53 protein-coding genes, 1 tRNA gene and 1 pseudogene (1 of these 55 running past the window's edge) are annotated in these 56300 nt (G+C 71.6%); 27 read left to right on the forward strand and 28 right to left on the reverse strand.

The genetic code is table 11. From position 1 onward, the window contains the following. On the reverse strand, nt 1-808 hold the 5' portion of the coding sequence (locus tag ACWEQG_RS21255) for a GTP-binding protein (RefSeq protein WP_452286981.1). 296 nt of this gene lie to the left of the window's left edge; the window shows 808 of its 1104 coding nt (coding positions 1-808); it begins with the start codon at nt 806-808; its stop codon lies beyond the left edge, outside the window. A gap of 326 nt (nt 809-1134) precedes the next feature. Beyond that, on the reverse strand, nt 1135-1524 hold the full coding sequence (locus ACWEQG_RS21260) for an ArsR/SmtB family transcription factor (RefSeq protein ID WP_452286983.1): 390 nt from the start codon (nt 1522-1524) through the stop codon (nt 1135-1137). Nucleotides 1525-1676: 152 nt separating this feature from the next. On the opposite strand from ACWEQG_RS21260, the pseudogene pepN reads away from it, so the two are divergent. Next, nucleotides 1677-3947 (forward strand): annotated as a pseudogene (gene pepN / locus ACWEQG_RS21265) (aminopeptidase N); the annotation flags it as partial. An 18-nt stretch (nt 3948-3965) separates the two neighbouring features. Here the strand turns inward: pepN and ACWEQG_RS21270 are convergent. From ACWEQG_RS21270 to ACWEQG_RS21305, 8 genes are all read right to left on the reverse strand, one after another. Then, a complete protein-coding gene (locus ACWEQG_RS21270) occupies nt 3966-5471 on the reverse strand; it encodes a hypothetical protein (RefSeq protein ID WP_452286984.1) in 1506 nt (501 codons plus the stop codon). Continuing rightward, a complete protein-coding gene (locus tag ACWEQG_RS21275) occupies nt 5468-6691 on the reverse strand; it encodes an NAD(P)/FAD-dependent oxidoreductase (RefSeq protein ID WP_452286986.1) in 1224 nt (407 codons plus the stop codon). The genes ACWEQG_RS21270 and ACWEQG_RS21275 overlap by 4 nt, the downstream gene beginning before the upstream one ends. 15 nt (nt 6692-6706) lie before the next feature. Beyond that, nucleotides 6707-8047: a metallopeptidase TldD-related protein gene (locus ACWEQG_RS21280; protein WP_452286988.1), complete on the reverse strand. Its 1341-nt coding sequence runs from the start codon at nt 8045-8047 to the stop codon at nt 6707-6709. Beyond that, entirely contained in the window at nt 8031-9410 is a 1380-nt protein-coding gene (locus ACWEQG_RS21285) for a TldD/PmbA family protein (RefSeq protein ID WP_452286990.1), read from the reverse strand. Before ACWEQG_RS21285 ends, ACWEQG_RS21280 begins: the two co-directional genes overlap by 17 nt. Beyond that, nucleotides 9401-10318 carry a methyltransferase domain-containing protein gene (locus tag ACWEQG_RS21290; protein WP_452286992.1) on the reverse strand — a complete coding sequence of 306 codons (918 nt, stop codon included), beginning with the start codon at nt 10316-10318 and terminating at the stop codon, nt 9401-9403. The genes ACWEQG_RS21285 and ACWEQG_RS21290 overlap by 10 nt, the downstream gene beginning before the upstream one ends. Beyond that, nucleotides 10273-11790 (reverse strand): radical SAM protein, encoded by a 1518-nt coding sequence (locus ACWEQG_RS21295; protein WP_452286994.1) that lies wholly within the window; start codon nt 11788-11790, stop codon nt 10273-10275. Before ACWEQG_RS21295 ends, ACWEQG_RS21290 begins: the two co-directional genes overlap by 46 nt. A 114-nt stretch (nt 11791-11904) precedes the next feature. Next, nucleotides 11905-12039 (reverse strand): hypothetical protein, encoded by a 135-nt coding sequence (locus tag ACWEQG_RS21300; protein WP_452286996.1) that lies wholly within the window; start codon nt 12037-12039, stop codon nt 11905-11907. A 105-nt stretch (nt 12040-12144) separates the two neighbouring features. Beyond that, nucleotides 12145-13821, reverse strand: coding sequence for an OPT/YSL family transporter (locus tag ACWEQG_RS21305; protein WP_452286998.1), 1677 nt, complete (start codon nt 13819-13821; stop codon nt 12145-12147). Between the two features lie 137 nt (nt 13822-13958). Between ACWEQG_RS21305 and ACWEQG_RS21310 the strand changes: the two genes are divergently transcribed. From ACWEQG_RS21310 to ACWEQG_RS21325, 4 genes are all read left to right on the forward strand, one after another. Continuing rightward, on the forward strand, nt 13959-14369 hold the full coding sequence (locus tag ACWEQG_RS21310) for a hypothetical protein (RefSeq protein WP_452287000.1): 411 nt from the start codon (nt 13959-13961) through the stop codon (nt 14367-14369). Nucleotides 14370-14602: 233 nt separating this feature from the next. Beyond that, on the forward strand, nt 14603-14977 hold the full coding sequence (locus tag ACWEQG_RS21315) for a hypothetical protein (RefSeq protein WP_452287002.1): 375 nt from the start codon (nt 14603-14605) through the stop codon (nt 14975-14977). A gap of 68 nt (nt 14978-15045) precedes the next feature. Beyond that, the gene (locus tag ACWEQG_RS21320; protein WP_452287004.1) at nt 15046-16077 is read left to right on the forward strand and encodes an inorganic phosphate transporter; all 1032 of its coding nucleotides are present in this window, start codon (nt 15046-15048) and stop codon (nt 16075-16077) included. A 385-nt stretch (nt 16078-16462) separates the two neighbouring features. Beyond that, the gene (locus tag ACWEQG_RS21325) at nt 16463-16867 is read left to right on the forward strand and encodes an arsenate reductase ArsC (RefSeq protein ID WP_452287006.1); all 405 of its coding nucleotides are present in this window, start codon (nt 16463-16465) and stop codon (nt 16865-16867) included. 469 nt (nt 16868-17336) lie between these two features. On the opposite strand, the gene ACWEQG_RS21330 is transcribed toward ACWEQG_RS21325, so the two are convergent. Beyond that, nucleotides 17337-17410 (reverse strand) — tRNA-Pro (locus tag ACWEQG_RS21330). A 92-nt stretch (nt 17411-17502) separates the two neighbouring features. Here ACWEQG_RS21330 and ACWEQG_RS21335 point away from each other — a divergent pair. Next, nucleotides 17503-17937, forward strand: a complete 435-nt coding sequence (locus ACWEQG_RS21335; protein WP_452287008.1) for a hypothetical protein — start codon at nt 17503-17505, stop codon at nt 17935-17937. A 9-nt stretch (nt 17938-17946) separates the two neighbouring features. Here the strand turns inward: ACWEQG_RS21335 and ACWEQG_RS21340 are convergent, their stop codons facing one another. Then, nucleotides 17947-18285, reverse strand: coding sequence for a DUF6458 family protein (locus tag ACWEQG_RS21340; RefSeq protein ID WP_363460835.1), 339 nt, complete (start codon nt 18283-18285; stop codon nt 17947-17949). Nucleotides 18286-18403: 118 nt separating this feature from the next. Here ACWEQG_RS21340 and ACWEQG_RS21345 point away from each other — a divergent pair, with 118 nt between their 5' ends. From ACWEQG_RS21345 to ACWEQG_RS21370, 6 genes are all read left to right on the forward strand, one after another. Further along, entirely contained in the window at nt 18404-19045 is a 642-nt protein-coding gene (locus tag ACWEQG_RS21345; protein WP_452287010.1) for a hypothetical protein, read from the forward strand. Next, nucleotides 19042-19947: a hypothetical protein gene (locus tag ACWEQG_RS21350; protein WP_452287012.1), complete on the forward strand. Its 906-nt coding sequence runs from the start codon at nt 19042-19044 to the stop codon at nt 19945-19947. The genes ACWEQG_RS21345 and ACWEQG_RS21350 overlap by 4 nt, the downstream gene beginning before the upstream one ends. Nucleotides 19948-19954: 7 nt before the next feature. Beyond that, nucleotides 19955-20149, forward strand: a complete 195-nt coding sequence (locus ACWEQG_RS21355) for a hypothetical protein (RefSeq protein WP_111700666.1) — start codon at nt 19955-19957, stop codon at nt 20147-20149. 132 nt (nt 20150-20281) lie between these two features. Then, nucleotides 20282-20836, forward strand: coding sequence for a CBS domain-containing protein (locus ACWEQG_RS21360; protein WP_452287014.1), 555 nt, complete (start codon nt 20282-20284; stop codon nt 20834-20836). 149 nt (nt 20837-20985) lie between these two features. Then, nucleotides 20986-22719 (forward strand): ABC transporter ATP-binding protein, encoded by a 1734-nt coding sequence (locus tag ACWEQG_RS21365; RefSeq protein ID WP_452287016.1) that lies wholly within the window; start codon nt 20986-20988, stop codon nt 22717-22719. Beyond that, nucleotides 22716-24704: an ABC transporter ATP-binding protein gene (locus ACWEQG_RS21370; RefSeq protein WP_452287018.1), complete on the forward strand. Its 1989-nt coding sequence runs from the start codon at nt 22716-22718 to the stop codon at nt 24702-24704. The genes ACWEQG_RS21365 and ACWEQG_RS21370 overlap by 4 nt, the downstream gene beginning before the upstream one ends. Nucleotides 24705-24748: 44 nt before the next feature. Here ACWEQG_RS21370 and ACWEQG_RS21375 read toward each other — a convergent pair whose 3' ends face one another. From ACWEQG_RS21375 to ACWEQG_RS21385, 3 genes are all read right to left on the reverse strand, one after another. Then, nucleotides 24749-26047, reverse strand: a complete 1299-nt coding sequence (locus ACWEQG_RS21375) for an NAD(P)/FAD-dependent oxidoreductase (RefSeq protein ID WP_363460848.1) — start codon at nt 26045-26047, stop codon at nt 24749-24751. 15 nt (nt 26048-26062) lie between these two features. Continuing rightward, on the reverse strand, nt 26063-26479 hold the full coding sequence (locus ACWEQG_RS21380) for an ATP-binding protein (RefSeq protein ID WP_363460850.1): 417 nt from the start codon (nt 26477-26479) through the stop codon (nt 26063-26065). Between the two features lie 120 nt (nt 26480-26599). After that, nucleotides 26600-27379 carry a SigB/SigF/SigG family RNA polymerase sigma factor gene (locus ACWEQG_RS21385; RefSeq protein WP_363460852.1) on the reverse strand — a complete coding sequence of 260 codons (780 nt, stop codon included), beginning with the start codon at nt 27377-27379 and terminating at the stop codon, nt 26600-26602. Nucleotides 27380-27566: 187 nt separating this feature from the next. Between ACWEQG_RS21385 and ACWEQG_RS21390 the strand changes: the two genes are divergently transcribed. After that, complete coding sequence (locus ACWEQG_RS21390; RefSeq protein ID WP_363460854.1) at nt 27567-27923, forward strand: STAS domain-containing protein; 357 nt, start codon at nt 27567-27569, stop codon at nt 27921-27923. Nucleotides 27924-28032: 109 nt separating this feature from the next. On the opposite strand, the gene ACWEQG_RS21395 is transcribed toward ACWEQG_RS21390, so the two are convergent. Beyond that, on the reverse strand, nt 28033-28743 hold the full coding sequence (locus ACWEQG_RS21395; protein ID WP_169978127.1) for a GAF and ANTAR domain-containing protein: 711 nt from the start codon (nt 28741-28743) through the stop codon (nt 28033-28035). A 97-nt stretch (nt 28744-28840) separates the two neighbouring features. Between ACWEQG_RS21395 and ACWEQG_RS21400 the strand changes: the two genes are divergently transcribed. From ACWEQG_RS21400 to ACWEQG_RS21425, 6 genes are all read left to right on the forward strand, one after another. Then, nucleotides 28841-30646, forward strand: coding sequence for a SpoIIE family protein phosphatase (locus tag ACWEQG_RS21400; protein WP_452287020.1), 1806 nt, complete (start codon nt 28841-28843; stop codon nt 30644-30646). A gap of 65 nt (nt 30647-30711) precedes the next feature. Then, a complete protein-coding gene (locus ACWEQG_RS21405; RefSeq protein ID WP_452287022.1) occupies nt 30712-31668 on the forward strand; it encodes an anti-sigma factor RsbA family regulatory protein in 957 nt (318 codons plus the stop codon). 114 nt (nt 31669-31782) lie between these two features. Continuing rightward, on the forward strand, nt 31783-32835 hold the full coding sequence (locus ACWEQG_RS21410; protein WP_363474078.1) for a glycosyltransferase: 1053 nt from the start codon (nt 31783-31785) through the stop codon (nt 32833-32835). Between the two features lie 90 nt (nt 32836-32925). Further along, nucleotides 32926-34050: a glycoside hydrolase family 16 protein gene (locus ACWEQG_RS21415; RefSeq protein WP_452287024.1), complete on the forward strand. Its 1125-nt coding sequence runs from the start codon at nt 32926-32928 to the stop codon at nt 34048-34050. Between the two features lie 139 nt (nt 34051-34189). Continuing rightward, complete coding sequence (locus tag ACWEQG_RS21420) at nt 34190-35200, forward strand: RNA polymerase subunit sigma-70 (protein ID WP_452287026.1); 1011 nt, start codon at nt 34190-34192, stop codon at nt 35198-35200. A gap of 85 nt (nt 35201-35285) precedes the next feature. After that, nucleotides 35286-35726: a hypothetical protein gene (locus ACWEQG_RS21425; RefSeq protein ID WP_452287028.1), complete on the forward strand. Its 441-nt coding sequence runs from the start codon at nt 35286-35288 to the stop codon at nt 35724-35726. Nucleotide 35727: 1 nt separating this feature from the next. On the opposite strand, the gene ACWEQG_RS21430 is transcribed toward ACWEQG_RS21425, so the two are convergent. Next, nucleotides 35728-36783, reverse strand: coding sequence for a PucR family transcriptional regulator (locus tag ACWEQG_RS21430; protein ID WP_452287030.1), 1056 nt, complete (start codon nt 36781-36783; stop codon nt 35728-35730). An 83-nt stretch (nt 36784-36866) separates the two neighbouring features. Between ACWEQG_RS21430 and ACWEQG_RS21435 the strand changes: the two genes are divergently transcribed. Further along, nucleotides 36867-37778 carry a proline dehydrogenase family protein gene (locus ACWEQG_RS21435; RefSeq protein ID WP_363472383.1) on the forward strand — a complete coding sequence of 304 codons (912 nt, stop codon included), beginning with the start codon at nt 36867-36869 and terminating at the stop codon, nt 37776-37778. Continuing rightward, nucleotides 37778-39451, forward strand: a complete 1674-nt coding sequence (gene pruA, locus ACWEQG_RS21440) for an L-glutamate gamma-semialdehyde dehydrogenase (RefSeq protein WP_452287279.1) — start codon at nt 37778-37780, stop codon at nt 39449-39451. The genes ACWEQG_RS21435 and pruA overlap by 1 nt, the downstream gene beginning before the upstream one ends. Here pruA and ACWEQG_RS21445 read toward each other — a convergent pair. Next, entirely contained in the window at nt 39445-40722 is a 1278-nt protein-coding gene (locus ACWEQG_RS21445; RefSeq protein WP_452287032.1) for an MFS transporter, read from the reverse strand. The genes pruA and ACWEQG_RS21445 overlap by 7 nt on opposite strands. Nucleotides 40723-40815: 93 nt before the next feature. On the opposite strand from ACWEQG_RS21445, the gene ACWEQG_RS21450 reads away from it, so the two are divergent. After that, nucleotides 40816-41268, forward strand: a complete 453-nt coding sequence (locus tag ACWEQG_RS21450) for a winged helix-turn-helix transcriptional regulator (protein WP_452287034.1) — start codon at nt 40816-40818, stop codon at nt 41266-41268. An 86-nt stretch (nt 41269-41354) separates the two neighbouring features. Here ACWEQG_RS21450 and ACWEQG_RS21455 read toward each other — a convergent pair whose 3' ends face one another. After that, nucleotides 41355-41687 carry a putative quinol monooxygenase gene (locus ACWEQG_RS21455; RefSeq protein WP_452287036.1) on the reverse strand — a complete coding sequence of 111 codons (333 nt, stop codon included), beginning with the start codon at nt 41685-41687 and terminating at the stop codon, nt 41355-41357. 11 nt (nt 41688-41698) lie between these two features. After that, entirely contained in the window at nt 41699-42697 is a 999-nt protein-coding gene (locus ACWEQG_RS21460; RefSeq protein ID WP_452287038.1) for a serine hydrolase domain-containing protein, read from the reverse strand. A gap of 113 nt (nt 42698-42810) precedes the next feature. Here ACWEQG_RS21460 and ACWEQG_RS21465 point away from each other — a divergent pair, with 113 nt between their 5' ends. Continuing rightward, a complete protein-coding gene (locus ACWEQG_RS21465; protein ID WP_452287040.1) occupies nt 42811-43404 on the forward strand; it encodes a hypothetical protein in 594 nt (197 codons plus the stop codon). Here ACWEQG_RS21465 and ACWEQG_RS21470 read toward each other — a convergent pair. The 5 genes from ACWEQG_RS21470 to ACWEQG_RS21490 all read right to left on the reverse strand — a co-directional run bounded on the left by ACWEQG_RS21470 (nt 43387) and on the right by ACWEQG_RS21490 (nt 49482). Further along, complete coding sequence (locus ACWEQG_RS21470; protein ID WP_452287042.1) at nt 43387-44454, reverse strand: hypothetical protein; 1068 nt, start codon at nt 44452-44454, stop codon at nt 43387-43389. The genes ACWEQG_RS21465 and ACWEQG_RS21470 overlap by 18 nt on opposite strands. Nucleotides 44455-44504: 50 nt before the next feature. Then, entirely contained in the window at nt 44505-46571 is a 2067-nt protein-coding gene (locus tag ACWEQG_RS21475) for a sensor histidine kinase (RefSeq protein WP_452287044.1), read from the reverse strand. Between the two features lie 218 nt (nt 46572-46789). Further along, on the reverse strand, nt 46790-47455 hold the full coding sequence (locus tag ACWEQG_RS21480) for an esterase/lipase family protein (RefSeq protein ID WP_452287046.1): 666 nt from the start codon (nt 47453-47455) through the stop codon (nt 46790-46792). Between the two features lie 104 nt (nt 47456-47559). Beyond that, nucleotides 47560-48690: a PP2C family protein-serine/threonine phosphatase gene (locus ACWEQG_RS21485; protein ID WP_452287048.1), complete on the reverse strand. Its 1131-nt coding sequence runs from the start codon at nt 48688-48690 to the stop codon at nt 47560-47562. After that, nucleotides 48691-49482 (reverse strand): alpha/beta fold hydrolase, encoded by a 792-nt coding sequence (locus ACWEQG_RS21490; protein WP_452287050.1) that lies wholly within the window; start codon nt 49480-49482, stop codon nt 48691-48693. 274 nt (nt 49483-49756) lie between these two features. Here ACWEQG_RS21490 and ACWEQG_RS21495 point away from each other — a divergent pair, with 274 nt between their 5' ends. Then, nucleotides 49757-50173 (forward strand): CBS domain-containing protein, encoded by a 417-nt coding sequence (locus ACWEQG_RS21495; RefSeq protein ID WP_452287052.1) that lies wholly within the window; start codon nt 49757-49759, stop codon nt 50171-50173. 92 nt (nt 50174-50265) lie between these two features. Here ACWEQG_RS21495 and ACWEQG_RS21500 read toward each other — a convergent pair whose 3' ends face one another. Both ACWEQG_RS21500 and ACWEQG_RS21505 read right to left on the reverse strand, forming a co-directional pair. Further along, nucleotides 50266-50790 carry a hypothetical protein gene (locus tag ACWEQG_RS21500; RefSeq protein WP_452287053.1) on the reverse strand — a complete coding sequence of 175 codons (525 nt, stop codon included), beginning with the start codon at nt 50788-50790 and terminating at the stop codon, nt 50266-50268. 75 nt (nt 50791-50865) lie between these two features. After that, on the reverse strand, nt 50866-53262 hold the full coding sequence (locus ACWEQG_RS21505) for a ThuA domain-containing protein (RefSeq protein WP_452287055.1): 2397 nt from the start codon (nt 53260-53262) through the stop codon (nt 50866-50868). A gap of 430 nt (nt 53263-53692) precedes the next feature. On the opposite strand from ACWEQG_RS21505, the gene ACWEQG_RS21510 reads away from it, so the two are divergent. The 3 genes from ACWEQG_RS21510 to ACWEQG_RS21520 are packed head-to-tail and all read left to right on the forward strand — an operon-like array spanning nt 53693 to nt 55411. Next, the gene (locus tag ACWEQG_RS21510) at nt 53693-54103 is read left to right on the forward strand and encodes a hypothetical protein (RefSeq protein ID WP_363472042.1); all 411 of its coding nucleotides are present in this window, start codon (nt 53693-53695) and stop codon (nt 54101-54103) included. 22 nt (nt 54104-54125) lie between these two features. After that, a complete protein-coding gene (locus ACWEQG_RS21515; protein ID WP_452287056.1) occupies nt 54126-54599 on the forward strand; it encodes a DUF6789 family protein in 474 nt (157 codons plus the stop codon). Further along, nucleotides 54596-55411 carry an SDR family NAD(P)-dependent oxidoreductase gene (locus tag ACWEQG_RS21520; RefSeq protein WP_452287058.1) on the forward strand — a complete coding sequence of 272 codons (816 nt, stop codon included), beginning with the start codon at nt 54596-54598 and terminating at the stop codon, nt 55409-55411. The genes ACWEQG_RS21515 and ACWEQG_RS21520 overlap by 4 nt, the downstream gene beginning before the upstream one ends. Before the next feature lie 190 nt (nt 55412-55601). On the opposite strand, the gene ACWEQG_RS21525 is transcribed toward ACWEQG_RS21520, so the two are convergent. After that, nucleotides 55602-56027, reverse strand: a complete 426-nt coding sequence (locus ACWEQG_RS21525) for a PPOX class F420-dependent oxidoreductase (protein WP_452287060.1) — start codon at nt 56025-56027, stop codon at nt 55602-55604. Nucleotides 56028-56300: the final 273 nt, after the last annotated feature.

Raw genomic sequence — 56300 nt, forward strand, 5'->3', positions numbered from 1 at the left:
CGATCATCCAGCCGTAGCGGGCGGCGGTCGCGGACAGGTGCTCCAGCAACTTGCGGGCCCAGGTGTCCGGGTCGAAGCCCTTCGCCGCCGTCACGTCCAGGCTGAGGTTCAGCCATGCCAGCGCGGCCTCGGCGTTGGCGTAGCGGTCGTAATCGATATCGAGGCCGCGGCCCGCGGGCTCCGAGCCCAGCCACAGGGACACCAGTTGTTCCAGCCCCTCCCCGGTTTTCGCCGAGTAGCCGAGCACGGTGGCGGTGGGGTACCGCTCGCGCAGGTCCGCGATGACGGCGGCGGCCTTCGCCGCGCCGATCAGGTCGATCTTGTTGAGCGCGATCACGTCGGCTTCCTGTAACTGCTTGCCGAACAGGTAGGACATGTCCGACTCCGTGTCGTCCAGCGGCAACGACGTACGGAGCGCGTCAAGCCTTTCCGGTTCGACGACAACCAGGAGGGGGGCGGGCGTGAAACGTTCACCGTAGTGAGCGCTGAGCGGCCGGATGACGGTGGCCTGCAAATCGGTGCAACTGCCCACCGCTTCGGCAAGCAGTGTGTCCACCTGGTGGCCGTCGACCAGGCGCTGCGCGACGGTCAGCAGGTCTTCGAACCGGCAGCAGAAACATCCGCCCGTGACCTCGCCGGCCTCCGCGATCGCCGACTTGGCGAGTTGGGTGTCCACCAGTTCGGTGCCCTGGTCGTTGGTGATGACCGCGACCCTGTGCCCCTGCGACTGGAGATGTTTCGCGACCGCGACGAGAGTGGTGGTCTTCCCCGCCCCGAGAAAACCACTCAAGGTCATGAAGGTGATCAACCGGCGTTCGCCTCACTTCTGGTAACGGTGCTCCGTACAGATATCGCCGCATGGCACGGCACGAGTGAGTATTCGCGTCACAGGAAGTCGTGGGGGTGTCGGTGATCCGCCATCCGCAGCCAGCTAACAGCCTCTGTTCCACGAGGTCAAGATTCTTGATGCCAGGAAACAAATGATTAACAATGCTGCGAGGCCGCACCGAAAAAGGGGTATTGATGACGATCAATACAGACGCTATACTCTTAAAAAATCTATTGTGTGTGCGAAATTAATCGCGCATCATTTCCGCAATGACGACATCGGCACCTGACCGCCTGCCGGATCGCCTATCTCGCGGCGACGGAAGGCAGGGCGATGATGCCCGTCAGTGCGGTGAGCGCCTCGGGCACGACCCGGTAGTAGACCCAGGTGCCCCGACGAGTCGACGTGACGAGCCCGGCGTCCCGGAGAACCCTGAGGTGATGGCTGATGGTCGGCTGGGTGAGGTCGAACGCCCCGACGAGGTCGCACACGCACGCCTCGCCGTCGAGGTGAGAGGCGACGAGGGAGAGCAGCCTCAGCCGTACGGGGTCGCCGAGCGCCTTGAAGCCCGCGGCAAGCGCGATGCTCTGCTCCCGCGTCAGCGGCTCCGTCACCCGCGCCGGGCGCGACACACCGGGTTCGACCGCGGGAAGGTCTTCATGCGGCAGCAGCACGGGCTCGTCGTGCTCGGCCATGGCGATCAGGTCCTCTCCCTAAGCGCCCCGGGCGTGGATCACCCGGCCGCATCACCCACGAGTCTAGACAACCCTTCCGCGCAGGAGGTTTCGTCATACTGCGTCCCCCGCTGACCCACGCCGAGGCGACGGAGCGTGGCGCTCTGCTGCGTGTGCGGTCGTACAACATTCACGTCGATTTGAGCCGGACCGGGGAGCCGGTGTTCCGGTCCAGGAGCACGATTCGCTTCACCTGCGCCCGGCCAGGCGCTTCCAGCTGGGCGGACGCGCTGCCCCGGCGGGTCCGGTCCGCCGTGCTCAACGGGCGGCCGGTCGAGTACGACGGCGCGGGACGGATCCGCCTGCCCGATCTGGCGGCCGTCAACGAACTGGCCGTGGATGCGGACTACGACTTCTCCACCAGTGGCGAGGGCCTGCACCAGTACACGGACCCGGCCGATCAGCAGGTGTACGTGTACAGCCACCTGCAGCCCGGCCACGCCCCCCGGGTGTTCGCCTGCTTCGATCAGCCCGACCTCAAGGCACCCTTCGCAATCACCGTGACCGCTCCGGACGGGTGGACCGTGTTGTCCAACGCCCCGCTCGACGACCGGCCCGGGACGGGCGTCCACAGGTTCGCACCGACCCCGCCGATCAGCACGTACGTGGTGGCCGTGGCGGCCGGCCCGTGGGCGTCGTGGACGGCGGACCGACCGGGCGCCGTGCCCCTGGGGGTGCACTCCCGCCGTTCCCTGGCGGCGCACCTCGACCCGGCCGTGCTGCTGGAGCGGCTCAGGAAGGGGGTGGCGTTCTTCGCCGAGGCGTTCGCGACGCCCTATCCGTTCCGGAAGCTCGACCTGTGCTTCGTGCCCGAGTTCAACTTCGGGGCCATGGAGAACGCCGCCTGCGTGTTCGCCGCGGAGACGTTCGTCTTCGACCGCGCGGTCACCCGGTACGCGCACCGCCGCCGGGACGAGATGATCTTTCACGAGATCTCCCACCAGTGGTTCGGCGATCTCGTCACGCTGCGCTGGTGGGACGACCTGTGGCTGAGCGAGGCGTTCGCCACCTGGGCCGGCGTCCACGCGCTGACCCGGCTCACGGACGACGTCGACGCCTGGGCCGACTTCGCCGCCGGCAAGAAGGCGCACGCGTACCTCCTGGACCAGTCGGCCTCGACCCACCCGGTCGTGACCGGCGTCCCCGACGTGGACGCCGCCGGGTCGGCCTTCGACGCCCTGACGTACCACAAGGGCGCGAGCGTGCTGCGCCAGCTGGTGGCCCGCCTGGGGCTCGGCGGGTTCCTGGAGGGCATGCGGCGCTACTTCGCGGACCATTCCTACGGCACCGCCGGCCGGGCCGAGATGTTCGGCGCCCTGGAGAAGGCGGGCGGCCGGGACCTGACCGCCTGGGCGGACGCCTGGCTGCTGGCGGCCGGGCTCACCGAGGTGCGGGCCGACTTCGACGTCGACGAGGCCGGGTGCTTCACGCGTTTCGACCTGCTCCAGGACGGAGTGGCGAGGCCGCACCGTCTCGCGGTGGGCGTCTACGCGGAGGACCGCCACGGCGATCTGGTCCGTGTGCGCAGGCACGAACTCGACGCCGACGGCCCCCGCACGAGCGTCGAGGCGCTCGTCGGCGCCCGGTCCGGCGCGCTGGTGCTGCCCAACGACGGCGACCTGACGTACTGCCGGATCGTGCTGGACCCGCGCTCCACCGAGGAGGTCGTCCACCGGATCGGCCGGCTGGCCGATCCCATGACCCGCTCGCTTTGCTGGACGGCGGCGTGGGACATGGTCCGGCACGGGGAGCTGCCGCCGCGGCGGTTCCTGACGATGGTCCTCGGCGGCCTGACGGCGGAGACGCAGATCGGCGTGTTCCAGCGGCTCCTCGTCCGGGTCGCCACCGTGCTGACGGCCTACACCGAGCAGGGCTGGGCCCGTGCCCACGGCTGGCCGTCGTACGTGGACCGCCTGCTGGACGTCGTCAACACCCCGGACGGCGACGCGGACCAGAGGCTGGCGGCGGCGCGGGCCATCGCGGACGCGGCACTGACGGCTGTCCAGGCCGGCACGATGCGGAAGTGGTTCCACGGATCGGCCCCTATCGACGTAGACGACGCGTTACGCGGCGGGCTCGCCCGGTCCCTGGTCGCGCATGGGGAGGCCCTGGAGGACGTGACCGGCGCCTGCACCGCCGTGACAGAACGGCTCGCCGAGCGGCTCAGGGCGTCGGTGCCCACCGCTGAGGCCAAGGAGTGGGCGTGGACGACCATACTGCGCAGCGGGAGCGTCGCGCAGGTCCGCGCGCTGGCCGACGGCTTCGCCCACCCCGCGCACCATCACCTGCTCGCGCCGTTCGCGCGGCGCTACGCGCAGGATGTCCCACCTCTGCTGACCGCCGTGGGAGACCGGGAACCGGCGCGTACGATCGCCGTCCGGATGTTCCCCTCTTGGTCGGTCTCACGGCGCACGCTGAGAGTGATCGACCACCTGCCCTCCGATGACCGGGTCGTCAGGCTGACCGGTGCGGCCAGGGCCGAACTCGCCCTCGCAGTGGACCTGTCCGAGCGGGACGCCGCCGGGTGACAGCCATTCCTCCGCGCTGTCGCCCGCGGCGAACCTCCCGAAGACCTCCAGCATGGCCGGCCCGGCGTCCGGGCCCGCGTACCACCGCTCCCCCGCCCGGTCGGCCAGGTGGTCCCACAGCGTCTCGCGCAGCATGAACGCCTGGTGATACACCAACGGGTAGCAGGGCTTGCCCTCCAGGTACGTCTGCATCCGATCCCACGCGGCCCCTCGGTCCACCGCGACACCGAACTCCCGCTCGTACGAGCGCACGTACTCGGCGGCCGGGTCCGGGCAGCCGTCGTGCACGGCCATCTCGTAGCAGAGACTGGTGGCCACCAGGCGCCGGACGTGGTCACGCGCGAAGGTCAGGCGCTCCACGGCCTCGGCCTCAACCGTGACGCCAAGGTGGCGCCGCTGCCAGTCCGGCCGCCGGACGACCCGTTCCAGGGTGAAGCCGAACGCCTCGGTCAGCGCCGGGTGCGTGCGCCACAGATCGGCGGGGTGTCGGGTGCCCGCGGTGAAGTGCAGCGCGTGCCCGAACTCGTGCAGAAGCGTGGCGTGGTGCCCCAGCGCCGCGCCCGGCGTGACGGACACCCGCACGTCGACCGGCGGCGCGACCGGCGAGCAGAACGCCGTGCCCGACTTGCCGGGCCGTGCGACGTCATCGACGAGGATGCGTTCCAGGCATCCGCCGAAACCCCACTCGCGCACGGTGGAGCGGACGCTCTCGAGGGCGCCGCCGGCGCCCTCGGGCAGGACGGCGCGTGCGGCGACCAGGCGGGCGTCCCCCATGGACGGGGTGGAAATCGCGTCGCGTGCCCGCCAGTCGTCCCATCGCTTGAGGAACTCGGCCCGCGTGGCGTCCAGCCAGTTCCGGGCGTGGGCCACGAACCGGTCCACCTCCGGGTGCAGCGCCCGCACCAGCGCGGCGTGTGTCGGGAACCCCAGCTCGGCCCGCGCCTCGGAGTACGCGTCGAGCCAGCGCCGCCGGCCCTCGCGCAGCCGCTCCCCGACGTCCGCCAGGGCGGCCCGGACCTCGGCGCGCCGCCGGTCGTCGGTGACGGTCCGCGAGAGGGCGATCAGTTCACCGTGGGTGAGCGTCCTGCCGCCGGCCTCAGCGGTGACGGTGCGCTGGAGCAGCCGTAGCCGCGCGGTCGCCTCCGTCAACCGGACGCGGAAGTACCAGAGGACCAGTTCGCCGGCGTAGTGCAGGTCACCGTGCTCCAGTGCCATGAGGACGAGCCCGCCGTCGGTCAGCCAGGTGAGGCCGCCCTCCGGCAGCGCCGGGTGGTCCTCGCCCTGTCCCGTCGCGGCCAGCCAGCGGGCATGGGCGACCCGGGCCTGCAGCGCCGCGAGGTTCTCAACGTGACCGGCCAGGTAGCCGGGGACGGTGGTCACGATGGGTCCACAGAGGCCGCCGGGGGCAGGCCGAGCACCTCCGAGGCGCCGTCGGCGACCCGCTGCCAGAAGTCACGCCGGTCCTCGGGGAGCCCGGCGAACAGCTCCGAGCAGCGGCGCATCAGCTCCAGCGCCAGCCCGGGATGGGCCAGCACGCCGCGGATCCAGGCGAGCTGGCCGGGCTCCGGCGGGTCGATGCGCAGCCCGGCGAGACCCGCGCGGACCTTGCGCCCGACGCGCTCGTCCAGGCTGGTCGCGTAGCTCTCCCGGGCCTGCGGAGTGTCGCCGTCCACCGCGAGGGGCACGGTGGCGGCGAGTGCCTCCGCCGCCGCGCAGGCGTCGGTGATGCCCGCCCCGAACAGCGGGTCCTTGTGGCAGTAGGCGTCGCCCGCCAGCCGCCAGCCCGGCCCCGCCGGCTCGCGGTGGAAGTTCCGCAGGCTCTTCGACGCGTACACGGGTGAGACCCGCCGCGCCGCACGCAATCGGTCCGCCATGGCGGGGATCGAGCGGAGCAGGCGCTCGTACCCCTCGTCTCCCCGGATTGCCGCGTACTCTCCCACGGGCGCCGACAACATGATCACCCATCGGCCGCCGTCGCACGGGCCGACCTGGAGCACGTGGCCGTCGTCGTGCCACAGCTCCAGCGCGGGCGAGGGCAGGGGGACGACGTCCTCCCAGTAGGCGTGGAACGTGCAGCGCATGGCCCCGGCGTCGAAGGTCGTGGCCGCGCCGACGTGACGAGCGGTCGGCGATCCCCGCCCGTCCGCGCCCACGACGATCCTGGCCTTCTCCGACCACCCCGAGCCCTCGATCCCGATGACATGGTCACCGTCCCAGCAGAGGGACCGCACCGGGCTGCGTTGCCTGATCTCGGCCCCGTGCCGGCTCGCGGCGCGAAGCAGGACCCCGCTGAGGGTCTCCCGGCGTACGCACAGGTTGTAGTGGTACGGCGAGCGGGGCAGCATGGGCGCCCCGTAGTACCCGCCCTCAACCTCCAGGTGCCAGCGTCGCAGCGGTGGCGCGCCGGTGGCGAGCACCTCGTCCAGCACGCCGAGCCTGTCCAGGAAGGACAGCGTCGTCGGGCCGAAGAAGTGGGTGGAGACGGCCGGGGCGGGCAGCCTGGTGCGGTCGCACACCAAAACCCGCAGACCCTCCCGCGCGAGCAGGGCGGCGCTCGCGGCCCCGGTGACGCCGCCGCCGACCACGATCACGTCATACATCGGCCGCTCCTCGCGTCATGTCCCGCCGGCCAGTACGAACGGCATGCGGCCCGACCAGATCCTGCTGACGGCCCACCGGCGGTCGCTGACCGCGCGGAAGCGGCGGCCGAGCACCTCACGCAGGTCCAGGGCGATCGGACGCTGCCGGAGGATTCCGGCCACCCGTCCGTCCCTGATCAGGAACCCGAGCCGCAGCCTGCCCTCGACGACCGGTGAGAGGCCGGCGCGCTGGTGTCCACCCATCAGCGACTCGACGAGCACCCCCTCGCGGACGCCGGCCAGCAGGTCGTCGAAGGAACAGACGTCGGCCGGTCCGGCGGACAGCGTCGCGCCGTTGAGCACCGGCGTGGCGGGCTTGAGCACCGTACGGCGCAGGGCGTTGCCCCGGAACCCGTGCCCGGTGGGCGCCGTCCCGCACACGGCCGCCGTACGGACGCTGTGGTACGCCCGGATCGGGACGCCCCGCTCGACCAGCGTGAGGGGCGTGCACGGCACGCCGTCGTCGTCGCTGCCCGGCCAGGCCAGCCCGCCGGTGCCCTCGTCGTCCGGCGCGGCCGGCTCCGAGGGATGGTCGCACAGGCCGATCGAGGGGTGCAGGAACGGCTCGCCCAGATGCCCGGCGACGAACGAGCGGCCCGCGGTGACGGCGGTGCCGTTCAGCGCGGTTACCAGCGGGGTGAGCAGGGTGTGCACCGCAGATGGGGCGAGCAGCACGTCGTGGTCGCCGGAGGGCGCGTCGGCGGCGGGCAGCCCGTCCCATCCGGCCGCGGCCTCCAGCCACGCGGCGAGCGCGGCGGGCAGCTCCGGCGTCCGGGTCCAGCCGGTCCAGGGCAGCTGGACGGCCGACCCTTCCGCCAGCGCGGCGATGTGGAAGAACCGGTCCGAGGTCGTGGTCCGCCCGTCCGGGGCCGCACGGTGCACCGCCTGTTCGGTCCGGGTCACCGTGCCGTGCACGGTCAGCCCGGCCGAGCGTTGCAGCGCGCCCAGCTGCTCGGCCAGAAGCCGGACGGATCGGGTTCCCTCATCCACGGCGGCCGTCTCGGCGGCCTCAGGGGCGGCGTTCCTCCCGATGACCGGGTCGCGGGGCGCCGGGGGCCCGTGAGCCGCGTTCCGTACGGCCTCGCCGACCAGGCCGTGCACGTCGTCGAGGCGGGTCGTGGTGGCCGTGCCCACCCGGCCGTGGCGGTGCACCCGCAGGCACAGCGCCGTCTCGTGCGCGGACCTGACCAGGTCGGGTATGCCCGAGCCGACCTCCACCACGGTGTCGTCGCGCTCGACGGCCAGGATCTCCCAGTGGTCGGCACGGGCCGCGGCCTCCGCTCCGGCCTGTTCCAGCCGGTCAGCCAGAGGTGACACGTATGCCTCGCAATCGCAGCATGGGGGCCCAGGAGCTGACCGGCAGCGCGTTCTGGCCCTGCTTGCCACAGCTCGCCGAGGTGTCGCCGCGCCACTGCTCACGGCCGATCGCGTCGATGGCCGCGAAGGCGCCGAGCACGTCACCGGACAGCACCACGCCTCTGACCCGGCCGCGGACCTCGCCGTCGCGGATCTCCCGGCACTCCGCCGGCAGGAAGGTGAATCCGGCGCGGTCGGTCTGCCCGCCGAGCACGCCGCGGGCCAGCAGCCCGCGCGCCACACCGCCGATCATCTCCTCCTCGGACGCGGCGCCGGGGGCGATGGCGATCGTCCGCAGCCGGGGCAGCGGCGGGTGGCGGAAGTTCAGGGCTCTGGCGTTGCCGGTGGGGTCCTCACGGAAGGCCGCCGCGGTGGAGCGGTCGTGCAGCCGGGGCCGGGTGACGACGCCGTCGCGCAGCAACTCCACCGGATACCCCGCCGTGCCCTCGTCGTCCACCGGTACGAATCCCCGCGCACCGGGACGTCCGGGATGGTCGGTGATCGTCAGCATGGGCGGGCCGAGCCGGCGTCCAGGGGCCAGGGACCGTTGCAGAGGCGCGTCCCCGAGGTGGTGGTCGGCCTCGGCGAGATGCCCGATCGTCTCGTGGGCCCAGATGCCGGCCAGCGGGCCGTCGCAGACCACGTCGTACTCCCCCGGCGCCACGACGGGGGCGGCGCGCAGGTCCACCGCGGTCGCGACGGCGGCCTCCACGTCCGGGGCCAGCCCCCGCACCACGGAGAAGTCGCCGCCGCTGCCGGCCGACACCGAGCCTGCGGTCCTCGCGGCGCCGCCGTCGGCGTAGACGGTGATCTGCAGCGTCAGGTCCCTGCGCCGGTAGGAGACGCCGGTCCCCTCGCTGGTGAACAGCTCCACGTCCGCGACCGACTCGCGGTAGTAGACGAGCGCCCCGGTCACGCCGGGATGCGCGGCCAGCGCCGCCGCGTGGTAGGCGCCGAGCAGTTCCACCTTCTCCGCCAGGCCGACCGTCTCCGCGAGCTCTCCGGTCTCGCCGGGACGGTCGTCCCGGTAGGGCCGGTGCGCGGCGAGACGTCCCGCCGCACACCCCAGTTCGACGGCGTCCCGCGCGGCCCTGCGCAGCACCGGCCCGGCGTCCATGGCGGTGCCCGACGCGAACGCCGACCCCGACCGGCCGATCACACGGGCACAGCACCCCTCGTCACGGCTGGTCACGCTGCTTTCCAGGCCGTCGCCGCGCCACACCAGGTCGACGGTCCTGGCGCGTTCGAGACGTACCTCGGCGTAGTCGTCCGCCCGCAGGCCCACGTCCCGGAAGAGCGCGGGCGAGCCGCCGGTCAGCAGCACGGTCGGGCGGGGCTGTCGTCCCGGTAGGCGAAGATCATTGCACTGGTGACCTGCGCGCCGTCGCGGTAGGGGACGAGCCCGTCGCTGCGCATGTCCACGCTGCCGAAGCCCGCGCCGAGCACCAGGTTCCGGTACTGGCTCTCGGTCATGCCCACCACGCACCGGGCGAAGTCCTCCGCGCCGGCGGACTCGCCGGCCGCCACGTCCGCCGGCGGCGGGCCGTCGTCGGAGTACACGACGTCGGAGATCACCGCCACCCCTCCCGGGCGCAGGACGGCCGCGACCGCGTGCAGCACTTCCTTCTTGTCGGGGAACATGCCGAGGACGCAGTTGCTCATCACCACGTCCACGCTGGCCTCACGCACCGGCGGGCGCCGGATGTCGCCGACCCGCACGTCGATGTTCTTGAGCCCCATCTCCTTGGCCGCGCGCCGGGCCGTCCTGACCATCTGCATCGACGCGTCGACGCCGATGACCCGGCCCGTCTCACCCACCCGGCGCGCGGCGATCAGCAGATCCAGCCCGGCGCCGCAGCCGAAGTCCACGACCGTCTGCCCGGGTCGCAGGCCGATCGCGTTCATGGGCGAGCCGCAGCCGCTGGACAGCTCCAGGACCCAGTCGGGGATCTCGGCGAGCTCCTCCGGGGTGTACACCGACGTGGGAGAGCAGCACAGCGTGCTGGTGCCCTGCACCGCCAGCGCGTCGTAGCGCTTCTTGACGTGCGTCTCGACGGGAACGGGACCCTGGTCGGCCGGGGCCGCTTCCGGGGCCGCGCAGCAGCCCGCCGCCTGGTCCGCGGTCGCCGGGGCGCATCCGCAGGCGTCCGGCTCGGCGACCGTCTCAACCGACGTCCCCGGCCGGATCAGCTCATCCAGGGAAACGAACCCACGCGTGTCATCTGCTCCCACGTTCCCTCTTCTCCTTCCGGTCGGTTCGCGTGCTCCTGCTGCCGGCGCAGCGCCATGGGCAGCAGGTAGGCCAACTGGGTCTCGACACGCGTCGTGATGCTGGACACCTTGGGGCAGTAGCAGGTGTTGAAGTCGCCGCCGTTGGCCGCCCACGCCTTGATGGGGCAGCCGCCGCCCCCGCAGAACAACTTCACGTTGCAGTCGCGGCACATGGGCACGGTGTCCACGTGGCGGTGCCGCCACGGATCCCGATAGCCGGCCGCGTAGCTGAACTCGGGGTAGAACGTCCCGCAGGCGTGCTGGGGACGGCCCACGGTCTCCGGGCAGCCGTAGATCTTGCCGTTGGGGTCGAAGGCGACGACGCTCGTGCCGGCGCTGCACCCCTGGAGGTTGGGCCGCAGGCGGTCGCCCTCCAGGACGGCCGACCTGATGCGGGCCAGGTCGGGCTGCAGCATGCGGTCCACCAGGGGGTTCTGCTGGACCATGCGCCAGAAGGCCTCCTGGAGCCCGGCCTTGACATCCCCCCGGACCATGCGCTTGCGCTTCTCCTCGGGGTGGTCGGGGGTGACGTACAGGAACGTGGTGGCCTTGGTGAAGCCGTTGAACAGGCGGATCTTCGGGTGGTCGAGCCACCCCTTGGCCTGCGCGAACTCCGCGAAGCGCGGCATGTCGTCCACGCTGTCCTCGTCGACGAGCACCCGGATCAGCACGCGGATGCCGGCCTCCGCGGCCACGTCGATGCTGCGCTCGATGAGCTCGAACGTCGGCTTGCCGTTGCGGAAAACCCGCCGGGTGTCATGGGTCCTCGGCGTGCCGTCCAGGCTGACCTGGACCTCCTCGCAGCCGTACTCGAGCAGCATCGGCACGTACGCGTCCAGCGCCACGCCGTTGGTGATGGCGGTGACCGGGTAGCCGCGGTCGTACGAGCCGCGCAGGATCTGCTCGACGGCGCCGCGGTGGTACGGCGTGTCCAGCAGCGGTTCCCCGCCGAACAGGGTGATGTACGGCGGGCCGGAGTTCTGGTGCCGGTCCTGGATCTCCGGGATGGTGTCGAACGCGGCCTCGATCATCTCCTCGTCCATGCGCGGGCTCTTGGTGGTCAGCTCGCCCTCGAAGCAGTACGGGCACGCCAGGTTGCACACGAACGACGGGATGAACATGAACTGGAACGGCGCTTCCTGGATCGCCTGGAAGTAGCCGTCGACGATGGCGCGGTAGCGCGCCTCCTCCTCGACCGGGTCGGTGCAGACGTACCCGCGCTCCAGCAGGCCCGCCACGAGCTCACGATCGACGGCGTCTCCGGCGCGGACCCGTTCCAGCACGGCGACCTCGGCGGGGGTGACGATGTCCATCGATCCGGACACCGCGTTGGCGAGGACGCTCACCTTGCCGCTCTCGTCGAGATAGGCCGGGTCCAGGGTGCCCTCGGGGAGCTCCACCGAGAAGGTGACGGTGTTCGGGCTCACAAGCATGGTGTGTCTCCCAGAAACGGTGTCCGTGGTGCCGCCGGGGGGTGGGTGAGGGGTGGGCCGGGAATTGGAGGGCGCGGCAGGCGATACCTGTGTCGTACGGTCCGTCGGCCACGGTCACTCGCAGCCGTCGGGGTCGTTGGCCATGATGCTGGTCACGACGTCGAGGTTCTTCCGGCCGCGCATGGCGGTGCAGCAGTCGGTCTGCTTCTCGGACACTGCGGCGTTCTCGATCATGGAAATGGCGATCATAGGTATCACCTCCTCCACTGTGATCTCTGCCGCGCTCTCCGGCCCGCTCCCCGCCGCGACGCGGCGGAGAGAGTCGTTGGTGGGGCGCGTGCCCCAGGTGGCGGGTCACCGCAGGACCTCCCGCACGATGAGCACCGCGACGGTGATCAGGCCCTCGCCGATGATCAGCCCGGAGGCGACGATCTCGGTCCCGCTGCGCCGGCCGGGGTTGCGGCGGGTGAGCAGCCACTGGGTAAGGCCTCCGGCGGCGAGGGTCAGCGAGTAGGCGGGGGGAAGCAGCACCCCGAGGCCGATCATCGTGGGCATGGCCGAGGTGAAGGCCAGGCCCAGGCCCAGCGGGCCCGAAACGGCCAGCGCGAGGGCCACGGTGGCGGGGTATTCGGCCGATCCCCGGACCGTGGCGTCCACGAACTGGACCGCGGTGGCCACGGGGGCGGGGAAGGAACGTCCTCCGAGCACACCCGCGCGGCTGAGCACCGCGATCACCAGGACGCCGACCACGGCGCCGGCCAGGCCGCCCGCCAGTTGCGTCCAGCCCGTCAGCCGCCTGGGCGGCTCGGACAGGCCCTCGGGGCGGTCGTGGGCGACCTTCACCGAGTAGGTGAAGTACACCGCGGCCAGGGCCGCGCAACAGATGGTCGAGGCCATGAGCAACGCCACCGTCTGGTCCGCGCCGGATACGGCGAAGGCCACGACGCTGAAGTACAGCGCCGGCGACAGCGGAACCAGCCCGATCTCGCCGCCGGCCCGGGTGAGGAACACGGTCATCACGGCGAGCAGCACGACGCCGAGCAGGCCGTAACCGAGGTATCGCAGAAGAGACGGATACATCAGCGCCAGAAGCGCGGTTCCCACGAGGACGGCGACGGCGAACCACCGCGTACGGCCCGGGAGCAGCCGGCCCCCCTGGAGGGAACGCGCCAGCGGGCCGCGGACCCGGGCGATCGAGGCGAGGGAGTAGCCGAGGATGAGGCCGACGCCGGCGGCGAGCACCCAGGGATAGGACAGATGGTCGGTGTACGCCACGGACCGGCCCGCCGTGCCGTCCTGGACCGCCCACACGACGAGGGTGTACGCCGCACCGGCCGCCAGCCAGGCGCACGCGCGCGGGCCGATGAGGAATCCGACCCCGTACAGCAACGGCGAGAGGGCCAGCGCCAGATGGGTGCCCGTGACCTCCGGCGTGACGTCGTGGCCCCACAGGGCGACCCCCAGGGCCGACGCGGCGCCCACCCCGGCGGCGATGGGAAGCATCCGGCCGAGCCGGTCACTCTCCCCGTCCTTGGGCCTGCTGAGCGACGCCATCAGGGTGATGGCCGGCTTCAGAGTCGGGTAGGGCAGCCTCTCGGCGACCACCAGCGTCCGCGCGACGAGCCCGCCGAGGAGGATGCCCACGGCGTTCGCGGCCATCGCCAGCACCACCAGAAACCCCCAGGCCGGCAGCTCGCCGGCCCGCAGGACGACGGCCCCGATGCCGGTGTCCAGTGCGGCCGTCGCCATGTAGCCGCTGGACGCGATGGAGAAGACGACGAAGAGACCCTGCCAGCTGAGCGCCCCCGCGACCCGGAGCAGCGCCGCCCCCAGCGCGGCCACCAGCGCCGACCCTCCGAAGGACGTGCCGGTGCGGAACAGGACCAGCACGTTGAGGACGCAGAGCAGCACCCCGATGGCCAGGCCGATGAGCGTGGCCCAGACGTACGATCCCCGCCAGCCGGCAGGGGTGTCTACCGCCAGAGTCGAATGCGCTGAAGTGGAGGATGCGGTGCGCTCCTTTCCTCCCACGGAGCGCCCCCCATCTGCACCAGGTGAAATACATTGATAACTATCGATGTAGCCGACGAGTGCACACTAAAATGAGCCGACCGCAATGGTCAAGGGCCTTGACAAGATTGTCTATTCATGTAGGCAGCTCATGTTACGTGACCATTACGATAATTTTCGCGATTACGCCAGACAACATCGCGGTCATCTCCGCCGGACCACAGCGTGCGATCGACGAGCAGGGCGTCGATCTCTACACGTCCGGTCGTCGCCGCGCCCGGATTCCGGCCGATCGCCGAGTGTTTCCAGCCATTTTGGTCTGTCCGGAATATGCCATCACGGCCGGACTCCCGGCGCGACAGTCAGGCGAACTTCCCGGAAATCGACGCTACCAAATCGCATTGATCTCTGTAAATATCGGTACGGATGGTACTGGAAGTGGCTTCGGGTCATGTGGCGACTGGTCGGCTGGTGCGGTGCAGCAGGACGTCATGCGGTATGTCATGTCAGGGGGGCCTAACGTGCGTGACTCGTCAGTACGTCTCGACCGGATCGGCACCTTTTGGTGAGCCCGGCGTTGCACCTGTTTACAGGATCTTCATCCACAGGTCTTGACTATGGCTCCGACAGTCCTGACGCTATTTCCGTCGGACAGTGGATCTACGATCCAAAGGCCGGTGATGCGTGAACGTCGAACAGGCCGTACGACAGCGCTACAGCATTACAGCGTCGCGTCGCGGGCGCCCGAGGCGGTCCGGTGCTCCCTGATCAGCGATACCTTGCGGCAATTCCCACAGATGTCGTGGAGAAGGATTACTGCTGCGGAGATCCCGTCAGCGACCTACGACCGGGCGAGCGGGTGCTCGACCCCGGCAGCGGCGCCGGGAAGGTCTGTTTCATCGCCGCACAGACCGTCGGCTCGGCCGGATCCGTTTTGAGAGTCGACATCGACGACGGCATGTCGCCAGTCACGACGCCGGCTGCACTGTACCGCGGACCGTTCGCCGCGGTCGCTCACGGCACAGGGCTGCAACTGGTCGGCGGCCGGCTGGTTCCACTCCGGCGGCAGGACGTGCGACGGCCGCGAAGGCAACTGCGGCTGCTGACGCTGTGGAAGACGGCGCCTGATGCGCCGGTTTCGGCATTGCTTTTCGGTCTGATGCCCGCGGACGTGTAGTCAGGCCCGGCCTTACCTCTCGCTGCGCGCGCTCCCATACGAGCACCGCTACCCCCGGAGGCATACCCATGGAAGTGCTCGTACTTGTGCTCGTGCTCTTACTGGCCGCCGCCAACGGAGCGAACGACGTACCGAAGGGTGTCGCCACGCTCGCCGGCGCGGGCGTGACGAAAATCCGCACGGCCATCGCATGGGGCACCGTAGCCACCACCCTCGGCTGCCTCGTCTCGTTGACATTGGCCTCGAAGATGACCGATCTCTTCTCCAAAGGCATCGTCTCCGCCAAGCCCACCCCGGCTTTCACGGTCGCGGTGCTGATCGGAACCATCTTCTGGGTCGTCTTGGCTACCGTCCTGAAGTTGCCCGTCTCCACCACCCATGCCCTGGTCGGCTCGCTTCTCGGCGCAGGAAGCTTGTTCGCCAGCTCCGCGGTCGAGTGGAACGGACTGCTCGGGAAGGTCGTGCAGCCGCTGCTGCTGAGCATCCTGGTGGCCTACGCCATCTCAGCCGTATTAGGAATCATCACCCGGAAAGTCGTGACGATCCGTACGGCGAGAAAGGAAAGAATCCAGGTTCCGGTCCCGGACGGCGACGCGGCGCCGGTCGCGACCTTGACAGCACAGGTCGAGCCGACCAAAGCGCAGCGAGCCATCGGAATCGCTCACTGGGCGACAAGCGGCCTGGCGAGCTTCGCCCGGGGCCTCAACGACGCGCCCAAGATCGTTGCTATCGGCACCTTCGCGCTGGTGGGCGGAATGACCCCGACCGGCCTGCTGTTCGCCGTCACCGCGGCCATGGCCATCGGAGGTGTCGTGGCGGGCTCTCGCATCGCCGACCGGCTCGCGTACTCCGTTATCAAGATTCCTCATGTCGAGGGTTTCACCGCCAACCTCACGACCGCGAGCCTCGTCGGACTGGGTGCCATGTTGGGCTTGCCTATGTCGACCACGCAGGTGTCGGCAGGGGCCATCTCCGGCATCGCGGCCAATGACCTATCCAGGCTCAACAAGAAGACGGTCCGTGACCTTCTGATCGCTTGGTTGTGCACACCGCCTGTCGCCGCCGCCGTAGCCGCAGGAGCGTATCTACTGCTCAAGTAGCGGGCACAGCAGACGGATTGCCGCCGTTCCCGGCCGCAATCCCGGAACGGCAGGAGGCCTGGTGGACCGAGGCGGCGTACGTCAACCGAGGATGCCCCTTGTCGCCTCGCGTCATCTTGGCCATGGCGGACAGCGACGGAGGAGCCTCGGTTGCACTCAGCGGGAGCACCGCTTCGAGGAGTGGTGGCACCTCCTGGTCGCCTCAAGCAACCTGTGGCGTTCCGCCTCCTCCGGGCTGGTGGCGTTTCAGGGTGAGCGACGTCGTGATCGGCAACGCCTCCGCACCAAAGCGACGCACCACGGCGGAAGAGGAGGCAAGGCCTGCCGTGAACGCCATCGGCCAGAGCGAGTGTCAGGAACTCCCAACAGATCGAAGGGACCATCCATGCCCCCGATGCCCAGCGTCCTGTTCGTTTGTGTACACAACGCCGGCCGTTCCCAGATGGCGGCCGGCTGGCTCGCTCATCTGGCTGGCGACCGCGTCCACGTCCGTTCAGCCGGGTCGGCGCCCAGGGAGCAGGTCAACCCCGTTGCCGTCGACGCCATGCGCGAGGTCGGCATCGACATCAGTGCCGAAAGTCCGAAGCTGCTCACTGCCGAGGCCGTTCAGGCATCCGACGTGATCATCACCATGGGCTGCGGTGATGCATGCCCTATCCTCCCCGGCAAACGGTACGAGGACTGGAAACTCGACGACCCGGCCGGGCAAGACATCGATGCTGTGCGCATGATAAGGAACGAGATCTACGACCGGGTGAAGGTGCTGATGGTCGAACTTCTGAAGCCCTGATGCGCTTCCCAGGAGTACGGGGGTGGCTCTCGTGGCTGGCGTCCTTGGCACCAACCTCGCCCACAACCTTCGGGTCTCTCACGCCCCGTGAACACGATCGGGTTCGAGTGCGGCGAGCGGCTGGGTGACTAGGAAGGCCCAGAGTCCATCCTCGAGCGGCTACCCGCCACGACCCGCACGAGAGCGGTTCCTCTTGGAGCGCTTCTGAAGACACCCCCTCTTTACATAGTAGATCCGCCACCGCTGGATTCCGCCAAAACGGACAGTTCCCTGGATGACGAGGAAGCTCATTTGAACACGGCGGTCACGCGCACCTTCGTTGACCGTGGATCCTCTGGTCAGCTCCGGTATTGAGGGGCACCGGTCGGGAGCGGTCGGCACGTTCAGCTTCACGGTCAAACGACGGTCAGACAACAAAAGAGCCTGATCACTTGGAGAGTGATCAGGCCTCTGACCTGCTAGAACAGTGTCGGGACGGCGGGATTTGAACCCACGACCCCTTGACCCCCAGTCAAGTGCGCTGCCAAACTGCGCTACGTCCCGTTGCCCTGGTCTCCCCGGGCACATCCAAACCTTAGCGCAGTTTCCGTCCTCGTGCGTACACGAACCGCGCCGGTGGGCCTAGGCTGGCGATCATGGGCAGGAAGGCGCGGATCGACCAGGAAGAACTCGTCCGGCTGGCCGGCGAGGGATGGACCAACGCCCGCCTCGCCGAGCACTTCGGCGTCACGGAGTCGGGCGTCCTGCAGGCGAAGCGCGCGGCCGGCCTGTCCAAGCCGATGACCGACCACAGCCGTGCCCTGCCCTGGAAACTCCGGCGCGAGCACAGCCAGAGCGGCCCCGCCACCAACCTCCGGAACCTCTCCGCCGCGTCCCAGGGCCGTCGGGTCCCCAAGGACAAGCTCAACACCGCCCTACGGTGGGCGAGCCGGCTGGTCGACGACGGGCTCGACATCGCCTACGACCCCGAGCAGGGCTTTCATGAGGTGCCCGCCGGGGACGACTCTCACGTCGCCCGGGTCCTCACCGAGGCCCGTGACGCCACGGACGCGGCGGGCACCAGTCCCTGACCGTACGGCTCACACACCGTCGCGGGGCAGGGGCCTGGTCTCCTCGCGTACGTGCACGTGGCGTTCGCCCGGGTGGACGGCGGTGTGCGACTCGGTCTCCTGGACGCGGACGTGCGGCTCGGCCGCCGGGTCCACGGTGTACATCGTGTCCGGCTCGATGGTCTCCACCGTCTCCTCGGTCGTCCGCGGACGGCGCGTGTAGCGAGTAGTCAGCACCATGCCGACGACTCCCACAAGCATGAGAATCCAGCCGATCATTTGTAGGTCGATTCCAGGAACGTCCCATTTAACGGCGAACGCGAGGACCGCGCCGACCGCGATGAAGGCGAGACTGGCCCCGAAGCCCATGGCTACCTCCTCTGCTGGTCAACCGCCCTTTACCCGCAGAATCCACGATTACGCAAGGCGTGAAGGCCGCATTCCCGGGCAGTGCGGATGAACAACGCACTCACCCCTGGAGGCAGATATGAACGCCGTAGCATGGGTGGCCGTCGTGATCGTCGCCGTGCTGGTGATCCTGGCAGTCGGCTACCTGGTGTCGGCAAGCAACCGCCGGCGCCACCTGCGCGACCGGTTCGGGCCCGAGTACGAACGGACGGTGCGGGAGAGCGACAGCCGTAAAGAGGCCGAGCAGGAGCTGCTCGCCCGCGAGGAGCGCCACGCCAAGCTGGACATCCGCCCGCTCGACCCGCAGACCCGGGAGCAGTACGCGAGGAAGTGGACCGAGGTGCAGGAGCGGTTCGTCGACGCTCCCGGCTTCGCCGTGACCGAGGCGGACGCGCTGGTCACCGCCGTGATGGCGGAGCGCGGCTATCCCACGGACGAGTTCGAGCAGCGTCTGAGCGACCTGTCGGTCGCGCACGCCGCCACGATCGACCACTACCGCAAGGCCCACGACATCAGCAGCCGCGCCGCCCGGCAGGACGCCACGACGGAAGAGCTCCGTCAGGCGATGGTCCACTACCGCGCGCTGTTCCAGGAGCTTCTCGGCGACGGCGCCGAGGTTTCTCCCCAGGACCACGTGAACGGCGCCGCGTACACCGCCGACGGCTACGACGGCGCCTCGATGAACGGTCACCACGCGGACGTGCGGAAGGCGAGGCGATGACGATGCGGACGAACAGGCACGACGAGCGCGGCGAGGTCGCCGAGCAGCCGACTCCCGAGACCCCCGAGCCCCTCGAGGAGGAGGCGCGCAGAGAGAGGGCCCTCGCGGACGCCGAACGGGACGAGCACGAGGGCCCCGGCCCGGTCTACTCCCCCAGCGAGGCCAGCGACGCGTACACCGCCGGCTACAGCGACGCCACGGCGCGGGACACCCGCGACCGCGCGGCCGGGACAACCGAAGCGGACGCGGACGGCGACGGCCGCCGCTTCCGTGAGCCGTACGGCCAGGCGGGCGACGACGTCCTCACGTCGCCCCGGACCGGCGGCGGGCACACCGCCGACGGCGACCGCCTCGTCGCGGGCGGCCGCGTCGACGACGACATCGAGGGCGACCGGACCTACGACAACACCGCCAACGGCGCGTACGAGGTCCGGGACGCCGACGCCGGGACGGACGGCACCGGGTACGCCCGGGACGGCCTGACGGCCGGGGACACCACGGCCTACGGCGACACCGGAACCGGCACCACGGCGGACACCACCACGCACCGCACCGGGACCGGCACCACGGCGGACACCACCGCAGGCACCCCTGCCGTTCCCTCCGTGGACGGCCCCGTGGCCTACCCCGCCACCACCACGACCGCGGCCTCCGGCGCGGCGTCCGTCCTGGACGAGACGCTGGAAGGCCGGTGGCGCGAGATCAAGTCGGGGTTCGTCGACGATCCCCGTCACTCGATCGAACAGGCGGACGCGCTCGTGGAGGAGGCCCTGTCGGCCTTCACCACCCGCCGTCAGGCGCTGCTCGACCAGTGGAAGGACAACGAGCGGGGCGACACCGAGGCGCTGCGCCTGGCCCTGCACGAGTACCACGCGTTACTAGCCCAGTTGACCCGGAAGTGAGGTAACAATGCTCGCCATCGCCGCGGCGGTCGTCTTCGGGATCGCCTTCCTCCTCGATCTCCTCAACGCGAGCATCGGCATCGGCATGACCGCGCTGATCGCCCTCGGTCTCTGCCTGCTCGCCCTGCACCAGGCCGGTGTCGGCACCGCCGGGGTGAACTCCTGGCGGGGCGGCTGGCGCGGCGGACGCGTCCGTCGCTGACCCCGGCCCTCTCGTCATCAGTCTTTCTCGCCTACCGAGTCGCGGCCGCGACGGGTACGAAGGTCTCGCGGGAGCCCCTCCCGCGAGACCGCCGCGAACCCGGTCCGTCCCCCGGACCCCGAGGAGGCCGTGATGCCGCACAAGGTGGAAGAGGTCATGACGCGCGATCCGGTGACGCTGCCGGAGGAGGCCCCGGTGGTGAAGGCCGCCAAGCTGATGCGCGACCGCGGGATCGGCGACGTGCTGGTGGTCGGGGACGGCCGGCTCCGCGGTCTGGTGACCGACCGGGACATCGTCGTACGCGCGGTCGCGGAGGGCAGGGACCTCGCCACCACTCCGCTGGCGACGCTGTGCACCAGTGACGTGGCTACCGTCGGCCCGGGCCAGGACGTGGCCGAGGCCGCGCGGTTGATGCGCGAGAAGGACGTGCAGCGGCTTCCCGTGGTGGTGGACGGGCGCCCGGTCGGCGTCGTCGCCCTGGCCGATCTCGCCCCGCACCCCACGAGCGACCTCGCCCCGCACCCCACGAGCGACCTCGCCCCACACCCCACGAGCGACCTCGCCCCACGCCTCACGGCCGGCCACGCGCCCGGCCCGCTAAACGGCCGCGCCACCGTCCCGGACGCGGCCACTCAACCCGCTCCGGACCCGGCCGCTCAACCCGTGCCGGCTCCGGCCACGCGCTGAACGACACACGAGGGGCACGCTCCCGGACGGCGGTGCCGCCACCGCGGCTCACCCCGAAAAACCATGCGTGCGCAAGCTAGCTGCTCATATACCGTGTTCCGCATGATTTTGCCCCTCCTGCGACGCGCCGCCCGCCCTGGACCAGAGCCGTGCTGACCCGGCTCCTCCGCACGTACCTGCGGCCCTACTCGTCCGCGCTCACGGCGGTGGTGCTGTTCCAGCTTGTCGGCACCATCGCCTCCCTCTACCTGCCGAGCCTGAACGCCGACATCATCGACCAGGGGGTGGCCACCGGCGACACCGGCTACATCCTGGCCACCGGCGGCTGGATGCTGACCGTGTCCTTCGTGCAGATCGCCTGCTCGATCGCGGCGGTCTACTACGGCGCGCGGGTGGCGGCGGGGTTCGGCCGGGACGTCCGGTCGGCGGTCTTCCACCGGGTGAGCGGCTTCTCCGCGCGGGAGGTCGCCCAGTTCGGGGCGCCCTCGCTGATCACGCGTAACACCAACGACGTCCAGCAGGTCCAGATGCTCGTGGTGATGACCTGCACGATGCTGGTCGCCGCGCCCATCATGGGAGTCGGCGGCATCATCATGGCCCTGCGTCAGGACGTCGGGCTGTCGTGGCTCATGCTGGTCTGCGTCCCGGTGCTGCTGGTCTCGATCGGGCTGATCGTCTTCCGCATGGTCCCCCAGTTCCGCGCCATGCAGACCCGCATCGACGAGGTGAACCAGGTGCTGCGCGAGCAGCTGACCGGCATCCGCGTGGTGCGGGCCTTCGTCCGCGAACGCGAGGAGACCCGCCGCTTCGCCGCGGCTAACGCCGCGCTGACCGGGACGGCGCTGCGCGTCGGGCGGCTGACCGCGCTCATCTTCCCCACCGTGATGCTGATCCTCAACGCCTCCAGCGTCGCCGTGCTGTGGTTCGGCGCCGCCCGGGTGGACAGCGGCGAGATGCAGGTGGGCGCCCTCACCGCGTTCCTCATGTACCTGCTGCAGATCCTCATGTCGATGATGATGGCCACCTTCATCTCGATCATGATTCCGCGCGCCGCGGTCTGCGCGGAGCGCATCGCCGAGGTGCTCGACACCGAGTCGTCGGTGCGCCCGCCCGAGCGCCCCGTACGCCAGGTGGACCGCCGGGCCGACCTGGAGCTGCGTGACGTCGGGTTCCGCTATCCGGGCGCGGCGGCGCCGGTGTTGTCCGGCGTCTCCTTCCGCGTGACCGCCGGACAGACGACCGCCGTGATCGGCAGCACGGGGTCGGGGAAGACGACCCTGGTCTCCCTGGTCCCCCGGCTGGTCGACGCCACGTCCGGTGCCGTGCTGATCGACGGGGTCGACGTACGCGACCTCGATCCCCGGATGCTCTGGACACGCATCGGCCTGGTGCCGCAGAAGCCGTACCTGTTCACCGGCACGGTCGCGAGCAACCTGCGGTACGGCAACCCGGACGCCACCGACGAGGAGCTGTGGGAGGCGCTGGAGATCGCCCAGGCCCGCGACTTCGTCGAGGCGATGCCCGAGGGCCTGCAGGCGCCGATCTCCCAGGGCGGCACGAACGTGTCCGGCGGGCAGCGGCAGCGCCTGTCCATCGCCCGCGCGCTCGTGGCCAAACCCGAGATCTATCTGTTCGACGACTCGTTCTCGGCCCTCGACCTGACCACCGACGCCCGGCTGCGGGCCGCGCTGCGCCCGCACACGGCCGGCGCCGCCGTGGTGATCGTCGCCCAGCGGGTCTCCACCATCGCGGACGCCGACCAGATCGTCGTCCTGGACGACGGCGTCGTCGCCGGCATCGGCAGTCACGAGGAGTTGCTCGGCTCCTGCCCGACGTACGTCGAGATCGTCGAGTCCCAACTGACCGCGGGGAGTGCGGCATGAGCGACCGGCCCACGGCACCCGTACGACCGCGGCCCGGCGGAGGCGGCGGTTTCGGACCCTTCGGCGGCGGCCAGATGCCGGCGGAGAAGTCGATGAACTTCGGCCCTTCGGCCCGCCGGCTGCTGCGGCGGCTGAGGCCGGAACGGCCGAGGATCATGGCCGTGATCGCCCTCGCCGTGGTCAGCGTGGTGTTCTCCGTCATCGGGCCGAAGCTGCTCGGCCGCGCGACTGACGTGATCTTCAGCGGGGTGATCGGCGGACGGCTGCCCGCGGGGGCGACCAAGGAGCAGGCCGTGCAGGCGCTGCGCGCCTCGGGCCACGGCGACTTCGCCGACATGCTCGCGGGGATGGACGTCGTCCCCGGCCGCGGCATCGACTTCGGCGAGCTGGGCACCGTCCTGGCGTGGGTCCTCGGGCTCTACCTCGCCGCGTCGCTGTTCATGTGGCTGCAGGGCTACCTGCTCAACGACGTGACGCAGCGCACGGTGTTCCGCCTCCGTGCCGACGTCGAGGACAAGCTGAACCGGCTGCCGCTGAAGTTCTTCGACGGCCAGCCGCGCGGCGAACTGCTCAGCCGGGTCACCAACGACATCGACAACGTGTCCCAGACCCTGCAGCAGACGCTGAGCCAGCTGCTGAGCTCGCTGCTCACCGTGGTCGGCGTGCTCGTCATGATGTTCGTGATCTCGCCGCTGCTCGCGGCGATCGCGCTGGTGACGATCCCCGTCACGATGATCGTGACCGGGCAGATCGCCAAGCGTTCGCAGAAGCAGTTCGTCGCGCAGTGGGCTCACACCGGCACGCTCAACGCCCACATCGAGGAGGCGTTCACCGGGCACGAGCTGGTGAAGGTCTTCGGGCGGGGCCCGGAGGTCGAGGAGGTCTTCCGGGAGCGGAACGACGCCCTGTACACCGCGAGCTTCGGCGCCCAGTTCATCTCCGGGATCATCATGCCGATGATGATGTTCATCGGGAACCTGAACTACGTCGCCATCGCGGTCGTCGGCGCCGTACGGGTCGCCGGCGGGTCGATGAGCCTGGGCGACGTCCAGGCGTTCATCCAGTACTCCCGGCAGTTCACCCAGCCGCTGACCCAGGTCGCCTCGATGGCCAACCTGCTGCAGTCGGGCGTGGCCTCCGCCGAGCGGGTCTTCGAGCTGCTGGACGCCGAGGAGCAGGAGCCCGACCCCGTCTCCCCGGCGCTGCCCGCCACCCGGCGGGGGCGCGTCGAGTTCGAGCACGTGTCCTTCCGGTACGACCCCGGCCAGCCCCTCATCGAGGATCTGTCGCTGGTGGCCGAGCCGGGGCACACGATCGCGATCGTCGGCCCGACCGGCGCGGGCAAGACCACGCTGGTCAACCTGATCATGCGCTTCTACGAGCTGGACGCGGGCCGCATCACCCTCGACGGCGTCGACGTCACCGCGATGCGCCGCGAGGACCTGCGCTCCCAGATCGGCATGGTGCTCCAGGACACCTGGCTGTTCGGCGGGACGATCCGCGACAACATCGCTTACGGCAACCCGCGGGCGACCGACGAGGAGATCCGGGCCGCGGCGCGGGCGACGTACGTCGACCGGTTCGTGCGCACCCTGCCGGACGGGTACGACACGGTGATCGACGAGGAGGGCGGCAACGTCAGCGCCGGCGAGAAGCAGCTGATCACCATCGCCCGCGCCTTCCTCGCCGACCCGTCCCTGCTCATCCTGGACGAGGCGACCAGCTCGGTCGACACCCGCACCGAGGTCCTCGTGCAGCACGCGATGGCCGCGCTGCGCAGCGACAGGACGAGCTTCGTCATCGCCCACCGGCTGTCCACGATCCGCGACGCGGATCTCATCCTGGTGATGGAGTCGGGCAGCATCGTCGAGCACGGCACCCACGACGAGTTGCTCGCCGCCGAGGGCGCCTACCACCGGCTGTACTCCGCTCAATTCGCCGGCGCCCTGGCCGGTGACGACGCCCCTGCCGCCGAAGTCGGGTGAACGGTGCCGCGTGACCCCGGGTCATGCGGCACCGCCCGCGACCGTCACGAACGGGCGGACAGGGTGAACTCCTTGCGCGGCTCCTCGATGGCCCCCATCGCGATGATCTCCCGGGGGAAGAACAGCCCGAGCGTCCAGTCCACGAGGATGCGGGTCTTCTTGTTGAAGGTGGGCATCCGCGTCAGGTGATAGGTGCGGTGCATGCACCAGGCGGGGAACCCGCGCAGCTCCCGGCCGTAGATCTGCGCGACGCCCTTGTAGAGTCCCAGGGTCGCCACCGACCCGGCGTACTTGTGCCGGTACGGCCGCTGGGCCTGCCCGCGCAGCGCCGCCAGCAGGTTGTCGGCCAGCCTCTTGGCCTGCCGTACGGCGTGCTGGGCGTTGGGCGGGCAGAACTGGCCCGGCCGGGTGAGGTCGGGGACGGCGGCGCAGTCGCCCGCCGCGAACGCGAAGTCGGTCCCGTGTACTCGCATGTAGGGGTCGACCCTGATCCTGCCCTTCTTGTCCAGGGGCAGGTCGCCCGCGGCGACCAGCGGGTTCGGCTTGACGCCCGCCGTCCAGACGAGGGTGTCGGTGTCGAACTCCTCGCCGTCGCTCAGCACGATGTGGCAGCCCTCGGCGGACTTCAGCAGCGTGCCCATGCGAATCTCGATGCCCCGCTCGCGCAGCTGCTGGGCCGTCCACTTGCCCATGTCGGCGCCCACCTCGGGCAGGATGCGGTCGGTGGCCTCCACGAGCACCCAGCGCATGTCCTCACGGCTGAGCCCGGCGAAATACTTGAGCGCGTCGGCCGCCATGTCCTCGAGCTCGGCCAGGGCCTCCACACCGGCGTAGCCGCCGCCGACGAACACGAAGGTGAGGGCCCTGCGGCGGACCTCGGGATCCGGGGTGGACGCGGCGATGTCGAGACGGCCGAGCACGTGGTTGCGCAGGGCGATGGCCTCTTCGATGGTCTTGAAGCCGATGCCGTTCTCGGCCAGGCCGGGCACCGGCAGCAGCCGTGAGATCGAGCCCGGCGCCATCACGAGATAGTCGTAGTCGATGGTGAGGTCGGGCCCCTCGTGCGGAGACAGTTCCGCCTTGCGGTCGGCCAGCCGCACCTGGGTGACCCGCCCGCTGAGGATCTGGCACCTGTTCAGCACCCGCCTGAGCGGGACCACGACGTGCCGCGCCTCGATGTTCCCGGCGGCAGCCTCCGGCAGGAAGGGCTGGTAGGTCATGTAGGAGTCGAGGTCCGCGACCGTCACGAGTGCCTCGCCGCGGCGGAGCCTGCGTTGCAGGCGGAGTGCTGTGTACATGCCGACGTATCCGCCGCCGACGATCAGAATCCGTGGGACAGCCATGGCTGTCCCCTACCCCTACTCGAGGAGGAAACGCATCGTGACCCTGGTCCCCCTGGGACCGGTGGTGACGTGGAGATCATTGCTCAGCAGGCGCGCGACCCACAGCCCCATGCCGCTGGTCGCGTTCTCGGGCGGCGGGTCGTGGCCCGGCTCCCCCTCGAAACGCCACTCCCGGCCGTCGTCGTGGACGGCGACCACCAGGGCCGGCCCCTCCCGCCAGATGCCCAGCCGCGCCTTGGTCGACCCGTGGGTGACCGCGTTGGTGGCGACCTCGTTGAGCGCGACGAGGAAGTCGCCGATCGCGTCTTCCCGCATGCCGCGGCGCAGCGCCTCGGCGGCGGCGAACTCCCGCAGATCGGGCAGATCGGCTAAGGAGAAGGCGCGCTCCCTTGCCGCTCCGGTGACGTGCGCGGGAACGCCGTCATCTTTCACCCGGTACACGCCTCCCGCCGGAAATCTGGCTGTCTCAGGATCTATGGGCTGTGGGCAGGACGAAGATACCCCGGGACACCGCCTTGGCACAGGCGGTGTCCCGGGCATCGTCGCATCCTCTCATCCCGCGACGAGCTCCGCCCGAAGCTGGTCGAGGGTCTTGCGGAGGATCCGGGAGACGTGCATCTGCGATATGCCGAACTCCGCCGCGATCTCGGCCTGGGTCATGTTGCCGTAGAAACGGAGCAGGAGGATGTTCTTCTCCCGCTCGGGGAGAAGGTCGATGAGCGGCTTCAGCGCCTCGGCGTCCACCAGGTTGTCGAGCGCGTCGTCCTCTTCGGGGATCACGTCGCCGAGGGCGGCGGCGTCGTCGTCGGCACCGATCGGCGCGTCGAGGGAGAGGGTGCTGTACGCCGCGGAGGCGTCCATGGTGAGGAGCATGTCCTCCTCGGACAGGCCCATCTTCTTGGCGAGCTCGGCGACGGTGGGGAACCGGCCCAGCTCCTGGGTCATGTCGGCGACGTGCCGGTTGAGCTCGGCCCGGCGCTCCTGGTACAGCCGGGGCACTCGGACGGCCCAGGTGCGGTCGCGGAAGTGCCGCTTGACCTCACCGGTCATGGTGACCATGGCGTAGCCGCGGAAGCTGTGGCCCAGGGTGGGGTCGAAGCCGTTGATGGCCTTCATGAGGCCGACGTACGCGGCCTGGAGGAGGTCTTCCATCGGCTCGCCGCGGTTCAGATACCGCCGGGCGATGTCCCTCGCCATCGGGCGGTGCATTTCGACGATCTTCTCACGGAGGCGTTCCCGCCGCTCCTCGGACAGTCCGTCCTCGGCCAGCTCGGCCAGGAGCTCTTCGGCGGTCGGATTGCTGGCGGTCTCTACACGGACCTCGGCAGCCATCTGCGCAGTCCCCTCGTATTTTTCTCGCGAGGGCGCCTACGCGCTGGGGTGACCACGCAGAAGGCACGCCTCGCTACAGTATCGAGACGAGGCCCTCTGCTGGACCTCTGCTTCAGTATATTGCCCCAAAATCAGGAGTATCACCACCCCTTCGGCACCAGTAATGTTGCCGCAGAGGAGGCGCGAGGTGTCTAACAACGGACTGCTGTCCCTGACGTCGAGCATGGCGGGGGACATCGTGGTGATCCATGTCAACGGCGTCCTCGACGCCACGACACGTGAGCAGTTCTCGGAGTATCTGGACGCCGCGGCGGACGACCACGGCCCCGACATGATCCTCGACCTGGGCGCCGTCACGTTCATGGACTCCCGGGCCCTGGGGCTGATCGTGCACCATTGGCAGCGTTCGACCACGGCCGGCGGCAACTTCGCGCTGATCGCGGTGCAGTACCCGAACTCCAAGGTGATGTGGGTGACCGGCCTGTCGGAGCGGCTGCCGCTGTTCGACACCCTCGACGAGGCCCTGGCCGCGTTCGCCGCCTGAAGCCGGCCCGACCCACCTGAGCCCACCTGCACTCACCTGCACTCACCTGCACTCACCTGCACTCACCTGGGCCCGGCTGACCCCGCGAAGGGGCCGCCCGCGCACCGGTTCAGGCGGGAGCCGCTCCCCCGTGTTTCTGCTGGTGCTCGGTGACCAGAAGCTTGGCCAGGTCGGCCACCTTGACCTGGTGGTGCTGCGACACCCGCCTGAGCTCCTCGAACGCCTCCTCGGCGGAGCAGCCGCTCTTCGACATGATGATGCCCTTGGCCTGGTCGATCACCGACCGCCCCGCCAGGGCCTCCTGCATCTGCGCGGCGCCGGTCAGGACGTCGTCGAACTCCCAGATGTTGGCCAGCGCCACGGTGACCTGCTCGCGCAGCAGCGCCATGAGCGACCCGCCCGGGGCGAACACCCCGGGGCGCACGCCGTACAGGCCGAGGATCATGACGGCGCCTTCCACGGCGATCGGCACGACGAGAACCGAGCGCACCCCCTGCCGCACGGCGGTGGCGGCGTAGCGGGACCATCGGGACTCGCGCATCACGTCGGGGATCGCCACCGGGCGCCCGGTGGCCAGCGCCTCCCTCGACGGGCCCTCCCGCAGGTCGCGCTCCCGGTCGATGAGCGCGGTGAGCTCGCTGTGGGAGGCGGCCAGCAGCACGCGCTCCTCCATCCACAGCTCCGCGGTGCCGCCGGCGCAGCCGGGGACGCCCCGCGCCACCGCCTCGGTGATGCCGCGCAGAACGCTCTCGGCCGACGTGCCCTCCGTTACACGGCCGAGAGCCGCGAGGTCACGCGCGAGGATGGATGTCGTCTCCATGGTAGAAAGACCATTCCCATTGTTTCCGGGTTAATCCAGGCTGGATCGATTAGACCCGGGGTTTGGCGTAGCGTCTACGTCGAGAGAGGGGGGCAGCTTGCCCGACACCGCCGAGCTTGAGCGCGCGTTGAGCGGGCTCGCCGACCGCATCGCCACCCTACGGGACGAACCCGATCCGGGTGCGATGCTACGGGAGCTGGACGCCGCCGAGGAACTGCTCCGCAAGGCCCTGAGCGAGCTGGTGCGCAGCCGCAGGCGCAGGGACGGCGGCAGCCAGCGCGAACAGAAGCTGCTGCGGCAGGTGTTCCGCGCGCTGCCGATCCCCGTGATCATCATGGACACGGGCGGCACGGTGCGCCGCATCAACAACGAGACCACCCGTCTGCTCGGCAGCCCCGCCGGCTACCTCATCGGCCGCGCCTTCCCGCTGCTCGTCGACGTGACCGCCCGCGCCGCCTTCCGGCAGCGCTTCGCCGCCGTCCTCCACGGCGAGGACAACGCCTCGCTCCAGACCCGGCTGACCCACCAGGGCCGCGCCCACACCGTACGGCTGGTGCTGAGCCGCCTGCGCATGCCGGGCGAGCCGCAGGAGATGATCGCCGGGGTCGTGCTGCCCACCGAGGTCCAGCTGCCGGAGCCGCCCGTGCGGACGGGCGCGCCCGACGACACCGCTCTCCTGGCGGCGGCCCGGCGGCACGAGCTGCTGTCGCGGCTGACGGGGCTGCTGCTGGACGAGGAGAGCCTGCGCGAGCCCGTCGCCCTGCTTCGGGCGGCCCGTCTGCTGGCCGCGGAGACGGCCGACTGGGTGATCGCGGACGTCGCCGGCGACGGCGGCCTGGTCCGGTCGGTCGTCATCGGGCCGAGCGACCAGCCGGTCGGGCGGCTGCAGCGGACGATCGAGGAGGCCCCGCCCGCGAAGACGCCGGTGGTGGAGCAGGTGCTCACCACGCAGAGCGGCGTCGTCCACGAGATGCTGACCGACGACTCCCTGCTCGGCGGCGGCGTGCTCCAGGCGATGCGCGCGGGCTCGCTGCTCAGCGTGCCGATCCGCGCCGAGGACGAGGCGCGTGGCGTGCTCACCCTGGTGCGGCTGCGCGAACGGCCGCCCTTCGGCCTGGCCGACCTGGGTCTCATGGAGGAGATCGGCCTGCACCTCGGCCTGGCGATGCGGGCCCAGCAGGGGTTCCAGCGCCGGGCGCAGGCCGCCGACACCCTGCAGACCGGCGTGCTCCCCCGCACCCTCCCCGACATTCCCGGCTTCGAGATCGCGGCCGCCTACCATCCCGGCTCCGGCATGCGGGCCATCGGCGGCGAGTTCTACGACGTGTTCCCCGTGAAGAACGGGTGGGGCTTCGTCATCGGCAGCGCGGCCGGGCGCGGCGAGGAGGCGGCCGCCGTCACCGCCATGGTCCGCAACGGCCTGCGCGTGCTGAGCGTGTGGGAGGACGACCCGGGACAGGCCCTGCGCAAGGTCAGCGACGCCCTCGTCGCACAGCACACGGGTCTGTTCGTGATGGCCGCCGCGGGCTTCGTCCGAGGCCGCAAGGTGCGGCTCGCCTCCGCGGGACACCATCCGGCGGCGCTGATCCAGCCGGGCGGCGCCGTCCGGTTCTCCGAGGGCGGCGGCGTCCCGCTGGGCTTCGAGGAGGGCTCGGTCCCCGCGACGGAGGAGCTCACCCTGTCGTCCGGGGAGACGCTCGTGCTGTACAGCGACGGCCTGGTGGGCTCACAGAGCCCCGCCGGTGACAACTACGGCGAGCAGCGGCTCACCGAGGCCCTCGCCCGCTGCGCCGGGCAGCCCCCGGGCGCGGTCGTCAAGGCCATCGAGGAGGACCACCGGGCCTTCTGCGGCAGCCACGTGGTCGACGAGATCACCGTTCTCACGCTGCGCCGATCCCGCTGACGGGATTTGCCGCCCCCACCCGGACGTGGTGGACTGAGGTGGACGCGGTGCGTGGGGGCGATCGCATGGCAGAGCGATACGAACCGGTCGGCGGCCTCGGCTTGATCCACGAGGCCGGTCTCTACGGCTCCGGCGACGAGTTCCTCGGGATGGCCGTGCCGTTCGTGCGGGACGGGCTCGCCAGGGGCGAGCCGGTGCTGGTCACCACGACCGCGGAGAACCTCGATCTCCTCGGCGCCGCGCTCGGCCACGACGCCCGGGAGGTCGACTACGCCGAGAGCGCCTACTTCGGCCGCCGCACCGCGCAGCGGGCGGCGGCGTTCCTGCGCTATTGGGAGCGCAACGCGGCGCGCGGACGGGTGCGCATCCTGGCCGAGCCGGTGTGGACGGGCCGCTCCTCCCGCGACGTCGCGGCCTGGAAGCGGATGGAGTCGGCGCTCAACGTGATCCTCGCCGGCACGGGCGTGTGGATGATCTGCCCGTACGACACCAGGGCGGCCGATCCCGGCCTCGTCGAGGCCGCGCTGCGCACCCACCCCTCGATCAGCATCGGCGGCCGGGAGCGGCGGGCGTCGCCCGCGTACACCGACCCGGTCCGGTTCATCCGCGAGTGCGACCGCGAACCACTGCCGCAGGCTCCCCCGGACGCCGCGGCCGCGACGATCGGCCACCTGCACGGCGTGCGGCACTTCGCCGGCAGGCAGGCCCGGCTCCACGGGCTGGCCGAGGACAGGACCGCGCTGCTGTGCGTGGCCGTGCACGAGGCGGCCCGCTACCTGGGCCTGCCGCTGACCGTCCGGACGTGGGAGAGCTTCGGGGCGCTGGTGTACGACCTGTGGGCCGGCCGGGAGACCGCATGCGACCCGCTCGCCGGTTTCACGCCCCCGGGACCGGACGAGCGGCCCGGGGACGGCCTGTGGCTGGCCCGCCAGATCTGCGACCACCTGGACATACGGCAGGAGGCGGGCGGCTGCCGGATCAGGCTGCGGGCGGCCACCTCCCGGCTGCAGGAGAGCGCATGATTTTTCCCGATTAGGCGTTTAGCGCGAATCAGAGTAAGGTAAACATCATCTACATCGAGCGTGCCTAGGACGCAGGCACACCCTTTCAGACGCCTTCCTGTCTTGAGGTGTGCCATGGATATCGCGATCGTCTCCGCGCACGAACTGACTCCCGACACTCCCGCCATCGCCCGTGAGCTGGGGCGGGGCCACCGGGTCACCGTCTACACCCGGTCGAAGGTCAAGGGGGACGGCGTCGAGCACGTGCCCGCCGGACCCGACATGGAGCTGTCGGAGAGCGACCTCCTCCCCTACATCTCGGACTTCAGCGACGGCCTGCGGCGCCGCTGGCGGGAGCACCGCCCGGACATCATCCACGCCTACTCGTGGTCCAGCGGCCTGGCCGCCATCGCCGGGTCCGAGGGCCTGGGCGTGCCGGTGACCCAGACCTTCCACAGCCACTACGACGACAGCCGCAGCGCCGCGCCCGTGCGGCGGCTGGAGTGCGCGATCGGGCGCCGCGCCAGGGCGGTCATCGCCGCCTGCGCCGACGAGGAGTCGGAGCTGATCCGGATGGGCGTGCCGCGCCGCAACATCTCGGTCGTCCCGCACGGCGTGGACATCGAGCGGTTCCGCCGCCAGGGCCCCGCCTTCCCGAGAGGCGAGCGGCCCCGTCTCCTGCACGTGGGGCACGTGGGCGCCGACTACGCCGTGCACGCGCTGCGGGCCGTGCCGGAGGCCGAGCTCGTGATCGCCGGCGGCGACGACCTGAGCGTCGAGCGGCTGCGCGCCCTCGCCGGGGAGCACGGCGTGGCCGACCGCGTGGAGATGCTCGGCATGGTCCCGCACACCGCGATGCCCAAGCTCATGCGCAGCGCCGATCTGGTGCTGTCGCTGCCGCCGACCGTCCCCACGGGCACGGCGGCGCTGGAGGCCATGGCGTGCGGCATCCCGGTCATCGCCTCGGCGTCCGGGGCGCACCTCGACTCGGTGGTGGACGGCGTGACCGGATTCCTGACCCGGCCCGACCGCCCGCTGGAGATCGCCCACCGGATCCGCCGCCTGCTCGGCGACGCCACCCTGCGTACGGCCATCGGCTACGCGGCCGCCGACCGCGCCCGTTCCCGCTATTCGGTCGAGCGAATCAGCATGGAACTGCTTCGCGTATATGAGAAGACCTGCGCGTAAAGGCAAGCGATATTACCGGATTAGGGCCGTTATCTGAGTGAATTCATGTGATTAACTCGGCTCATGTCACTTCATGGGCCTGGTTTAGCGGTGGCGGCGGCGATGCTCATCGCCGCCGCCACCGCATGTTCGAGCGGGGACTCCACGAAGGTGTTCAACGCCGGGGGCGAGTCCACCGCGCAGAGGTCCGCGTCCTCCCCCGGTTCATCCGGCGTCCTGCCGGGAAACGCGAACGCGGCGGGACTGGGCGCGACGCAGACCGCCACCGCGGCCGCCGCGACGGCGGACGAGGGCGCCGCCGGCCAGGAGGGCGAGAAGGCCGCGGAGAAGATCGGCGACGTCCCCGCGGCGCCGTCGCCGCGTCCCTCCCCGAGCCCCTCGCTCGTCTCCTCCCCCAGCCCGCGGGCGACGCCCGCGCCCACCACTGAGGCCGAGCCTCCGATGCGGCTGGCGCGGCCGGTGCGCACCACGGACCGGCCGGTCGTGGTGGACGTCATCGAACCGGAGGACGTGCCCCGGGAGGACCGCGCGCCCGCCCGGGTGATCCCCGGGGGCGCGGGCGGGGCCGCGCGGCAGCCCTCCGCGCCGTCGCGTACGCCCCTCCCCCGCTCCTCCGGCGCCGCCACGGGCGGCTGGGGCAGCCCTGCCCTGGTGGAGGACTTCGGCGGGGAGGCCCTCCGCCTCGGCGAGGGCGGCCAGGAGGCGGACCTGTCGGCGGCGTCGGTCCAGCGGTACGGCCGCTGGGAGGTCCGCCTGCGGGCCGAGGACGGCGCGCTTCCCGTCGCGCTGCTGCGGTCCGCCGGATCGGGCGCTCCCGAATACGGCGACGCGCGATACGCCGAATACACCGGCTCGCGGTACGAGGAGTTCCCCCAGGCCGACGGCGCGGGAGCGGAGGACGCGGAGATCGGCGTGACGGCGATCGGCGACGCCGGCGGGCGGCGCGCGGAGTTCTCCGTACGACAGGGCCGGGAGCGGGCCCGGGCCGAGATGGCGGCCGATTTCACCCAGTGGCACACGATCACCGTCGACTGGCTGCCCGGCCGGGTGACCTTCTGGCTGGACGGCAGGCAGGTGTGGAACTACACCGGCCCGTACGTCCCCCGGTCCGAGGGGATGGGCCTGATGCTGCGCAACGGCGCCTCCGGCGGCGGCACGGTGTACGGCACGGTGTACGTCGACTGGGTGCGGATCTACCGGGCTCCGGGGCGGTAGCCTTCCGGGTGATCCGGAGGTGCGACGTGGACGCGGGGCGGGTGTGAGCGGGCGGGACAACGCGGGCGGGCGGCCCGCTGGGGAACCGGCCGCGCAACCGGCCGCGCAATCGGCCACGGGCGGGGCGGCGGATCCGGCTGTGGAGGCCGTCCGGGCGGGCGACGAGGCCGTGTTCGGCGAGCTCGCCGCGCGTCACCGGCACGAGCTGCGGGTGCACTGTTACCGGATGCTCGGGTCGTTCACGGAGGCGGAAGACCTGGTGCAGGAGACGCTCCTGCGGGCCTGGCGCGCGCGGCGGAGCTTCGAGGGGCGCTCGACGTTCCGGGCGTGGCTCTACCGGATCGCCACGAACGCCTGCCTGGACGCGCTGTCCGGCGCCCGCGCCCGCGAGGTGGCGGCGGCGGACGCTCCGGGACAGCCGGGGCGTCCGGCCCCCGCCGACGTCCCCTGGCTCCAGCCCTATCCGGACGAACTGCTCGATCTGGCGGCGCCGGACGAGGGCGGGCCCGACGCGGCCGCCATCGCCCGGGAGACGGTCGAGCTGGCGTTCCTCGCGGCGATCCAGCACCTTCCGCCGCGGCAGCGGGCCGTGCTGATCCTGCGCGACGTGGCCGGCTGGCCGGTGACCGAGACCGCCGAAGCGCTGGAGATGAGCGTCGCCTCGGTCAAGAGCGCCTCGCAGCGCGCCCGCGCGACGCTGCGCGACCGTCTGCCCAGGCGGCGGGCGGACTGGGCCGCGGCCACCCGGCCCAGCCGCGTCGAACTCGACCTGCTGGAGCGCTACGTCACCGCCTCCAGGAACGCCGACCTGACGGCGCTGGCGGCGCTGCTGCGCGAGGACGTCCGGCAGGCCATGCCGCCCGCCGCCCTGGTGTTCGCCGGGCGGGCGGCCGTGCTCGACATGTGGCGGCCGGTCCTCGAAGGCGAGGAGCGCTGGGGCGAGTGGCACTGCGTGCCGCTCGCGGTCAACCGGCAGCCCGCGGTGGCGAACTACGTGCGGCGGCCCGGGGAGACCTCCTTCACCGCGGTCAACATCGACGTCCTGTGCGCCGAGGACGGCCTCGTCACGGAGATCACCACCTTCGGCCCCGAGTTGCTGCCCATCTTCGGCCTGCCGCTCTCCATACAGCCGGCCGTTACCGAACCGTGACACACGTCCTCCGTACGGACCGATTCCCTTCTCCCGCCCGCACCGTCATACGAGCGCTATCGCACGACGGGAGAAGGAGAACACCATGTCGGACATCACCGGAACGACGCAGCCGGACGAGCAGGTCAGGGCGCTGGACCGGCTGGTCGGCTCGTGGCGCGTGACCGGCGGCGCGGAGGGCACGGTCACCTATCGCTGGATGGAGGGGGGCTTCTTCCTCATCCAGGACATCCGGATGGAGCAGGACGGCCAGCCGATCGTCGGCGTCGAGGTCATCGGCCGTGAGAGGTCCTACGGGGCCGACAAGCCGAGTGAGGACATCAAGTCGCGCTACTACGGCAGCAGTGGCGACACGCTGGACTACGTCTACGAAATCGACGGCGACACGCTGACCATCTGGTTCGGCGAGAAGGGGTCTCCGGCGTACTTCCGGGGCACCTTCACCGCCGACGGCGACGCCATGACCGGCCGCTGGAACTACCCGGGCGGCGGGGGCTACGAGTCGAACATGACCCGGATCCGATAGGTCACAGATGGCCGGGGAGGAGGGCCGCCGCCTTCAGCGACAGGTGGAGCAGCAGGCGGTCCTCCCCGTCGGCGAGGTCGAGGCCCGTGAGGTGCCCGGCCTTGCCCAGGCGGTAGTACAGCGTCTGCCGGTGCACGCCCAGCGCCGCCGCCGTCTCCTGGACCTGCCCGGCGTGGTCGAGGTAGGCCTCCACGCTCGTGGCGATCCGGGGCGTGAGCGCGGCGGACTCGGCGGCGAGGTCGGCCAGGTCGCGCGGGGACAGCCGGGCCAGCAGCCGGTAGACGCCGAGCCCGCTCCAGTCGGCGATCGGGGCGTGCCGCTCGACGTGCTCGGCCACCCGCAGCGCCAGCAGCGCCTCCCGCCAGCTCTGCCAGGCCTCCCCCGGGTCGTCGCGCGGGCCCCCGATCCCGGCGGCCATGCCGTACAGGCCATGCAGGAGGCGGGCGACGGGCGCGGCCTGCGCGGCGGGCGCCAGCACGGCGAGGAGCGGCGCGTCCACGGCCGTCTCGGTCACGTCCGGGTCGGCCAGCACGCCGCGCGGCAGCGTGCGCGGCGGCCCGGGGACCTCCGCCGGCGTCCGGACGGCCACCGCCGTCACCGGTCCCTCGACGTGCACCCCGGCGGTGGCGCGGACCGCGGGGTCGGCGGAGAAGAACGGGCGCAGCGGGGCGTGCCGGCCACGGGCCTGCGTGGCCAGCAGCGCGGCCGCGCGGCCCACCAGCGGCGCGACGGTGGCCAGGCGCTCGTCGGTGAGCGCGCCGGATTCGAGCGCCCACAGGTAGCCGTAGGTCACCCCGCCGTGCCGCAGCGGCACGCACACGCGGCCGAGCAGGCCGGGCAGCCCGGGGATCCGCACCGGGCCCGTCGCGGTGGCGATGCCGTACGCCTCGAAGTGCGCGCGCACCTCGTCGGAGGCGTGCCTGCGCAGGATCGACTCCTGCCGCACCCGGTCGATGTCCCCGCTCTGCGCGCCGTACGCCAGCAGGTTGAACGAGCGGTCCTCCAGTGTCACGGAGGCGTCCAGCAGGCGGGAGATCTCATCGACGATGTCTTGCATGCTGACATTCTTGTGCATTTGTCGAAAAATGCTGTGGCGGATGTCCGTGGAACTTCCGTGACGTGCGGATTTAGCCTGAGTCCATGCTCGGTTCCCTGCTTCTCGCGGGCTCACGCAGCCCGCTCGCCCGCCGGGCCGTGTCGGGGCTCCCGCTCACGCGCAAGGTCGTCGACCGTTTCGTGGCCGGAGAGTCCGCCGCGGACGCCGTCGCCGCGACGCGCCGCCTGACCGGCTCGGGGCTGTCCGTCACCATCGATCATCTGGGCGAGGAGGTCCGGGATCCCGGCACCGCCGTCGCCGCCGCCAAGGCGTACGTCTCGCTGCTGGAGGAGCTGCGGCCGCTCGGCCTCGGCGACCGGGCCGAGGTGTCGGTCAAGCTGTCGGCCGTCGGCCAGGCCCTCGACCCGGGCATGGCCCTGGAGAACGCGCGGCAGATCTGCGCGGCGGCGCGGGAGTGCGGCGCCACGGTCACCCTGGACATGGAGGACCACACCACCGTCGACGCGACGCTCGGCGTGCTGCGCACGCTGCGGGAGGACTTCCCGGAGACGGGCGTGGCGATCCAGGCCTACCTGTTCCGCAGTGAGGCCGACTGCCGCGACCTCGCCGGGTCGCGGGTGCGGCTGGTCAAGGGCGCCTACCGCGAGCCCGCCTCGGTGGCCTGGCAGAGCAAGGCCGAGGTCGACCGCGCGTACGTGCGGTGCCTGCGCGTGCTCATGAACGGCACGGGCTATCCGATGGTGGCCACGCACGACGACCGGCTGATCGCGATCGCCGAGTCGCTCGCGGTGAGCGCCGGGCGCGGCACCGGCGACTACGAGTTCCAGATGCTCTTCGGCATCCGGGCCGACAGGCAGGCGGCGCTGGCCGCGGCCGGGTCCCGGGTGCGGGTCTACGTCCCCTACGGCGACGACTGGTACGGCTACTTCATGCGCCGCCTGGCCGAGCGCCCGGCCAACGTCGCCTTCTTCCTTCGCGCTTTGAGGGGTAAATGATGGATGCGATCAGCGATGTCCCGGTGCCGGCGAACGAGCCGGTGCACGGGTACGGGCCGGGCAGCGCCGAGCGCGCGGCCCTGGAGACCCGGATCAAGGAGCTGTCCGGGACGACCCTCGACCTGACGATGACGATCGGCGGCGAGCGGCGCATGGCCGGCGGCGCCCCGATCGACGTCGTGCAGCCGCACAACCACGCCGCCGTGCTCGGCCGTACGGCCGACGCCACCACGGCCGACGTCAGGGCGGCCGTCGACGCCGCACTGGAGGCCGCGCCGCGCTGGCGGGCCCTGCCGTTCGAGGAGCGCGCCGCGGTGTTCCTCCGGGCCGCCGAACTGCTCAGCGGCCCGTGGCGGGCCACGCTCAACGCGTCCACCATCCTCGGCCAGTCGAAGTCGGCGCAGCAGGCCGAGATCGACGCCGCGTGCGAGCTGATCGACTTCTTCCGGTTCAACGTCGCCTACGCCCGGCGGCTGCTCGCCGAGCAGCCGCAGTCGTCGCCGGGCGTGTGGAACCGCATGGAGTTCCGCCCGCTGGAGGGCTTCGTCCTGGCGATCACGCCGTTCAACTTCACCTCCATCGCGGCCAACCTGCCGGCGGCGGCGGCGCTGATGGGCAACGTCGTGGTGTGGAAGCCGTCGCCGACGCAGCAGTTCTCGGCGCACTTCACCATGCGGCTGCTGGAGGCGGCCGGGCTGCCGCCCGGGGTGATCAACATGGTCACCGGCAACGGCGGCGCGATCTCCGAGGTCGCGCTGCCCCATCCCGAGCTGGCCGGGATCCACTTCACCGGCTCGACGGCCACGTTCCAGCACCTGTGGCGCACGGTCGGGGAGAACATCGCGGGCTACCGGGGCTATCCGCGGCTCGTCGGCGAGACCGGCGGCAAGGACTTCATCCTGGCGCACCCGTCCGCGGAGGCCGGGGCGCTGTCCACCGCGCTGCTGCGGGGCGCGTTCGAATACCAGGGCCAGAAGTGCTCGGCGGCCTCCCGGGCGTACGTGCCGCGCTCGCTGTGGACCCGGATGCGCGACGACTTCGTGTCGGCGGCCGAGTCGCTCACCGTGGGCGACGTGTCGGGCGACCTGTCGACGTTCATGGGCGCGGTCATCGACGCGCGGGCCTTCGCCAAGCACAGGGAGGCGATCGACCGGGCGCGTTCCGCGGACTCGATCGAGGTGCTCACCGGCTCCTACGACGACTCGGCCGGCTACTTCGTGCGGCCGACCGTGCTGGAGTGCGCCGATCCCGCCGACGAGGTCTTCTCGAAGGAGTACTTCGGCCCGATCCTCGCCGTCCACGTCTACGACGACGCGGCGTACGACACCGTGCTGGACCAGATGGAGAGCGTCGCGCCGTACGCGCTGACCGGGTCGGTCATAGCGCGGGACCGGTACGCGATCGCCGACGCCACCGAGCGGCTGCGCTTCGCGGCGGGCAACTTCTACGTCAACGACAAGCCCACCGGCGCGGTCGTCGGGCAGCAGCCGTTCGGCGGGGCCCGGGCCTCGGGCACCAACGACAAGGCCGGCTCGATCTTCAACCTGATCCGCTGGGTCAACGCCCGCACGATCAAGGAGACCTTCGTGCCCCCGGTCGTCGGGGGGCCGTACAAGGGCGACGTGCCGCAGGGCGGCTGGCAGCAGCCCGACCTCGGCGAGCTCGGCTACTGACGAGCCACGATGCCCTCGGAACCCGATGCGGGGTTCCGAGGGCATCCGCGCGTCGCGGGGCGGGACCGGCTCGCGGACAGTCCCCAGACGGCGAGGGCCGCCAGGCTGAAAGCCGCGCCGAGCAGGCAGACGGCGCCCCAGCCCGCGACGCTGTAGACGGCGGTGGAGGCCAGCGCTCCGGCTGCGCTGCCCACGGAGTAGAACATCATGTAGCCGCCGATGACCCGGCTGCCCGCGTCGGGACGGTGGGCGTAGATCATGCTCTGGCTGGTGACGTGGACGGCCTGCACCGCCAGGTCGAGCAGGACCGCGCCGAGCGCGAGAGCCCACAGGGACCGCTGGGTGAGGGCCAGGGGGATCCAGGAGATCGCGAGCAGCAGCAGGGCTCCCCCAGTGGTCCGCTCGCCGAGGCCGCGATCGTGCAGGCGGCCGGCGGGCGCGGCGACCGCGGCACCGGCGGCGCCGGCGAGGCCGAAGGCGCCGATGGCGGTGTGCGTCAGGGACAGCGGCGGAGCGCTGAGCGGCAGGGCCACGCAGCTCCACAGCGTGCTGAAGGACGCGAAGACGAGCAGGGCGAGCACGCCCCGGATTCGCAGGAGTGGTTCCGCGGCGAACAGCGCGACGGTGGAACGCAGCAGCCGGCGGTAGGGCATGCGGGGCGGCGTCACGGGCCGGCGAGGCAGGACACGCCGCAGCGCGAGGGTGAGGAGCAGCATCGCCGCGGCCGAGGCGAGGTAGACGGCGCGCCAGCCAGCCAGGTCGGCCAGCACCCCGGAGACGGTGCGGGCGAGCAGGATCCCGAGCACGACGCCACTCGTGACCTGGCCCACCACACGCCCTCGGCGGACCGGCGTGCTCAGCGCGGCGGCATAGGCGACCAGCGACTGGGTGACGACGGCCAGGAAGCCGACCGCGGCGGCTGCGGCGAACAGCACGGGCGCGTACGGGGCGGCGCCAAGGGCCGCGAGCGCCGCGGCCAGCAGCAGGGACTGCCTCGTCACCAGCTTTCCCCGATCGATGACGTCGCCGAGAGGCACCAGGAGGAACAGGCCCAGTCCGTAGCCGAGCTGAGTCGCCGTGACCATCGCGCCGGCCGCCGCCTGCCCGATTCCGAAGTCCTGGGCGAGGGTGGCGAGCAGCGGCTGCGCGAAGTAGACGTTCGCCACGGCAGTGCCGGCGGCCACGGCGAACAGCGGGGTGGTTCCACGCGGTGCGGGGCCGGCGTCCCGTGTGTGCGTCGCGTGTCCGTCCGCGGTCCGGCACGTGGTCATGAGCCCTCCTGGTTTCATGTTGCTACCAATGCGAGACTAGGGACATTTGGTAGCATGTTGCAACCAGACGGAGTGTGAGAAAGAGGGACGGGCATGGTGCGACGGACTCGTTTCGACGACAGCGACTGCCCCGTGGCGCGCTCCGTGGACGCCATCGGGGACTGGTGGTCGCTGCTGATCGTGCGCGACGCCTTCGACGGGCACCGCCGCTTCGGGGAGTTCCAGCGAAGTCTCGGCGTCGCGAAGAACATCCTCGCCGCACGGCTGCGCGCCCTGGTCGCCGGCGGCGTCTTCGAGGTCGTGCCGGCCTCCGACGGCAGCGCCTACCAGGAGTACGTCCTGACCCCGAAGGGCCGGGAACTCTTCCCGGTGATCGTCGCCCTCCGGCAGTGGGGTGAGGGCCACTTCTTCGACGAGGACGAGCCGCATTCCCGGCTGGTGGACCGCCGGTCCGCCCGGCCGCTGGCGCCCCTGCTGATCCAGGCCGCCGACGGGCGTCCCGTCGGCCCCGAGGACACCGTCGTCCTCAAGGTCCCCCAGGTCTGACGCTCTGCGCCTGCCGCCCTCGGCCAGGCGGACCGGCGGGCTCGCCGAGGCGCCCGCAGGACCGGTTCGTCGCCCCGGCGGGGTGCCTACCCTTCGGTGGGGACGGCCATCTCGCCGAGGAGGGACCAGTCGTCCTGCGGAACCGTGACGTTGACGATCCGCGGGGTCTCGGCGAGGTGGGGCGGCAGCGTCCGCCGGGCCTCCTGGAAGTGTTCCGATCCCACGTGCGCCGCCCCGGCCTCGTCGTCGCGGAACGCCTCGACGAGGACGTACTCCACCGGGTCGTCGAGGCTGCGCGACCAGTCGAACCAGAGGCAGCCCGGCTCGGCCCGGGTCGCCTCGGTGAACTCACGGGTGATCTCCGGCCACCGGTCGGCGTGCTGCGGCAGCACCCGGAACTTCGCGGTGATGAAAATCATCGGGCGTCTCCTCACGTGATCGCGGGCAGGACCACATCCTCCAGGACCGCTCTCGGCGCGGTGTCCTGACCGGGTCCGTTGTAGTCGCCGGCGGTGACGGCCACGACGAGATCGAGATCGGGCAGCAGGAACAGCCGCTGGCCGCCGTTGCCGATCGCCGTCGCCCGCGCACCCGGGCCGACGTACCACATGTACCCGTAGGAGACGCCCTCCCAGGCGGGCACCCGGGGGCGCAGCATCTCCCCGATCCAGCCGGGCACGATCTCCCGGTCCAGCACGGCCTGCCCGACGCGGGCGAGGCCGCGTGGCGTCAGGCGCAGGCCCGAGGCGGCCAGGGCCCTGCCGTCCGAGCCCGCCGACCACTCGAAGGCCCCGACCCCGAGCGGCTCGAACAGCGCGGTGCGGGCGAACTCCTCGAGCCGCAGGCCGGTGCCCTCCTCGACGATTGCGCCCACGAGAGCCGCGGCTCCCCCGCTGTAGCGCCACCGCTCGCCCGGCTCCTCCACGAAGGGACGCTCCAGCACGTACCGGCGGCGGTCCGGCGCCATCTCCATCGCGATCTCGCTGTTGGCCGGGCTGGTGTAGGGCGCGCTCTCGTCCCATTCCAGGCCCATCGTCATCGTGAGCGCGTGCGCGATGGTCAGCCCGGCCCGCCGGGGGTCGGCCGCCAGGTCGGCGTACTCGGGGAAGACCGTCAGGATCGGCTCGTCCGGCTCCGGCACCAGGCCGGACTCCAGCGCCAGGCCGTACAGCAGCGCGACCAGGCTCTTGGTGACCGAGCGCAGATCGTGCGGCGTGTCCGGCCCGAAGTCCACGTGGCCGAGCGGGGTGTTCAGCACGTGGTCCTCGCCGCCGCCGTACCACTCCAGGACGACGGCGCCGTGCCGGGCCACGACGACGCCGTGCAGCGCCGGCGCCCCGCCCCTCCGTACGAGGGCCTCAAGCCGGTGGGGCAGGTCCGGCACGAACCCTGCCTGTTCCGGAGCCTTCTCCGGGGAGATCGGCGGCACGGCGTTCCCTCCACTCGCTCGGGGATTGAAGCCTCGCATAATTTTCCGGCGGTAGGCGACGGCCAGAGGGGGTACCGCACCCGGAAGACGCCTCCGAGCGAGCCGAGGTCGACATGCGCAGGATCCTGGCGGCTCTTTGCATCGCGGGCGCGGCCGTCACCGCCGCCTGCGGCGACATCAAGCAGGACTACTACACGCAGACGATGCCCCAGAACGACGGGGCGAACGTGAACCTGCCGGGACTGCTGCTGCGCAACGCCTTCATCCTCGGCTCGCAGCAGCCCGCCCCGCCGGGGACCGACATGCCGGTCTACATGATGCTGCTCAACGAGAGCGGCCACACCGACCGCCTGGTGGCGGTGGACACCGGAGGCCTGTTCCGGGATGCCCGCCTGCCCGCCGGCGGCCTGGAGATCCCCGGCGGGAGGTACGTCGGCGGGACGGCCCTTCCCCAGGTGCTGCTCGCCGGCCTCACCCGCCCGCTGGGCAGCGGCGGCACGATCCCGGTGACGTTCCGGTTCCAGAACGCGGGGTCGGTCCGGGTCGACGTCCCGGTCCTGCCGCCCGGAGCGTGGCGGAACACCTACTCGCCCTGGCCGGGCGCGTCTCCGAGCCCGTCACCGAGCCTGTCACCGAGCCCGTCATCGAGCCTCTCGCCCGGCCCTCCGCCGGGGGTCTCGCCGGGCCCGTCACCCACCGGGAGCTGATGCGTCCCTGATCTCCGGGTTCGCGGCGATGATCTCCTCGGCGACCGCGCGCAGGCGGGGCAGGTACGCGCTCACCTCGCGCGCCCGGCGCGGCAGGTCGTCCGGCGATCCGATGCCGAGGTCGGCGGCGAGGTCCGCGAATCCGCCGCGGTGGCCCGTCTCCCCCGGCGCGTCCACGGCGAGGACTTTCAGGCACCGGGCGTACGTCGCGGCGATCCAGAAGACGGCCTCGCGGTGCAGTCCCCGCGTGACGAGGTCGAGACCGCCGTCCACGGCCACCGGCCGGGCCGCCCGGGTGATGTCGGAGGAGAACGGCAACGGCGTGCGGGCCACGGCCGCCGCCGCGTCGAACGCCCTCGTCATCGTGGCGAGGTGGGCCTCGACCCGCTCGCGGGGCAGGTGCGCGCAGCCGAGCAGGCCGAGCAGCTCCTCGTAGACGTCCATCCGGCCGTAGCTCCGCAGGAGTTCGCGGACCGCCGGGTAGCGCAGCCGTACGGTGGGGTTGCGCAGCCCCGCGGTGAGGAGCACGTGGGTCGTGATGCCGGCCGGGAACAGCCAGGACGTGACCTGGTCGTGGAACGGCGCGTGCGCGTCGAGCGCCGCGAGGCCGCCGGTGATGCGGCTCTCGGCGTCCGCGCAGCGCAGGCGGACCCAGCGCCGTTCGGCGAAGCCCGCCGCGACGGCGGCCCGCAGCCGGGCCAGGCGCCCGGTGGGGTCGGCGATCACGGTGTCGGCGCGGAAGGCCCCGGCCAGGTGGCAGGAGGCCAGCACCTCCGCCGCCGAGGCGAGCCGGTCCCAGGACAGGTACGAGACCTCGACGAGCACGCCGTCCCATGGGATCTTGCCGAGCTTGGGCGGCGCGACGGGATCGGTGACCACGACCGTCACGTCGACGTCCGAGGTGGGCGGCAGCACCGCGCCGGGGTCCGCCCAGGCCGTGGAGCCGGTCAGGAAGGCCCCGGCGAAGTTCGGGGCGGCGGCCGCCTCCCGGGCGACCCACCGGGCCGCCGCGGCTCGCGCGTCCCGGACCCGCACCACGCGTGTCGTCATCCCAGGTTCCCCTTCCGATGAACGCGGGACCGCCACCCCGGCTAATCGCTTCAGGACACCACGAAATCCGTCGCCCCGCCGGACATCCCGGCGCCCTGTCCGGGCGGATCGGCGGGGTGGCGCCGTGTCGGCGGCGCTCCGTCGCCCGGCAGAGGAAGCGTGACCTCGACCGTGGTGCCCGCCCCCGGCTCGCCCGCGAGGAGGCAGATCCCGCCAAGCTCCGCCGTGCGCTCGCGCATGGAAGTCAGGCCGGGGCCCGTACGGCGTTCCGGCGGCAGGCCCACGCCGTCGTCGGCGATCAGCAGGCGCAGCGCCGCGGGTTCGCGGCGCAGCTCGACCCGGATCCGGGTGGCACGCGCGTGGCGCCGGGCGTTGATCAGCGCCTCCTGCGCGATCCGGTAGACGGCCACCTCGACGGCGGCGGGCAGGTCGGCCAGGTCGCCCTCGGCGTCCACCACGGTGGCGGGGCCCTCGGGATCGCCCGGCCCGGCCAGCGCCCGCAGGGCGGCGGCCAGGCCCAGGTCGTCCAGGACGGGCGGGCGCAGGCCGTACACGAGCTGCCGGACGTCGTGCGTGACCGTGTCCATGCCGGAGCGCAACTCGCGCAGCAGCCTGTCCGCCGTCTCCGGGGAGCTTTTCAGGCTGGCGCGGGCCATGGTGACGGCCGTGGCCATCTCGCCCAGCGTGCGCCCCAGACCGTCGTGCAGGTCGCGGCGCAGCCGCCGCCGTTCCTCCTCCCGGGCGGCCAGGATGCGCTCCCGGGAGCGTTGCAGGTCGGCCGCCAGGCGCACCGCGTGCGCCACGTCGGCCGCGTACGGGACCAGCGTGGCCAGCACCCGCTCGTCGTGCGCGGCGGGGAAGCGGCGCGGGGCGGGCGGGCCGACCAGCAGCCGCCCCACCCGCTCGCCGTGCCAGACCAGCGGCACCTCGCGCGGGCGGTCGCCGACCTGCCCGCTGACCGCGCTGACCACCCCGGCCCGCGGCCCCGGCTCGCCGCCGGTCACCTCGACCGCGACGCCCTGCACCGCCAGGCCCTCTCGCAGCACACCGATCACCGGCTCCAGCGCCTGCGCCGGATCGCCCCGGCGCACCTCGTGGACCAGCCGCTCGGCCAGCACGCGGGGGTCGCCCACCGGGCCGTAGAGCAGGCGGTCGACGGCACGTTGCAGCACCCGGCGCAGGGGCTGGAAGAACGCGCCCGTGAGAAGGGCGGCGGCGAGCCCGGCGACCTGGTCGTACCCGGACACGACCAGGCTCGACAGCGCGGCCACCCCGAAGTAGACGCCGCCGACCACGGCCAGCAGCCCCGCGGCGACGAAGGTCCGGCTGACGACCGTGTCGATGCCGTACAACCGGTAGCGCGTCACCGAGAACACGATCGCGACGGGGACGAGCGCCGCCCAGACGATCGACAGCCAGACCAGCCCGGGCACGGCCGCACCCAGGAGCGAGAACACGACGTATCCGGCGAACGCGAACAGCGGCCAGCCGATCTGCCGTCTGCCCGCCGGGTCCGCGCGGCGGAAGCGCAGCAGCAGCGACAGCGCCGCCAGAGCCAGCGACACGGCGATCGCCGTCCAGGCCAGCGTCCCGATCGCCGGCATGTACGGCGCCAGGGCCGGGATCTGCAGCGGGTTGTGGACGACCGCGGGGAGCGGATAGCCCTCGAGGGGCGGGTCGGGCCGCACGAACTGGCGCGCCGTCTCGGCCCCGACGGACGCCACACCGAGCAGCACCACCGCCCGCCAGCGGGGCGAGGGCAGCCTGCCGTCCGGGGAGTACAACGGCAGCAGCGTCTCCAGCGTGATCCCGCTCACCGCCCAGCCGGCCTGCGCCGGAAATCTCAGGAACTCCGCGAGCGCGAGGTCCCCGCGCGCCATCGACGCCAGCATCGCCATCTGGCAGACGTCGTGGACGGCGGCGGCGAGCCCGCCCGCGCACATCAGCCACGCCAGCGTGAGCCGGGGCCGGTACGCGATGAGGAACGCGCCGACCGCCGGGAAGGTCACCCCCGCCGGCATCAGCGGCGAGACCGTCCCCGGCACCCGCCACTGCGCCGGGAGCCCCGCGAGGATCAGCAGCGCCGCGGCCACGAGCACCGCGGACACCACAGCCATGACGACAGCGCCCGCGCGGGCTGCCCACGCCATCCCGCCCCCGCTTTCCGGCTAGCCCGTTCCTGCCTGACCCCAGGGTGCCCGCGAAGCGGCGTACAAGCCGCGTCTCCCCCGCGATTGTGGCAGGGCCGTTATCGATCGGGGAGGGCGCGGCGGGCGGCGAAATCGCGGGACGCCGCCGGGCGGCCTGCGGGCCGCCCGGCGGGGCACGAGAACGATCAGCTGTCGAGCAGGTCGCGGACGCCGGACATCGCCTGGACGTTGCTCAGGATCGACAGGTGGTCGACGCAGGCGAGGGTGTGGTTGTCCGCTCCGGACAGCCGGGTGCTGGTGTAGGGGATGATGATGCCGTCGCAGGGCGACACCCAGGTGCCGTACCTCGCCGACCCCGGCGTCTCGTCGCCGCCGAGCGAGGTGATGTACGCCGAGCCGGGCAGCATCTCGATGCACGAGACGTAGATGGTGCAGGCACCGGCGTAGGTCGTGCCGTGGTTGGCCCCGGCCAGTGAGGCGACGTGGCCGACGTTCGCGGCCCCGCCGAGCTTCTGCAGGTACCACCGGGTCACCAGGCCGCCCATCGAGTGGTTGACGATGTCCACCTTGGACGCGCCCGTACGGGCCTTGACGTCGTCGACGAAGGCGGCCAGGCCCTGGGCGCTGATCACGTTCGACCCGGCCCAGTTGTAGTTGTAACCGAACAACCTGCTGCCGGACCATCCGTTGGCCACCAGGTACGCCTGCAGGGCGGCGAAGTTGGTGCTGTTTCCCGTGTAACCGTGGACGAAGACGACGGGGTTGTGGGCGGCGGCCTGGGCGGGGACGGCGGGAGCGAGGAAGCCGAGCAGGGCCAGGAGGCCGAGGAGGGGGCCGACGATCCGACGCATGAGATCTCCTTGCCGTGGGGGATGACAGGAGTCTCGCGATCGGTTCGGGCCACGGCATCGGGGAAATCACCAGTCGCCGTCCCGCGTCTGCCGGCGCGGGCGGGTCAGCCGGGGATCTTGAGCACGACGAGGGCGATGTCGTCGCGGGTCAGCCCGGACTGGAAGGCGACGGCGTCGTCCACGATCGCGTCGGCGATCCCGTCCGCCTCCAAGGCGTGGGCATCGCCCAGCAGGCGGCGCAGCCGCTCCTCGCCGTACAGTTCCCCGTCCCTGCGCGCCTCGACGACGCCGTCGGTGTAGAAGAGGACCGCGTCGCCGGGCGCGAGATCGACGTCGACGTCGGTAAGCCTGACGCTGGGCAGCAGGCCGAGGACGTTGCCCGGCCGCCCGATCTCGCCGACCGCCTCTCCCCGGGCCCGCAGCGGAGGCGGGTGACCGGCCAGGGAGAGCGTGAGCCGGAAGTGCGGGCCGGCGGACGCGAGCTGGCCGTACACGGCCGTCACGAACCGGCCCGCCCGCTCGCGCAGCAGGGTCCGGTTGAGCGCGGACAGGACCGCCGAGGGGCTGGGCTCCCGGATCGGCGCGGCCCGCAGCGTGTAGCGGGCCAGGCTGGTGACGACGGCGGCCTCCACCCCCTTGCCGCACACGTCGCCGAGGGCGAGGGCCCAGCCGCCGGCGGTCTCGTACATGTCGTAGAAGTCGCCGCCCACCAGCTCGCCGTTTCCGGCCGGCCGGAACGCCCCGGCGACCTGGAGCCCCGGGATCGTCGGCAGCGCCGGCGGGATGAAGCTGCGCTGCAGGGTGCGGGCCAGCTCGCGCGCCTCGGCCTCCGACCGCTCGGCCCGCTGGCGGGCGCGCAGCAGTTCGCGCTCGTACTCCCGCCGGTCGGTCGCGGCGAAGACGCAGAAGCGGATGACCCTCGGATCGTCGCGCATCACCGCGTTGAGCAGCACCGGCAGCCGGGTGCCGTCGGCGCGGCGCACGTCGACCGCGATCTCGCGGACGACCGACTGCATCGCGAGCAGCGGGGCGAAGTGGGTCTCGTAGAAGATGCGGTCGCCGACGGCCAGCAGGTTCTGGATCCGCATGCCGCCGGTGAGCGCGCCGGGGTCGTACCCGGTGAGCTCGAGCAGCGTCCGGTTGACCCGGACGATCGTCCCGTCGGGCAGGGTGGACAGGTGGCCGCAGGGCGCGTGCTCGTAGAGATCCTCGAAGTCCTCCTCGGCGAGGCTCACCTACAGGAACGCCTTGATCGCGGAGATGGTCTCCTCGGGCGCGCTCAGGTTGGGGCAGTGCCCGGTGGCCCGCATCAGCACCAGTTCGCTGCCGGGGAGGTTCTCGTGGACGAACTTGCCGACCTCCACGGGGGCGATCACGTCGTCGGAGCACTGCAGGATCAGGCTGCGCACCGGCACCCGGGACAGGTCGGCCCGGTTGTCCGACATGAACGTGACGGTGGCGAACCGCCTGGCGATGTCCGGGTCGGTACGGCAGAAGCTGTTGGTCAGCTCGGCCCCCAGCTCGGGGCGGTCCGGGTTGCCCATGATGACCGGGGCCATGGCGCTGGACCAGCCGAGGTAGTTGCTGTCGAGCGACTCCAGCAGCTCCTCGATGTCGGCCGCGCTGAAGCCGCCGACGTAGCCCTCGTCGTCGATGTAGCGAGGCGAGGGCCCGACCATCACCAGCGCCCCGAACCGCGCCGGCTCCCTGATGGCCGCCAGCGCGCCGATCATGGCGCTCACCGAGTGGCCGACGAAGACGGCGTCGGTCAGGTCGAGCTCGGCACAGATGTCCAGCACGTCCTGCGCGTAGCCCTGCAGGGAGGAGTAACGCTCCGGGGAGTAGGCCGACAGGTCGGAGTCGCCGGCCCCCACGTAGTCGAACAGGACGATCCTGTACTCGTCCTCGAAGGCGGGAGCGACCAGGCGCCACATGTTCTGGTCGCACCCGAAACCGTGGGCGAAGACCATCGGGCGGCCGTCCGGCCGGCCGGTGATTCGCACGTTGTTACGCACCATCACACTCATGACGCGCAAGCGTACGCACCGATTCACTATCGGTGTAATTCGGGGCGGAATCCGGATGGCCGTGTACGCCGTGCCGTCGGGGGTAGGCGGCGGGAGTCCCCTACTCCCCCTGGAGGCGCGAGATCTCGTTCCCGCACGACATCGTCCGGCTGTCGTCCGGCGTGGCCGCGGTCATGCCGGCTCGCGGGACGGTCACCGACGGGGTGTGAGCCGGGGTTCCTTCCCGCGGCCGTCCTCCGGCCGCGCGGACGACACACGAAAGAAGGGAGAACGCATGACGACCGCTCGCGACATCATGACCCCCCGGGCCGAGTGCGTGAACGCGGACGAGACCGTCCTCGACGCCGCGCGGAAGATGGCGCGCCTCGGCGTGGGCTCGCTGCCGATCTGCGGCACCGACGACCGTCTCAAGGGCGTGCTGACCGACCGCGACATCGTCGTGAAGGTGCTGGCCCAGGGCAAGGACCCCAAGTCGTGCCAGGCCGGTGAGCTCGCCAAGGGCGAGGCCGTGACGATCGGCGCGGACGACGACGCGGCCGAGATCCTGAACACGATGGCCACGCACAAGGTCCGGCGGCTGCCGGTCATCGACGGCCACGAGCTGGTGGGGATCGTCGCGCTGGCCGACGTGGCCCGCGCTCTGCCCGACCGCCCGGTGGGCGACCTCGTGGACGCCATCAGCACCGACTGACGTGCGCCGCCGCACGTTTCTCCGAGCCCCGGCCCTCCCGGCCGGGGCTCCGTGCGTGCGGGGCCGTACCGCGGCCGGTGCCGGCGCGGCCCTCATCCCGCGTCGCCGTGTCCGGCCACCTGGCCGAGGGCCCTGCTGCCGGCCAGCTCCGACAGCCGCATCGTGTCGACGCCGTCGCAGACCAGCTCGGTCGAGGCGATCACGGCACGCACCGCGGCGGAGTCGTCCCCCGGCACGGCCACGGTCGCGGTCTGCAGGTACGTCCAGTCGCGCAGCGCCCGCAACGACGCGGCGGGCAGCCGCGCCGAGTACTCGATCACCAGGGCGTCGTCCTTGACGAGCAGGTGGTCGAGGCTCGCCCTGGTGGGGATGTCCTGGTCGGACGGGCTGTAGAAGGACTGGGCCGGGTGCGTCCAGGAGGTCGTCTCGCCGGGCGGCGTGCGCGGTCGCATGTCGCACGTGACCGGGGACGACGCCGTGCCGTCCGCCCCGGAGCCGGTCGCGGCCGGGCGCACTGCGGAGGACGTGCCGGAGGGCGACGCGCCGCATCCGACGCACCCGGCGCAGAACGCTAGCGACAGCGCGGCGAGTGCGACCCGGGTGAGGGCCTGGCGCATCGATCCACTCCTTGTCTCGTGGGGCGGGCTCCGGCGGCCCGGGCGCGGTGCGCGCCCGGGCCGCCGGAGCGGGGGTCAGCGCCCGCTGACCTTGAGGGACGCCGAACGGGAGACGATCTCGCCGGTCGGGTCGGTCACGCGGACCCGATACTCGGAGCCGGACAGCTCCCGCGTCGCCGTGACGGCGATCGCGAACGACGTCTCGCCGGCCATGTCGGCCCACTCGGACGAGCCCGGCGACTTCACCTGCCACTGGTAGGCGACGTTGCGGCCCTCGGCGGGCGCGGCGAAGACCGCGTCCTCACCGTTGCCCACGGCCGTCGTCTTGGGCTGGGACACGATCCTCAGGTGCACGCTCTTGTCGTCGAGCACCTTCATCCACTCGACGAGCTCGTGCGCCCGGTCCACGATCGTGCTGTGGGCACGTCCGCCCAGGGTGGAGCCGGCCAGCTGACGGAACGCCTTGGCCTGCGCGAGCGCATCGGCGTAGTCCTTCACCCGGTAGGCGTCGTACGACGCGGTGAGCGCCTGGTTCAGGCCGGCGGCCAGGTCGGCGCCGACGGAACCGTCCGCAGCGCCGGCGGCGACGAGCTTGCGCAGCTCCTCGTGGCTGACGCAGTTCGCCTCGGTCTGGCCGGCGGCCCACTTCACGCCCTCGAGGATGTTCTTCTGGAACAACGGGTCGAGGGTGTTCGCCCAGTTGTGCAGCAGCGCCTGGGTGAACGCGCGCCCGCCGTCGTAGTTCTGGCACCACGAGATCGGGTGGTCGGCGCCCTCGACGCGGCCGGCGCCGGCCCCGATGCTGCCGACGTACGACGCCTCGTTCAGCGTCTGCAGGACGTGAACCTTCTCACGCGGCAGGAAGGTCCAGTTGTAGAGCTCGTCCACGATCTTGAGCTTCTCGGGGAACTGACGCGTGGCCGGGTTGGTGCCGTCCTCGGTCACCAGCTCGCCGATGTTGCAGGCCCCGCAGGTGTTCTGGATGCCGCCGCCGTTGGAGCCGTGGTTGTCGAACTCGCCGCCGGCCAGGCCCTTGTACCAGTCCCACTGGTGCATGGAGTCGGTGGCGCCGTGCAGGGCGACGAAGCCGCCGCCGTTGTTGATGTACTGCTTGAGGACGGCCTGCTCGTTCACCTTGACGTTGGGGTCGGCCGCGGTGGGCCGGGCCGTGGAGAACGTGTCGTTGCCGACGCTCGAGACGCCGATGACGACGTCGTATTGGGACAGGCGCTCGATGCTCTCGAAGGGGTTCGGCACCGAGACGTCGGGGCTGAGGTAGTCGTACACGTCGACGTCGAAGTTGTTGGCCCGGCCCAGGTCCTGCAGCACGGCCATGGTGAGCGGAATGTGCTCGTGCCGGAAGGCGCCCGGCTTGTTGCCAAAGGCGAGCACCCTGAACTTCGGCTTCTCGTTGCGCACGGACTCGGTCGGGAGCCGGAACGGAGCGCGTTCCATGCCGCGCGCCGCGCTCACGGTGACGCCGGTGGCCACGGCGGGGTGCTCGACCCCCCGGAGCTCCTCGACCAGGTAGGCGGCGTCCTTCACGAGGGAGTCGCGCATGTAGCCCTCGGGCACGACCTGGGCTGCCAGCGCGCCGAAGCGGGTCAGCGCGGCCACGGCGGCGTCGCCGCCGGCGTCGGCCTGGGTGAGCAGCGCCTGCAGGCGGCCGCCGTTCGACGCCGAGACCTTTCCGGCGGTGACATAACGCTGGACGAGGGCGCGCAGGTCCGCGACCGAGGTGGTGATCTCGAAGGTCAGGGTGTACTTGGCGCCGTTGCCGGCGGAGTCGCCGAGGGTGACCGCCCACGTGTGCGCGCCGACGGACAGGGTGGCCGGGTCGAGCGGCAGCGGGTAGGTCCACTTGTCGTCGACCCACATGTCCCGCACCGCCGTGCCGCCGGACCCGGGGGTGGGGTCGGTCCGCGTCGGCGTGATGGACGAGGCCGCCGCGCTGTGCGGCACCTTGCCGCCGACGACGCCCGGCCAGGCGGCGACCGGCGGTTTGGTGTCGATCCGCACGCTGATCGTCCTGGCGGCCGAGGCGTTGCCGGCGGCGTCGACCGCCACGTAGCGGACCGTGCTGTTGCGGTCGCCCGTGACGACGTAGGTGGCCGTGCCGCGGGTGCCGTTCCGGACGGCCGGGACCTCGACGGCGGCCTCCGTACCCACCGTCACGCGGAACGACGCGACGGCGTCGTCATCCGTGGCGGACAGGTTCAGCGTCACCTCGCCGTTGGTGAACCAGCCGTTGGCCCCGGTCGTGGTCGACGGGGTGTACGCGGTGTTCGTCGCGCCGTTGTAGTTCGGCTCGGCGGCCGGCGACAGCGTGGCAGCGTCGAGAACGGGCGCCGCTCCGGACTCGGCGGCGGAGGCCGCACCCGGAGAGCCGAGCACCAGGGCCGGCACCGCGAGCACGGCGGCGGCCAGAGCCGACCGCGACCGCAGCCCGGGACGTGTGCGAGAGGATCGCATGTCACTCCTCTTGTCGGGACGAAAAGCGCATCGCGCCTTGGAGCGCCGACCCCACGAGCGCCGACCCCGATGAGGCGATGATCTACGGATTAACGCGATGACTTCCGGAAGTGTGAGCCGCGTCTCGAAACTTTGTCAACAATCTGACAGACTTTCGTCTCAAACATAAAAAGTTACTGACAGGAGTGAGATAGACCCTGCTCCAGCTGTCAGTACTTCTCCCACGCGCAGCAGAAGTCGCCATCCACGCAGGAGGGAGGCCGGGCGCTCGCACCCGGACGGGACGCGCCCTGTTTGATCCCAGTCGGGAGGGTATGGCGGCTTTGGGGCGCCTGCCCGGCGGGAGCCGGGGGCGGCGCCGCGACGACAGGGCCCGCGGCACACGTGCTCGAATCCCGGGCCCGGACCCGAGACGCCGGGAGGGGTGGCGATGACCGACGACACCACCGCGGGCAAACCGCAGCGCTACGCCTTCGACTTCGACCCCCGATTCGCCCCGCTGCTGTCGGTCCTGGGCATCCGCCCGGACACCGCCGGCGTCCTGGTCGGCCCGGGCACCCTGCGGGTCCGGTTCGGGCCGTGGGTGACCGAGACCCCGCTGGCCAACGTCTCCGGGGTCGAGACGACCGGCCCCTACTCCCCGTTCCGGGCGATCGGCGTCCACGTGTCGCTCGCCGACCGGGGCCTGACGTTCGCCACCAACGCCCGCAGCGGGCTGTGCGTGCGGTTCCACGAGCCGATCCGGGGCGGCGAGCCGTTCGGGCTGCTGCGCCATCCCGGTCTCACCGTGACGGTCGCCGATCCCGCGGGACTCGCCGAGAAGCTCTCCCGACGTCTGTAGCAGCCTCCGTGGAGGGAGAACCTTGATCCGCCAACTCGTACGCGGCGCGGCCGCCGGCGCGCTGTCCACCGTCACGATGAGCGCGGTGATGCTCGCCGGGCAGAAGACCGGCCTGATGCCGGGCCAGCCGCCCAAGCACATCGTGAGGGCGGCCCTGCCGGGCCACCGGCACCGGCCGAAACCCGGGGAGAACGTCCTCGGCGCCGCCGCGCACCTCGGCTTCGGCACCGCCTGCGGCTCGGCGTTCGCGCTGCTCACCCGCGGGCGCGGGGCCGGCGTCCCCCTCGGCGTCGGCTACGCCCTGCTGATCTGGCTCGGCGCCTACGAGGGGTGGGTGCCGGCTTTGAACATCCTGCCGCCCGCCTCGCGCGACCCCGCGCGCGGCCGCCCGGTGGTCATGGCCGCGGCGCACGTGGTGTACGGCACCACGCTGGCGCTCGCGGTCCGCGCCATGTGCGGAAAGGGCGGACGGAACGACGTGAAGGAGGAGAGATGACGACGACGGAACGGCCCCTGGCGCTCGTGACGGGCGCCTCCAGCGGCATCGGTTACGAGCTCGCCAGGCAGTTCGCCCAGCACGGCTTCGACGTGGTGGTCACGGCGGAGGACGAGGAGCTCACCACCGCCGCCGAGTCACTGAAGGAGTACGGCGGGCAGGTCACGCCGGTGCGCGCCGACCTCACCCGCTACGACGAGGTGGAGCGGCTGTGGACCGCGACCGTCGCGGCCGGGCGCCCGCTGGACGCCGTCGCGATCAACGCGGGCGTCGGCGTGGGCGGCGCCTTCGCCCGCGAGACCTCGCTGGAGGCCGAGCTCGAACTCATCGAGCTCAACGTCACCTCCGCCGTGCACCTGGCCAAACGCGCCGTGGCGGCCATGACCACCCGCGGCACGGGGAAGATCCTGTTCACGTCGTCGGTCGCCGCGCTCACGCCCGGGCCGTTCGAGGCCGTGTACGCCGCCAGCAAGGCGTTCCTCCACTCGTTCGCCGAGGCCCTGCGGGGCGAGCTGAAGGACTCGGGGGTCACCGTCACCTCGCTCCTGCCGGGACCGACCGACACCGAGTTCTTCGAGCGGGCCGGCATGGAGGACACGCGGGTGGGCTCGGGCAAGAAGGACGACCCGGCCGAGGTCGCCCGGCAGGGCTTCGACGCGCTGATGAAGGGCGACGACAAGGTCGTCGCCGGGTCCTTCATGAACAAGGTCCAGGCCGTGGCGGGCCGCGTCACCCCGGACACGGCCAAGGCCGCCGTGCACCGCCGCATGGCCGAACCCGGCAAGGGCGGCACGTCCGGCAAGGACGAGTAGGTTCCTCCGAGCGAGGGCCAGCGAGGGGCGGGGACCACCCGCCCCTCGGCGTGTACGGAGGTCGCCGGCAGGCCGGGCTCTCGGTGCACGGTCCTCGTCACCGGCGTCGGCGGCTCGGCCCGGGAGGTGTGCGCGGCGAGGTGGCCCATCGTCGTGCGGGCCTTCGGCGCGGAATCGGCCGGCGTGGCGGTCAGCCGGCGACGTCCTTGAAGGCGACGACCCTGACGACGCGCAACCGCACCAGGAACTCCCCCGCGACGCCGTTGCGCCTGCCGTACTCCTCGGCCCGGTCCTCCCCCATGTAGCGGCCGCCGAGCACCGTCGCCCAGTGACGCACCTCGTCGAGGTCGTCCGACAGCGTCGCCTCTCCCTCGACCATCACGTACGAGTACGGCGGCCGCTGGTCGTCGACGCACAGGGCCGCGCGTGGTTCACGCCGCAGTTCGCGGGCCTTCACGCTGCTCTCGTGCGTGGTGAAAACCACGTCGTCCCCGTCGAGGGCGAACCAGATCGGGGTCACGTGCGGCCGGCCGTCCGCCCTGGTGACGGCGAGTTTGCCGGTCCTGGTGCCGCTCGTCGCGAACTCCCGCCACTCCGCCTCGGTCATCCTTTCCATGGCCCCCCAAGCTAGTGCCACTCCCCGGCCATCCGCCTCGGCGGCCGTTTCTTACGCCCTACGCACCAACGCAGTCGCTTTTCCGTAGATGTACGGATATCGCTACGGATGTTCGAGTCCCGACCATGGTTCTAACGTCGCGCACGGGCCGGTTTTCCCGGCCGGGTCGGCGAAGCGAGGAGCCACGTGACGTAGAACCCTCCTTTTCTCCCAGCCTTTCCCGCCATGGGAGAGACGTGTCCGGTCGTACCCCGCACAGCGGACATCCCCCTC

Source organism: Microbispora sp. NPDC004025 (assembly GCF_053604425.1).

What these genes read in the sequence shown, in the direction of transcription:
- ACWEQG_RS21260 (WP_452286983.1), bottom strand. Translation starts at nt 1,524, where the DNA reads ATGGCCGAGCACGACGAGCCCGTGCTGCTGCCGCATGAAGACCTTCCC.
- ACWEQG_RS21275 (WP_452286986.1), bottom strand. Translation starts at nt 6,691, where the DNA reads ATGTATGACGTGATCGTGGTCGGCGGCGGCGTCACCGGGGCCGCGAGC.
- ACWEQG_RS21295 (WP_452286994.1), bottom strand. Translation starts at nt 11,790, where the DNA reads ATGCTTGTGAGCCCGAACACCGTCACCTTCTCGGTGGAGCTCCCCGAG.
- ACWEQG_RS21300 (WP_452286996.1), bottom strand. Translation starts at nt 12,039, where the DNA reads ATGATCGCCATTTCCATGATCGAGAACGCCGCAGTGTCCGAGAAGCAG.
- ACWEQG_RS21320 (WP_452287004.1), top strand. Translation starts at nt 15,046, where the DNA reads ATGGAAGTGCTCGTACTTGTGCTCGTGCTCTTACTGGCCGCCGCCAAC.
- ACWEQG_RS21325 (WP_452287006.1), top strand. Translation starts at nt 16,463, where the DNA reads ATGCCCCCGATGCCCAGCGTCCTGTTCGTTTGTGTACACAACGCCGGC.
- ACWEQG_RS21335 (WP_452287008.1), top strand. Translation starts at nt 17,503, where the DNA reads ATGGGCAGGAAGGCGCGGATCGACCAGGAAGAACTCGTCCGGCTGGCC.
- ACWEQG_RS21340 (WP_363460835.1), bottom strand. Translation starts at nt 18,285, where the DNA reads ATGGGCTTCGGGGCCAGTCTCGCCTTCATCGCGGTCGGCGCGGTCCTC.
- ACWEQG_RS21345 (WP_452287010.1), top strand. Translation starts at nt 18,404, where the DNA reads ATGAACGCCGTAGCATGGGTGGCCGTCGTGATCGTCGCCGTGCTGGTG.
- ACWEQG_RS21350 (WP_452287012.1), top strand. Translation starts at nt 19,042, where the DNA reads ATGACGATGCGGACGAACAGGCACGACGAGCGCGGCGAGGTCGCCGAG.
- ACWEQG_RS21355 (WP_111700666.1), top strand. Translation starts at nt 19,955, where the DNA reads ATGCTCGCCATCGCCGCGGCGGTCGTCTTCGGGATCGCCTTCCTCCTC.
- ACWEQG_RS21360 (WP_452287014.1), top strand. Translation starts at nt 20,282, where the DNA reads ATGCCGCACAAGGTGGAAGAGGTCATGACGCGCGATCCGGTGACGCTG.
- ACWEQG_RS21370 (WP_452287018.1), top strand. Translation starts at nt 22,716, where the DNA reads ATGAGCGACCGGCCCACGGCACCCGTACGACCGCGGCCCGGCGGAGGC.
- ACWEQG_RS21375 (WP_363460848.1), bottom strand. Translation starts at nt 26,047, where the DNA reads ATGGCTGTCCCACGGATTCTGATCGTCGGCGGCGGATACGTCGGCATG.
- ACWEQG_RS21385 (WP_363460852.1), bottom strand. Translation starts at nt 27,379, where the DNA reads ATGGCTGCCGAGGTCCGTGTAGAGACCGCCAGCAATCCGACCGCCGAA.
- ACWEQG_RS21395 (WP_169978127.1), bottom strand. Translation starts at nt 28,743, where the DNA reads ATGGAGACGACATCCATCCTCGCGCGTGACCTCGCGGCTCTCGGCCGT.
- ACWEQG_RS21405 (WP_452287022.1), top strand. Translation starts at nt 30,712, where the DNA reads ATGGCAGAGCGATACGAACCGGTCGGCGGCCTCGGCTTGATCCACGAG.
- ACWEQG_RS21410 (WP_363474078.1), top strand. Translation starts at nt 31,783, where the DNA reads ATGGATATCGCGATCGTCTCCGCGCACGAACTGACTCCCGACACTCCC.
- ACWEQG_RS21425 (WP_452287028.1), top strand. Translation starts at nt 35,286, where the DNA reads ATGTCGGACATCACCGGAACGACGCAGCCGGACGAGCAGGTCAGGGCG.
- ACWEQG_RS21430 (WP_452287030.1), bottom strand. Translation starts at nt 36,783, where the DNA reads ATGCAAGACATCGTCGATGAGATCTCCCGCCTGCTGGACGCCTCCGTG.
- ACWEQG_RS21435 (WP_363472383.1), top strand. Translation starts at nt 36,867, where the DNA reads ATGCTCGGTTCCCTGCTTCTCGCGGGCTCACGCAGCCCGCTCGCCCGC.
- pruA (WP_452287279.1), top strand. Translation starts at nt 37,778, where the DNA reads ATGGATGCGATCAGCGATGTCCCGGTGCCGGCGAACGAGCCGGTGCAC.
- ACWEQG_RS21445 (WP_452287032.1), bottom strand. Translation starts at nt 40,722, where the DNA reads ATGACCACGTGCCGGACCGCGGACGGACACGCGACGCACACACGGGAC.
- ACWEQG_RS21450 (WP_452287034.1), top strand. Translation starts at nt 40,816, where the DNA reads ATGGTGCGACGGACTCGTTTCGACGACAGCGACTGCCCCGTGGCGCGC.
- ACWEQG_RS21455 (WP_452287036.1), bottom strand. Translation starts at nt 41,687, where the DNA reads ATGATTTTCATCACCGCGAAGTTCCGGGTGCTGCCGCAGCACGCCGAC.
- ACWEQG_RS21465 (WP_452287040.1), top strand. Translation starts at nt 42,811, where the DNA reads ATGCGCAGGATCCTGGCGGCTCTTTGCATCGCGGGCGCGGCCGTCACC.
- ACWEQG_RS21470 (WP_452287042.1), bottom strand. Translation starts at nt 44,454, where the DNA reads ATGACGACACGCGTGGTGCGGGTCCGGGACGCGCGAGCCGCGGCGGCC.
- ACWEQG_RS21475 (WP_452287044.1), bottom strand. Translation starts at nt 46,571, where the DNA reads ATGGCTGTGGTGTCCGCGGTGCTCGTGGCCGCGGCGCTGCTGATCCTC.
- ACWEQG_RS21480 (WP_452287046.1), bottom strand. Translation starts at nt 47,455, where the DNA reads ATGCGTCGGATCGTCGGCCCCCTCCTCGGCCTCCTGGCCCTGCTCGGC.
- ACWEQG_RS21490 (WP_452287050.1), bottom strand. Translation starts at nt 49,482, where the DNA reads ATGAGTGTGATGGTGCGTAACAACGTGCGAATCACCGGCCGGCCGGAC.
- ACWEQG_RS21495 (WP_452287052.1), top strand. Translation starts at nt 49,757, where the DNA reads ATGACGACCGCTCGCGACATCATGACCCCCCGGGCCGAGTGCGTGAAC.
- ACWEQG_RS21500 (WP_452287053.1), bottom strand. Translation starts at nt 50,790, where the DNA reads ATGCGCCAGGCCCTCACCCGGGTCGCACTCGCCGCGCTGTCGCTAGCG.
- ACWEQG_RS21505 (WP_452287055.1), bottom strand. Translation starts at nt 53,262, where the DNA reads ATGCGATCCTCTCGCACACGTCCCGGGCTGCGGTCGCGGTCGGCTCTG.
- ACWEQG_RS21510 (WP_363472042.1), top strand. Translation starts at nt 53,693, where the DNA reads ATGACCGACGACACCACCGCGGGCAAACCGCAGCGCTACGCCTTCGAC.
- ACWEQG_RS21520 (WP_452287058.1), top strand. Translation starts at nt 54,596, where the DNA reads ATGACGACGACGGAACGGCCCCTGGCGCTCGTGACGGGCGCCTCCAGC.
- ACWEQG_RS21525 (WP_452287060.1), bottom strand. Translation starts at nt 56,027, where the DNA reads ATGGAAAGGATGACCGAGGCGGAGTGGCGGGAGTTCGCGACGAGCGGC.